Origin of the sequence: Streptomyces sp. NPDC006208, assembly GCF_040613775.1 — a bacterium.
In the GTDB taxonomy this organism is placed as follows: domain Bacteria; phylum Actinomycetota; class Actinomycetes; order Streptomycetales; family Streptomycetaceae; genus Streptomyces.
Map to the genome: position 1 here is coordinate 171417 of NZ_JBEXSW010000009.1, position 43197 is coordinate 214613.

Annotated in this window: 35 protein-coding genes (1 of these 35 cut by a window edge); 19 read left to right on the forward strand and 16 right to left on the reverse strand. The window is 71.7% G+C overall.

All coding sequences use genetic code 11. The features are described from left to right. A protein-coding gene (gene nadA / locus ABZ208_RS09805; RefSeq protein WP_356908979.1) for a quinolinate synthase NadA crosses the window boundary here: on the forward strand, positions 1-966 show its 3' portion. 225 nt of this gene lie to the left of the window's left edge; the window shows 966 of its 1191 coding nt (coding positions 226-1191); its start codon lies off the left edge, out of view; the stop codon is at positions 964-966. A gap of 239 nt (positions 967-1205) precedes the next feature. Here nadA and ABZ208_RS09810 read toward each other — a convergent pair whose 3' ends face one another. The 5 genes from ABZ208_RS09810 to ABZ208_RS09830 all read right to left on the reverse strand — a co-directional run bounded on the left by ABZ208_RS09810 (position 1206) and on the right by ABZ208_RS09830 (position 7633). After that, a complete protein-coding gene (locus tag ABZ208_RS09810) occupies positions 1206-4343 on the reverse strand; it encodes an efflux RND transporter permease subunit (protein ID WP_356908981.1) in 3138 nt (1045 codons plus the stop codon). A gap of 155 nt (positions 4344-4498) precedes the next feature. Beyond that, positions 4499-5185 (reverse strand): response regulator transcription factor, encoded by a 687-nt coding sequence (locus ABZ208_RS09815; protein WP_328401532.1) that lies wholly within the window; start codon positions 5183-5185, stop codon positions 4499-4501. After that, the gene (locus tag ABZ208_RS09820) at positions 5182-6414 is read right to left on the reverse strand and encodes a histidine kinase (RefSeq protein WP_356908982.1); all 1233 of its coding nucleotides are present in this window, start codon (positions 6412-6414) and stop codon (positions 5182-5184) included. Before ABZ208_RS09820 ends, ABZ208_RS09815 begins: the two co-directional genes overlap by 4 nt. A 135-nt stretch (positions 6415-6549) precedes the next feature. Beyond that, on the reverse strand, positions 6550-6828 hold the full coding sequence (locus tag ABZ208_RS09825; RefSeq protein ID WP_356908983.1) for a hypothetical protein: 279 nt from the start codon (positions 6826-6828) through the stop codon (positions 6550-6552). Between the two features lie 19 nt (positions 6829-6847). Then, positions 6848-7633, reverse strand: coding sequence for a PspA/IM30 family protein (locus ABZ208_RS09830; protein ID WP_356908984.1), 786 nt, complete (start codon positions 7631-7633; stop codon positions 6848-6850). Between the two features lie 296 nt (positions 7634-7929). On the opposite strand from ABZ208_RS09830, the gene ABZ208_RS09835 reads away from it, so the two are divergent. Both ABZ208_RS09835 and ABZ208_RS09840 read left to right on the forward strand, forming a co-directional pair. Continuing rightward, positions 7930-8526, forward strand: a complete 597-nt coding sequence (locus ABZ208_RS09835; RefSeq protein ID WP_328401524.1) for a DUF3043 domain-containing protein — start codon at positions 7930-7932, stop codon at positions 8524-8526. Between the two features lie 140 nt (positions 8527-8666). Further along, positions 8667-9377, forward strand: coding sequence for a methyltransferase domain-containing protein (locus tag ABZ208_RS09840; RefSeq protein ID WP_356908985.1), 711 nt, complete (start codon positions 8667-8669; stop codon positions 9375-9377). Positions 9378-9812: 435 nt separating this feature from the next. Here ABZ208_RS09840 and ABZ208_RS09845 read toward each other — a convergent pair whose 3' ends face one another. Together ABZ208_RS09845 and ABZ208_RS09850 are read right to left on the reverse strand one after the other, a co-directional pair. Continuing rightward, a complete protein-coding gene (locus ABZ208_RS09845; protein ID WP_356909021.1) occupies positions 9813-11717 on the reverse strand; it encodes a bifunctional polysaccharide deacetylase/glycosyltransferase family 2 protein in 1905 nt (634 codons plus the stop codon). A 904-nt stretch (positions 11718-12621) separates the two neighbouring features. Further along, positions 12622-12831, reverse strand: a complete 210-nt coding sequence (locus tag ABZ208_RS09850; protein WP_356908986.1) for a hypothetical protein — start codon at positions 12829-12831, stop codon at positions 12622-12624. Between the two features lie 92 nt (positions 12832-12923). On the opposite strand from ABZ208_RS09850, the gene ABZ208_RS09855 reads away from it, so the two are divergent. From ABZ208_RS09855 to ABZ208_RS09865, 3 genes are all read left to right on the forward strand, one after another. Next, a complete protein-coding gene (locus ABZ208_RS09855; RefSeq protein WP_356908987.1) occupies positions 12924-14123 on the forward strand; it encodes a bifunctional adenosylcobinamide kinase/adenosylcobinamide-phosphate guanylyltransferase in 1200 nt (399 codons plus the stop codon). Between the two features lie 30 nt (positions 14124-14153). Further along, on the forward strand, positions 14154-15215 hold the full coding sequence (gene cobT / locus ABZ208_RS09860; RefSeq protein ID WP_356908988.1) for a nicotinate-nucleotide--dimethylbenzimidazole phosphoribosyltransferase: 1062 nt from the start codon (positions 14154-14156) through the stop codon (positions 15213-15215). 311 nt (positions 15216-15526) lie between these two features. Then, positions 15527-16225, forward strand: coding sequence for a hypothetical protein (locus ABZ208_RS09865; RefSeq protein WP_356908989.1), 699 nt, complete (start codon positions 15527-15529; stop codon positions 16223-16225). Here ABZ208_RS09865 and ABZ208_RS09870 read toward each other — a convergent pair. Beyond that, a complete protein-coding gene (locus ABZ208_RS09870) occupies positions 16174-16932 on the reverse strand; it encodes a hypothetical protein (protein WP_356908990.1) in 759 nt (252 codons plus the stop codon). The two genes, ABZ208_RS09865 and ABZ208_RS09870, sit on opposite strands and share 52 nt — an antisense overlap. A gap of 68 nt (positions 16933-17000) precedes the next feature. On the opposite strand from ABZ208_RS09870, the gene cobS reads away from it, so the two are divergent. Both cobS and ABZ208_RS09880 read left to right on the forward strand, forming a co-directional pair. After that, the gene (gene cobS, locus ABZ208_RS09875; RefSeq protein ID WP_356908991.1) at positions 17001-17801 is read left to right on the forward strand and encodes an adenosylcobinamide-GDP ribazoletransferase; all 801 of its coding nucleotides are present in this window, start codon (positions 17001-17003) and stop codon (positions 17799-17801) included. A gap of 56 nt (positions 17802-17857) precedes the next feature. Further along, on the forward strand, positions 17858-19060 hold the full coding sequence (locus tag ABZ208_RS09880) for a hypothetical protein (protein ID WP_356908992.1): 1203 nt from the start codon (positions 17858-17860) through the stop codon (positions 19058-19060). Between the two features lie 7 nt (positions 19061-19067). Here the strand turns inward: ABZ208_RS09880 and ABZ208_RS09885 are convergent, their stop codons facing one another. From ABZ208_RS09885 to ABZ208_RS09900, 4 genes are read right to left on the reverse strand one after another with little or no spacing between them, the layout of a single operon-like run. Beyond that, positions 19068-19694: a spherulation-specific family 4 protein gene (locus ABZ208_RS09885; protein WP_356908993.1), complete on the reverse strand. Its 627-nt coding sequence runs from the start codon at positions 19692-19694 to the stop codon at positions 19068-19070. A gap of 19 nt (positions 19695-19713) precedes the next feature. Beyond that, a complete protein-coding gene (locus tag ABZ208_RS09890; protein ID WP_356908994.1) occupies positions 19714-21576 on the reverse strand; it encodes a hypothetical protein in 1863 nt (620 codons plus the stop codon). Beyond that, positions 21573-23093, reverse strand: coding sequence for a GT4 family glycosyltransferase PelF (pelF, locus tag ABZ208_RS09895; RefSeq protein WP_356908995.1), 1521 nt, complete (start codon positions 23091-23093; stop codon positions 21573-21575). The genes ABZ208_RS09890 and pelF overlap by 4 nt, the downstream gene beginning before the upstream one ends. Before the next feature lie 35 nt (positions 23094-23128). Next, on the reverse strand, positions 23129-25165 hold the full coding sequence (locus ABZ208_RS09900; protein WP_356908996.1) for a hypothetical protein: 2037 nt from the start codon (positions 25163-25165) through the stop codon (positions 23129-23131). 308 nt (positions 25166-25473) lie between these two features. Between ABZ208_RS09900 and ABZ208_RS09905 the strand changes: the two genes are divergently transcribed. From ABZ208_RS09905 to sucB, 3 genes are all read left to right on the forward strand, one after another. Continuing rightward, on the forward strand, positions 25474-26985 hold the full coding sequence (locus ABZ208_RS09905) for a leucyl aminopeptidase (RefSeq protein WP_356908997.1): 1512 nt from the start codon (positions 25474-25476) through the stop codon (positions 26983-26985). Positions 26986-27288: 303 nt separating this feature from the next. Beyond that, positions 27289-28677, forward strand: coding sequence for a dihydrolipoyl dehydrogenase (lpdA, locus tag ABZ208_RS09910; protein WP_356908998.1), 1389 nt, complete (start codon positions 27289-27291; stop codon positions 28675-28677). Between the two features lie 53 nt (positions 28678-28730). Next, positions 28731-30482 (forward strand): 2-oxoglutarate dehydrogenase, E2 component, dihydrolipoamide succinyltransferase, encoded by a 1752-nt coding sequence (gene sucB / locus ABZ208_RS09915; RefSeq protein ID WP_356908999.1) that lies wholly within the window; start codon positions 28731-28733, stop codon positions 30480-30482. Between the two features lie 140 nt (positions 30483-30622). On the opposite strand, the gene ABZ208_RS09920 is transcribed toward sucB, so the two are convergent. After that, the gene (locus tag ABZ208_RS09920) at positions 30623-30829 is read right to left on the reverse strand and encodes a DUF397 domain-containing protein (protein WP_356909000.1); all 207 of its coding nucleotides are present in this window, start codon (positions 30827-30829) and stop codon (positions 30623-30625) included. Continuing rightward, a complete protein-coding gene (locus ABZ208_RS09925; protein WP_356909001.1) occupies positions 30826-31656 on the reverse strand; it encodes a helix-turn-helix transcriptional regulator in 831 nt (276 codons plus the stop codon). The genes ABZ208_RS09920 and ABZ208_RS09925 overlap by 4 nt, the downstream gene beginning before the upstream one ends. Before the next feature lie 166 nt (positions 31657-31822). On the opposite strand from ABZ208_RS09925, the gene ABZ208_RS09930 reads away from it, so the two are divergent. The 5 genes from ABZ208_RS09930 to ABZ208_RS09950 all read left to right on the forward strand — a co-directional run bounded on the left by ABZ208_RS09930 (position 31823) and on the right by ABZ208_RS09950 (position 38294). Then, complete coding sequence (locus ABZ208_RS09930) at positions 31823-32446, forward strand: GntR family transcriptional regulator (RefSeq protein WP_328401486.1); 624 nt, start codon at positions 31823-31825, stop codon at positions 32444-32446. A gap of 690 nt (positions 32447-33136) precedes the next feature. Beyond that, positions 33137-35806: a pyruvate dehydrogenase (acetyl-transferring), homodimeric type gene (gene aceE, locus ABZ208_RS09935; protein ID WP_356909002.1), complete on the forward strand. Its 2670-nt coding sequence runs from the start codon at positions 33137-33139 to the stop codon at positions 35804-35806. Between the two features lie 133 nt (positions 35807-35939). Next, complete coding sequence (locus ABZ208_RS09940; protein ID WP_356909003.1) at positions 35940-36758, forward strand: MerR family transcriptional regulator; 819 nt, start codon at positions 35940-35942, stop codon at positions 36756-36758. A gap of 19 nt (positions 36759-36777) precedes the next feature. After that, positions 36778-37758 (forward strand): YafY family protein, encoded by a 981-nt coding sequence (locus tag ABZ208_RS09945; RefSeq protein ID WP_356909004.1) that lies wholly within the window; start codon positions 36778-36780, stop codon positions 37756-37758. An 11-nt stretch (positions 37759-37769) separates the two neighbouring features. Beyond that, entirely contained in the window at positions 37770-38294 is a 525-nt protein-coding gene (locus tag ABZ208_RS09950; RefSeq protein ID WP_356909005.1) for a hypothetical protein, read from the forward strand. Here the strand turns inward: ABZ208_RS09950 and ABZ208_RS09955 are convergent. After that, a complete protein-coding gene (locus ABZ208_RS09955; protein WP_356909022.1) occupies positions 38285-39220 on the reverse strand; it encodes an SDR family oxidoreductase in 936 nt (311 codons plus the stop codon). The two genes, ABZ208_RS09950 and ABZ208_RS09955, sit on opposite strands and share 10 nt — an antisense overlap. Before the next feature lie 172 nt (positions 39221-39392). Between ABZ208_RS09955 and ABZ208_RS09960 the strand changes: the two genes are divergently transcribed. After that, positions 39393-39914: a DUF4240 domain-containing protein gene (locus ABZ208_RS09960; protein ID WP_356909023.1), complete on the forward strand. Its 522-nt coding sequence runs from the start codon at positions 39393-39395 to the stop codon at positions 39912-39914. Positions 39915-39918: 4 nt separating this feature from the next. Here the strand turns inward: ABZ208_RS09960 and ABZ208_RS09965 are convergent, their stop codons facing one another. Beyond that, positions 39919-40425, reverse strand: coding sequence for a GNAT family N-acetyltransferase (locus tag ABZ208_RS09965; protein WP_356909006.1), 507 nt, complete (start codon positions 40423-40425; stop codon positions 39919-39921). 44 nt (positions 40426-40469) lie between these two features. Here ABZ208_RS09965 and ABZ208_RS09970 point away from each other — a divergent pair, with 44 nt between their 5' ends. Both ABZ208_RS09970 and ABZ208_RS09975 read left to right on the forward strand, forming a co-directional pair. Further along, a complete protein-coding gene (locus ABZ208_RS09970; protein ID WP_356909007.1) occupies positions 40470-41360 on the forward strand; it encodes a TIGR01777 family oxidoreductase in 891 nt (296 codons plus the stop codon). 183 nt (positions 41361-41543) lie between these two features. Further along, positions 41544-42863, forward strand: coding sequence for an NAD(P)/FAD-dependent oxidoreductase (locus ABZ208_RS09975; RefSeq protein ID WP_356909009.1), 1320 nt, complete (start codon positions 41544-41546; stop codon positions 42861-42863). Positions 42864-43197: the final 334 nt, after the last annotated feature.

The following is a 43197-nucleotide window of genomic DNA, read 5'->3' on the forward strand; positions in this document are numbered from 1 at the left end:
GACGAGGTCATCCAGTTCGCGGACGTCACCGGGGACTCCTTCAAGCTGGCGAGGGACGCCGCGGCACGTCCGGAGGCCGAGTACATCGTCTTCTGCGGTGTGCACTTCATGGCGGAGTCGGCGGACATCCTCACCACCGACGACCAGAAGGTCGTCCTGCCCGACCTGGCGGCCGGCTGCTCGATGGCCGACATGGCCACGGCCGAGCAGGTCGCCGAGTGCTGGGACGTGCTGACCGAGGCAGGCGTCGCCGAGCAGGTCGTGCCGGTGTCGTACATGAACTCCTCCGCGGACATCAAGGCCTTCACCGGCAAGCACGGCGGCACCATCTGTACGTCGTCGAACGCCAAGCGCGCGCTGGACTGGGCCTTCGAGCAGGGCGAGAAGGTCCTCTTCCTGCCGGACCAGCACCTGGGGCGCAACACGGCCGTCCGGGACATGGGGATGTCCCTGGACGACTGCGTCCTCTACAACCCGCACAAGCCGAACGGCGGGCTCACGGCCGAGGAGCTGCGCGCGGCGAAGATGATCCTTTGGCGGGGCCACTGCTCGGTGCACGGCCGGTTCTCGCTGGACTCGGTCAACGATGTCCGCGAGCGGATCCCGGGCGTGAACGTCCTGGTGCACCCCGAGTGCAAGCACGAGGTGGTGGCCGCCGCCGATTACGTCGGCTCGACGGAGTACATCATCAAGACGCTCGAGGCGGCGCCGGCGGGCTCCAAGTGGGCCATCGGCACCGAGCTGAACCTGGTCCGCCGCGTGGCGAACGCGCACCCGGACAAGGAGGTCGTCTTCCTCGACAAGACGGTCTGCTTCTGCTCGACGATGAACCGCATCGACCTGCCGCACCTGGTGTGGGCGCTGGAGTCGCTGGCGGACGGCAAGCTGGTGAACCGTATCCAGGTCGACCCGGAGACGGAGAGCTTCGCGAAGCTGGCGCTCGAGCGGATGCTGGCGCTGCCGTAGCCGTAGCCGCACACGTACGCACGGGAACGCACTCCTCCCCCGGCCCGCTCACGGGTCGGGGGAGATGCGTGCGACCACGGCCCTTGAACGCTTCCCCCGCGCCCGCCGGATGAGCGCAAGCTGAGCTGCCCCCCCGTGCAGGTGGGCACCCGCTCTCGGTGCAGGAATGACCGCAATGCGGAAGCCCCCGCAGCCGCAAGTGGCGGCTACGGGGGCTTCGTTCGGGTACGGCCAGGGGCTCAGGCGCCGACCGGCTGGGGGTCCGCTTCGTCCGCAGGCTCGGGGGCCTGCGGGGTGGACTCGCCCGACGTCGCCGCGCTCTTCGCGGCACGCTTGGCACGGCGGCGCTCCTTGCGGAGTTCCACCATCGCGTACAGCGTCGGGACCAGCAGCAGCGTCAGCAGCGTCGACGTGATCAGACCACCGATCACCACCACCGCCAGCGGCTTGGCGATGAAGCCGCCCTCGCCGGTGACGCCCAGCGCCATCGGGAGCAGGGCGAAGATCGTCGCCAGGGCCGTCATCAGGATCGGGCGCAGCCGGTGCCGGCCGCCCTCGATGACCGCCTCCACCACGCCCAGGCCCTGGGCCCGGTACTGGTTGATCAGGTCGATCAGCACGATCGCGTTGGTGACCACGATGCCGATGAGCATCAGCATGCCGATCATCGCCGGGACGCCCATCGGGGTGTCCGTGGCGACCAGCAGACCGATCGCACCGGTCGCCGCGAACGGGATGGAGACCAGCAGGATGAGCGGCTGGATCAGGCTGCGGAACGTGGCGACCAGCAGCATGAAGACGATGGCGATCGCCGCCAGCATCGCGAGGAACAGGTTCAGGAACGCATCCTGCTGGTCCTCGGTCACACCGCCGATGGACGCCGTGGCGCCCTCCGGCAGGTCCAGCGCGTTGATCTTGGACTGGAGCGCGGCGTTGACCGCGCCCTGGTTGTCACCGGTCGGCTTCGCCGTGATCGTCGCGGCCCGCGAGCCGTCGATGCGGGTCATCGAGACCGGTCCCGGGACCAGCTTCACATCGGCGATGTCGCCGAGTTCGACCGGGCCGAGCGGCAGGGCGCGCAGCTCCGCGATCGTCTTCGCCGGCTTGGCCGAGGTGATGACGATGTCCCGCTCGGTGTCGTCCACGAGCGCCTTGCCGGCCGGGGTGCCGCGCACCGCCTGGGCGACGGCCATACCGAGCGTGGCGTCGGTGAAGCCGGCCTCGGCCGCCTTCGGGGTGGCCGTGACCGAGATACGCGGCACGCTCTGCGCCAGGTCGCTCTGCACGTCGGTGACGTCGTCGAGCACCGCCACCTCGTCGCGCACCGCCTCGGACGCCTTCGCCAGGACGTCCGCGTCGGCGGCCTTCACCACGACGCTCAGGTCCTGGTTGCCGAAGCCGTCGCCCGCCGCGATCGTCGTGTCGCCGATCCCGTCGAGCTTGCCGAGCTCCTCGTCGATGCGGTCACGGGTGCGCTCGTAGGACGCCGAGTCGTTCAGCGTCAGCTGGTACGAGGCCTGGTTGGCGCCCGTGCCACCGCCGAAGGCCGCCATGAAGCCGGAGGAGCCGACCGTGACCTGGTAGTCCTTGATCTCGTCGAGTCCGTCGAGCACCTTCTCGATCTTCTTCGCCGAGGCGTCGGCCGCCTCCAGGCTGGTGCCGGGGGCCAGCTCCTGCTTGATGGACATGACCTCCTGCTCGCCCTGGTCGAAGAAGTTGGTCTTGAGCATCCCGGCCATGCCGAAGGTGCCGAACAGCACGGCGAGGGCGAGGACGACACTCGTGAGGCGGCGGCGGGTCGCGAAGCGCAGGACGGGGACGTAGGCCCGCTGCAGCCGGCTCTTCGCCTCCTTCTCCTCCGCCGTGCGCCGGGCCTCGTCCGGGTCCATGCCGCGCACGGCCTTCGGTGCGCGCAGGAACCAGTAGGAGAGGACGGGGACCACGGTCAGCGAGACCAGCAGGGAGGCCAGCAGGGCCGCGGTGACGGTCAGGCTGAACGAGCCGAACAGCTCGCCCACCATGCCGCCGACCAGACCGATCGGCAGAAACACCGCGACCGTGGTCAGGGTGGAGGAGGTGACCGCGCCGGCGACCTCCTTCACGGCGGTGACGATGGCGCTGTGGCGCTCCTCGCCGTAGCCGAGGTGCCGCTTGATGTTCTCCAGGACCACGATCGAGTCGTCGACGACACGGCCGATCGCGATGGTCAGGGCACCGAGCGTCAGCATGTTCAGCGACAGGTCGCGGGTCCACAGCACGATCAGCGCGAGCACCACCGACAGCGGGATGGAGACCGCGGTGACGAGGGTGGAGCGCAGCGAGGCCAGGAAGACCAGGATCACGATGACGGCGAACAGCAGGCCGAGTGCGCCCTCGGTGGTCAGGCCGGAGATCGCCTTGGAGACCGCCGGGCCCTGGTCGGAGACGACCGTGAGCTCCGCGCCGGCGCCGAGGTCCGCCCGCAGCTCGGGCAGCTTGTCCTGGACGGCTTCGGAGATGGCGACGGCGCTGCCGTCGTTGTCCATGGTGGCGAGGACGGCGAGGCTGGGCTTGCCGTTCGTACGGGTCAAGGAGACCCGGGTGGACTCGGTCTGCTCGACCTCCGCGACGGCACCGAGGCGGACCGGCTTGCCCTTGTCGGGCACGATCCGCAGGTCCTCGATCTCCTTCAGCGACGTGAAGGCGCCGCCGACCTGGACGGTACGGCTCTTGCCGTCCTCGGAGAACGAACCGGCCGGGACGGTGGCACCGCCCGTCTGGAGGGCCTCGGCCAGCGAGGCGGTGGTCAGGCCGGCGCGGGCGAGCTTCTTGTTGTCCGGGGTGACGGAGACCTGCAGGTCCTGCACGCCGTCGACGGTCACCTGGCCGACACCCTCGATGTCCTCGAGCGCCGGGACGACGGTCCGCTCCAGCTGGCCGGCCAGCGCCTGCTGGTCCTTGTCGGAGGTGACGGCGAGCACGACGGCCGGAATGTCGTCCGTCGCACCGGCCACGACCTGCGGGTCCACGTCGTCGGGCAGCTGGGCGCGGGCCCGGTTCACGGCCTGCTGGACATCGGCGACGAGCTGCTTGGCGCCGTCCCCGTAGTCGAAGCCGACCGTGATCACGGCGTTGCCCTCGCTCGCCGTGGCCGTGACGCTCTTGATGCCGTCGACGGCCTTGAGCGAGCTCTCGATCGGCTCCACGACCTGCTTCTCGACCACATCGGGGGACGCGCCCTGGTAGGGGGCGAGCACCGACACCATCGGAAACTCGATCGAGGGCAGCAGCTGCTGCTTGAGCTGCGGGATGGCGATCGCCCCGAAGAGGATCGCGACGAGCGACATCAGCCCGACAAGGGCCCGTTGCGACAGGCTGAATCTGGACAGCCAGGACATGGGGTCTCTCTTCTGTGGCGTTCGCGGAAGCGGAAGGGGGCGGGCACAGGCAGGTGCCCGCCTATACCTTCGGGCATCCCGGAAGGCCGATCCGTAGGCCCCAGGTCCCGTTCCTCGTCGCGCGCATACCGCAGCTGGAGTACATCCGGAACAACTCAGTCCACCCTTGGACGTACCAGGCCCGACTCGTACGCCGTCACCACCAGCTGGGCCCGGTCGCGGGCGCCCAGTTTGCCCATGGCCCGGTTCACATGGGTCTTGACGGTGAGCGGGCTGACCTCGAGGCGGTCGGCGATCTCGTCGTTGGAGTGCCCGCCGGCGACCAGTACCAGCACCTCGCGCTCCCGGCCGGTGAGCGCGTCCAGCCGCTCCGCGTACGCTCCCGGCTCCGGGGCGTCGTCCGAACTCCCGCCCTGCGCGAGGAATCTGGCGATCAGGCCCTTGGTCGCCGCCGGGGACAGCAGCGCCTCGCCTGCCGCCGCGATCCGGATGGCGCTCAGGAGCTCCTCGGGCTCCGCGCCCTTGCCGAGGAAACCGGAGGCCCCGGCGCGCAGCGACTGCACGACGTACTCGTCCACCTCGAAGGTGGTGAGCATGACCACGTGCACCCCGGTCAGCTCCGGGTCCGTGCTGATCATCCGGGTGGCGGCAAGGCCGTCCGTACCGGGCATCCGGATGTCCATCAGGACGACATCGGCCCTGGCCGAGCGGGCCAGGGCGACGGCCTCGGCACCGTCGGCGGCCTCGGCGACGACCTCCATGTCGGGCTCGGAGTCCACCAGGATCTTGAACGCGCTGCGCAGCAGTGCCTGGTCGTCGGCGAGCAGCACCCGGATCGTCATGCGTCCTCCCCCGTACGGGTCTTGATCGGCAGTATCGCCTGGACGCGCCAGCCGCCTCCGTACCGGGGCCCGGCGTTCACCCTGCCGCCGAGCGCGGTGACCCGCTCACGCATGCCCAGCAGTCCGTGGCCGCCGCCGGCCGCCTCGGGGCTCCCGGTCCCGGCGCCGTTGTCCAGCACGGTGATCTCCAGGCTCGCCCCCACCCGCACCACGCTCACCTCCGCCTTGGCGTCGGGGCCCGCGTGCTTCTGCACATTGGTCAGCGCCTCCTGGATGATCCGGTACGCGGCGAGGTCCACGGCCGCGGCCGGGGTGACGCCGTCGTCGGCTCGCGCGACCTCGACCGGCAGACCGGCCTGCCGGAAGGTGGTCACCAGCTCGTCGAGGACGGCGAGGCCGGGGGCGGGCTCGGTCGGGGCCTCGGGGTCGCCGGACTGACGCAGCAGACCCACCGTCGCGCGCAGTTCGTTCAACGCCGACCGGCTCGCCTCCCGGACATGCGCCAGAGCCTCCTTGGCCTGGTCGGGCCGCTTGTCCATGACATGGGCGGCGACGCCTGCCTGCACATTGACCAGGGCGATGTGGTGGGCGACCACGTCATGGAGGTCGCGGGCGATCCGCAGCCGCTCCTCGGCGACCCGGCGCCGGGCCTCCTCCTCACGGGTGCGCTCGGCCCGCTCGGCCCGCTCGCGTATGGCGTCGACGAAGGCGCGCCGGCTGCGCACGGCGTCACCGGCGGCGGCCGCCATGCCCGTCCACGCGAAGACTCCCAGGTTCTCCTGGGAGTACCAGGGCGCCGACCCGTAGAACATCGCGGCGCCGGTCAGCCCGCCCATGGTCAGCAGGCCGACCCGCCAGGTGGTGGGCCGGTCGGTGCGGGAGGCGACGGTGTACAGCGCGATCACCGCGCTCATCGCGACAGGTGCCGCGGGATCACCGGCCACCAGCTCGACCACCGAGACCGCGCCGGTGACCATGAGCACGGCCATCGGGTCGCGCCGCCGGAAGACGAGTGCGCCCGCGGCGACCAGCATCAGCAGAGCGCTGCGCACCTCGGGGGTCCGCGTCCCGAAGGTGGGCCCGTGCGGCCCGCCGGGATCGGCGAAGGAGCCGGCGACCATGCAGATCAGTACGGCCACGGCCAGCCCGGCGTCGAACGCGAGCGGGTGCGCGCGGAGCCAGCGCTTGGTGCGGTCGAACCGGTCGGCGAGTGAGGTCACGTCAGGCAACGTTACGGCGTGCCGCTCGCAGGCGGGTACGCCGTGACAGCCGCAGGACTTCGGCCCCGAAGCGCGGCGTGCCCCGCCCCCTCAGTTGCGGGGGCGGGGCACGCGGCGGTGTCGGAGTGGACGGTCGGCCCGGGATCAGCCGGGGATCAGACCGTCGTCGCCGAGGAGTTCGCGGACCTCCTCGAGCGTCGCGTCCGCAGAAGGGAGAATCAGTTCGGACGGTTCCAGGGAATCGTCGGGCAGGGGCTCGCCGAGCTCGCGGACCTTGTCGAGCAGCGACTGCAGCGTCCGGCGGAAGCCGGGACCGTCACCGCTCTCCATCTCCTTGAGCAGTACGTCGTCGAGCTTGTTCAGTTCGGTGAAGTGGCTGTTGTCCAGCTCCACCTGGCCCTCCCCCATGATCCGCACGATCATGACGAGTCCCTACTGTCGGTCACTGCTTGTCGAACTTGGGCGGGCTGCTGGGCTGCTGTGCGGTGTTCTGGCTTCCGCCGCTGCCGCCCTCGATGGCCTGCTGGGAGCTCGAGCCGCCCGCGAGTTCCGCCTTCATCCGCTGGAGCTCCAGCTCGACGTCCGTGCCGCCGGAGATCCGGTCCAGCTCGGCCGCGATGTCGTCCTTCGCCATCCCGGACGGGTCGTCCAGGGCGCCGGAGGCGAGCAGCTCGTCGATGGCACCGGCCCTGGCCTGCAGCTGGGCGGTCTTGTCCTCGGCCCGCTGGATCGCCAGGCCGACGTCGCCCATCTCCTCGGAGATGCCGGAGAACGCCTCGCCGATCCGGGTCTGTGCCTGGGCCGCGGTGTAGGTGGCCTTGATCGTCTCCTTCTTCGTGCGGAAGGCATCGACCTTGGCCTGCAGCCGCTGCGCCGCGAGGGTCAGCTTCTCCTCCTCGCCCTGCAGGGTCTGGTGCTGCGTCTCCAGGTCGGTGACCTGCTGCTGGAGCGCGGCCCGGCGGGAGAGCGCTTCGCGCGCCAGGTCTTCACGGCCGAGCGCCAGCGCCTTACGGCCCTGGTCCTCGAGCTTGGACGACTGTCCCTGCAGCTGGTTCAGCTGCAGCTCGAGCCGCTTGCGGGAGGTCGCCACGTCGGCGACTCCACGGCGCACCTTCTGCAGCAGTTCGAGCTGCTTCTGGTACGAGTAATCGAGGGTCTCGCGCGGGTCCTCGGCCCGGTCAAGGGCTTTGTTCGCCTTCGCGCGGAAGATCATCCCCATACGCTTCATGACACCGCTCATGGGCTTCGCGCGCCCCCTTCTGACTATGCAGCTTCAGCAGCACTCCAACAGAACCCACAGTACGGGCCCTGCATCCATTACCGCACTGTTCGGGTACGGATGCGGTCATCCCCAAGGACGACTGCGTACTGGTTCCGATCCGGCGCAAGGAGTAGGTGGCCGTCAGGGATCCGTCACACAGAGTCCGCTCTGTTCAGCTTCTGTCCCCTACGGACGCACGCCGTTGCGGGATCGTTCCCCACCGGGCTGTGGTCCATGCGCCGCACCCCGTACCCTTGGGCTTTGTGTTCCGTAGCCGTTCCAAGGAAGAGAAGGCCCCCACCGACAAGGTGACGGCGGACCTCTCCAAGCAGCCCCGCGACCCCGAGGCCCCCAAGGGCCGCCCCACGCCCAAGCGTGCCGAGGCGCAGAATCAGCGCCGCCGCGCGTCCAGCGCGCCGGCGGACCGCAAGGAGGCGATGAAGCGACAGCGTGAAGCACGCCGCTCCGACCTGGCCCGTCAGCGCGAGGCCCTCGCGGGTGGCGACGAGCGCTACCTGCCGGCCCGTGACAAGGGCCCGGTGCGTCGCTTCGTGCGCGACTTCGTCGACTCCCGCTTCTGCGTCGCCGAGTTCTTCCTGCCGCTCGCGGTGGTGATCCTGGTCCTGAGCATGGTCCGGGTCGCCCAGCTGCAGAACATCGCGCTGCTGCTCTGGCTGGGTGTCATCGTGCTGATCGTCATCGACTCGATCGGTCTGGTGATCCGGCTCAAGAAGCAGCTCAAGGAGCGCTTCCCGGACGAGCCCAAGCGCGGTGCCGTCGCCTACGGTCTGATGCGTACGCTCCAGATGCGCCGGCTGCGTCTGCCCAAGCCGCAGGTCAAGCGCGGAGAGCGGCCCTGACCGGACACGCCTCGCAGACCGCGCCGGACCCCGGGGGCTCAGCGGGCTCACTGCCCGCACCGCGCTCCCGCTTCAGCGGGGGCTCCGGCGCGTGGCTCGCCGGGGTGGGCGGGCTGCGCAACACGGTCCGTCAGGAGCTCGTGGCCCGTCAGCTCGACGACCAGATCACCTCCCGCTACCCGGTCGGCCGGCGCCTGCGGGTGCTGGACGTGGGCATGGGCCAGGGCACCCAGGCACTGAGGCTGGCACGCGGCGGGCACACCGTGACCGGTCTGGAGTCCGACCCCACGATGCTGGAGGCCGCCCGTGACGCGCTCGCGGGCGAACCGGCCGGGATCCGCGAGCGGGTGCGGCTGGTCGAGGGCGACGGCCTGGAAACCGGTGTGCACTTCCTGCCCGGAAGCTTCGACGTGGTCCTGTGCCACGGCGTGCTGATGTACGTCGAGAAACCGGACGCGATGCTCGCGGGACTGGCCAGGATGCTGGCGCCGGGCGGTCTGCTGTCCCTGCTCGTACGGAACGCGGACGCGCTGGCCATGCGGCCGGGCCTGGCCGGCGACTGGCAGGGGGCGCTGACCGCCTTCGACACGACCGCGTACACCAACCGGCTCGGGCTGACCGTACGCGCGGACCGGCTGGAGGCGCTGACCGCGACGCTGGCGGGGATCGCCGCGCCGCTGCACGCCTGGTACGGGGTCCGGGTCTTCACGGACAACGTGGGCAACGACGTCGAACTGCCCGCCGCCGACGAGCTGGACCGGCTGCTGACGGCGGAGGACCGGGCGGGGCGCACGGACCCGTACCGCGGGGTGGCGGCGCTGCTGCACCTGTGCGGAGTGCGCCGTAGCTGACACGAACACGAAACCCCCGGCACAGGCGGCCGGGGGTTTCGCGTGTCCTCGGTGGCGTGAGCATCGAGAGACAGGTGGGCGGCCGCCGGGGCACAGACGTGTTGCGCCCGTGAGACCTGGCGCGCGAGCCTGTCCGTGCACGTCCGCCCCGCACCGCCAGGTCGTGGCGCCTCGGAGCCGTCCCGGCCCTGATCGGTGCGGCGAGCAATCGGCGGCTGCTGAGGTTGCCAGGGACGTGACGATGCCGGTGGTCGCGCACCGGCTGTCGGCGGTGGCGCCGACCGGATCGTTTCGCGTCAGTTCCCGGCAGCGGCACGGGGGGCGGCCCGGCCGGGCGCAAGAGCTGACCTGCGAGGGTCGGGACCGTGCCCCGACCCGAGTGCGGGAGCGGCGGTTTCGGACCCGCACATCATGTGCCGCACGACTTCCACCGACTCAGGTGCTCATCGCGCGACGGTCTTCCAGGACGTTCGTGGCCGAGCCGGTGCGCTGCATTCGCTGCCACCGCAGGCGGTTGCCCATCAGGGCCGCGACCACGGACTGGACGACGACCAGGTACATCAGCTGCCGATAGACGAAGATCTGGAGCGGCAGGGTCCACAGGGGCTCGAACTTCTCGCGGTCCAGGCGCAGCGCGTACACCGCACTGAAAATCTGGACCGCGGTGAAGGCCAGCCAGACCGCCGCCGCCTGACCCGCGCCCTGGAACAGCAACCCGTACAGGGCGAAGACGTCGACGAGCGGGGCCAACAACGGCAGCACCGTCTGGAACAGCAGCAGATAGGTGAGCCCGCGGCGGCCGAGCTTGCCTCCGGCGCCCCTCTCCACCAGCGCGCCGCGGTGCTTCCACATCGACTGCAGCGTGCCGTAACACCAGCGGTAGCGCTGCCTCCACAGCTGGCGCACGGTCGAAGGGGCCTCGGTCCAGGCGATCGCCGACTCCTGGTAGACCACCCGCCAGCCGGCCCGGCACAGGGCCATGGTGAGGTCGGTGTCCTCGGCGAGGGTGTCCTCGCTGACGCCTCCGACGCCGACCACGGCATCCCGGCGGAACGCTCCGATCGCGCCGGGCACGGTCGGCATGCACTCCATGACGTCGAACATGCGGCGGTCGAGGTTGAAACCGATGACGTATTCGAGGTGCTGCCAGCGGCCGAGGACACCCTGCCGGTTGCCGACCTTGGTGTTTCCGCTGACCGCACCGACACGCGGGTCGGCAAGCGGCTGGATCAGACGGAAGATCGCGTCGGGTTCGAAGACCGTGTCGCCGTCGATCATGACGACAATGTCGAAGTGGGCCCAGGCGAGACCGGTGTTGAGGGCAGCGGCCTTCCCGGAGTTGGGCTGACGCACCACCATGACCCGGCGGTCGCCGATCGCCTCGGCGATCTCGAAGGTCCGGTCGGTGGAGCCGTCGTCGACGACGATGATCTGCACGGCCTCGTGGGTGGAGGCGAGCAGCGACCGCACCGTCGCCTCGATGCCCGCTTCCTCGTTGTACGCGGGGACGATCACCGAAACCGGGTCGGTCAGCGGCGGAGAGCGCGGGGCGCCGCGGCGCCGGGAGCGATTGCCCCGGACCCGCTTCACATGGACACGGGCGACGGTCAGCAGCATCAGCAGCCGCGCCGCGGTGATGGCCCCGGCCGCGAGCAGGAACCAGGTCATTCCGTCGGCGAAGGCGCGGGACGCCTGCTGCGCGCGGACGACCGCGGCGCCCTTCCACTCGGCAGCTGTGCCTACGGCGTACGTCGTGCCCGGGAGACCGAGACCGGCGCCGACGGTCGTGTAGGTGACCTGGTCGCCGCGGTCGGCGGTCAGCAGCCGCCCGGTCTCGGCAACGGCGGCCCCCGAGCCGGTGAACTGGCGCACGGCGCCCTGGTCGGGTGTCCGGGCGGGCTCGTCGGCAACGACGACGACATAGCCGTCGCCGATCGCGCGCCGGGCGGCCTCGCCCATGTCGTCGCAGAGCGAGGCGGCACCCTCGGTATGCGGAAGGCGCAGCAGATGGGTGCCGATGCCCGCGGTACCGGCGAGGACGTTCTGGGTGAGGGCGAGCTCCAGTCGGACGCGGGGCCCGGACAGATCGGCGAGGCTCGCGTCCGTATAGGTGTGCGAACCGATCTCGTGGCCCTCGTCCTTGATCCGGCGTACGAGGTCGGGGTGGGCGGCGGCCCGGGTGCCGGTGAGGAAGAAGGTGGCCTTGGCCCGGTGCTGCTTCAGCACATCGAGCAGACGTGGGGTCCAGGCCGGGTCGGGGCCTCCGTCGTAGGTGAGGGCGATGGTGCTTGCGGGCATCCGGGCTGCGCGGACTCCGCCGGTCTTCGGGTCCTGACGCATGACGGGCCCGTTGGCGAACGGCGCCTCCGGCTCCGCCGGGCACCGGGCGGTCGGCGCGGCGGTCGCGGCTATCTCGTGCCGCCCGTAGCCGCTGAAGAGCAGCGCGGTGGCGACGACGGCCAGGGTGAGACTCAGCAGCACCCAGTGGGCACGGGGATCCCGGCGCAGGGCGTGCCGGGTCACTTCGGCCCCTTGCCGCCTGCGGCAGGACTGCGCCGGGGGGCGTTGCCGGAATTTCCGGGAGGAGCGCTCGATGTCGGGGCGGACTCAGGCGGCGCCTGCGTGGCTCCGGGGCCGGTTGCCTCGGCGCTGGGGCTTTCCGATGCGTCGGCGCTCTCGGTGGCGGAGGCCGAGGAGGAGGCCGCGTCGGAGACCGGTTCCGCACCGGCTTCTTCGTCGGCGGCTTCCCCGGGCTCGGCGGTGGAAGGCGTTGGTTCGGCGGTGGGCGTGGCCGGATCCTGTCGGCTCTGGCTCCACGGCAGCGGCCCGCCGCTCGGCCCGGAACCGAAGAGCCCGGCCAGGACTATGACGACAAAGCAGACGCACGCGGTACCTACGACAATGGACACATACCTCATGAGGCGGCGCCGACGCCCCGAGGCGTCGACGAATACCGCGTTCTTCTGTCGGGTCACAGCCGCGGATTCTAGGGACTGAAGGGCTCCGTTTCGAAGCCGGGTGCGAAATCCGACATTCTTCTGTGCCGTGAAGGACGGGCGGCCGGGGTCTCCGCGTACACTGCGGCGGCCCACGCGCCTGCACACGGTCAGGCACGAGGGGGCGGTCCCCGGCACTTGCCGAAGTCCCGGATCCGGGCGCTCGCCGGCTGCGCCCCAGCCTGCGTGCAGGCACGGCGTCCGAAGGGCCCGGGGGTCGCGTACCCCCGGCGCCCCCGAGGCCCGTCCTACGACTCGCTCGCGTCCAGGCTCATCGGGCCGTAGATCTTCGCGGCGTCCTCCGACAGCACCACCTGGTCCGCGCCGCCCTCGAGAAGTTCCTTCCAGTGCTCACCGATCCAGGACTCGGCGTCGCCCTGGGTCGTGAACTCCTCGGGCTCCACCGCCGGCTGGACCTCCGTGCCGTCGGACTTCTCGAACCGCCACGTCCATGCCATGTGCGCCTCCCACGTCCCGCCAGTTGATCGGTTTGCTGCCCGCAGCGTAGCCGGGCGCGCACGCGCGAGGGGGACGCGGGAGGATCAGAGGCGTGGAACTGACTCTGCTCGGCACCGGCGCGCCAGCCGGACTCCCTCGGCCCGACTGCCCCTGCGCCGTGTGCGCCACCGCACGCGGGTCATCGGCGCGGGCCGCCACCGCGCTGCTCGTGGACAGTGCGCTGCTGCTCGATCTGACCCCGGGGGCCGCTCTGGCCGCCGCGCGGGCCGGGCATTCACTCGTCGGCGTACGGCAGGTGCTGCTGACCCATCCGCACGACGGGCCGGCCGTGGATGTGCCCGCCGGGCTGCCGGCGGCCGGGCGGGTACCGGACGGACGGGAGTTGACGCTGATCAGCGGTCACCGGGTGCGGGCCATGTCGATGGATCACCCGGGCACGGGGTACGAGGTGACGTCGCCCGAAGGCGAGCGGCTCCTCTACATGCCGCCCGGCGCCGCGCCTGCCGGGCTGGCCGAGGGGCTCGCCGCGTACGACATGGTCGTCGGCGATGTGATCGGACGCCCCGATGCCGTCGCCCGCCTGCGCGCCTCGGGCGCGATCGGCGCCACGACCGATGTGATCGCCGTCCACATCGACCACGAGGTGCCCGGCGGCCCCGAGCTGGACCGGCGGCTCGCGGCGGCGGGCGCACGGGCCGTGCCGGACGGGACGACGCTGATCGTGGGCGAGTACGAGGCGGTGCCGGACGTGCCGCGCCGCACGCTGGTGACGGGCGGGGCGCGGTCGGGCAAGTCGCTGGAGGCCGAGCAGCGGCTGCAGACCTTCCCCGACGTCGTGTACGTGGCGACGGGCGGCGGCCGGGACGGCGATGCGGAGTGGGCGGCCCGGGTGTCCGCACATCGCGAACGCCGGCCCGGCTCCTGGCGGACCGTCGAGACCTGCGACCTCCTCCCGCTGCTCACCGCCGACGGGCCGCCGCTGCTGATCGACTGTCTGTCGCTGTGGCTCACCGAGGCGATGGACAAGGCGGGTGCCTGGGACGACGGGCACTGGGCGGCGGGGGGCGAGACGGAGCTGCGCGCCCGGGTGGCAGAGCTGGTGGCGGCGGTCCGGTCGACCTCCCGCACGGTCGTCGCCGTGACGAACGAGGTCGGCTCCGGCGTCGTCCCCGCCACCGCCTCCGGGCGCCGCTTCCGGGACGAACTGGGCCGTCTGAACGCCGCCTTCGCCGACGAGTGCGAGCAGGTGCTGCTGGTGGTGGCGGGCCAGGCACTCGTCCTGCGCGGCTGAGCCGGGACCGGTGCCGGTACTGTTCGGCGAATGAGCAGGCTGAATCTCGACGACTTCTCCGATCTGATCGAGCGCCCCGACAGCGGCACCCGGCGTGACGCCGAAGAACGCCGGGAACGGCTGATCGTTCCGCCCGGTTCGCTCGGCCGTCTCGACGAGCTGGGCGAGTGGCTCGCGGCCGCGCAGGCAGCCGTTCCGGTCCGGCCCGTCGAGCAGCCGCGGGTGGTGCTGTTCGCCGGCGATCACGGGGTCGCCGAACTGGGCGTCTCCGGCCGGGAGTCCGGCACCGCGCACGAGCTGGTACGCGCCGTGCTGGACGGCGCGAGCCCCGTCGCCGTACTGGCCCGCCGATCGGGCGTGCCGATCAGGATCGTGGATGCCGGTGTGGACTGCGCCCCGGAGCTGCTGCCCGAGGACGTCGTACGGCACCGGGTGCGGCGCGGCAGCGGCCGTATCGACATCGAGGACGCGCTGACCCTCGAGGAGGCGGAGGAGGCCGTCCGCCTCGGGATGGCGATCGCCGACGAGGAGGCCGACTCCGGCACCGACCTGGTCGTGCTCGGTGATCTGAGCGTCGGCGGCACCACGCCCGCGTCCACCCTGATCGCCGCGCTGTGCGGTACGGACGCCTCGGTGGTGACCGGTCGCGGAGGGACGGCGATCGACGATCTGGCGTGGATGCGCAAGTGTGCGGCCATTCGCGACGCACTGCGGCGGGCCCGGCCGGTGCTGGGCGACCAGTTGGAGCTGCTGGCTGCGGTCGGCGGCGCGGACATCGCCGCGACGACCGGGTTCCTGCTGCAGGCCTCGGCACGCCGCATGCCGGTGATCCTCGACGGCGTCGTCTCGGCGGCGTGTGCGCTGGTGGCCCAGCGGGCCGCGTTCCGGTCGCCGGACTGGTGGCTCGCCGGCCAGCTGAGCGGTGAGCCGGCGCAGGCGAAGGCACTGGACCGGATGGCGCTCAACCCGCTGCTGGACCATGGCATCACCGTGGGCGAGGGCACCGGGGCACTGCTCGCCCTTCCCCTCGTCCAGGCCGCGGCGGCGTTCGCCGCCGAGCTGCCCGAGCGCGCGGAGAAGACGGGGGGCTGACCCGCGGGTGCGGCCGGGCGGGACCCGGCCGCACCGGTGCGCCCGCCTGCCGCGCGACGCCCCATATGATCGTGTGTCACAGCAAAAGTCCGGTTGTCCGGCGGGAGAAGCGGACGGCGAGATGTGGATCACCCGTGTCCCGCTCAACTTCCCGGCACCCGGACGGGTCTTCGGACGGGAGCTCGACGCTCGGCGCGGGACCGTGCCGGGACCGCGGCGCTCGCCGCTCGGCTTCTCACGCCGGCGGCAGGTCGGGTTCCCGGACCGCGCCGCCTCCACGTACCGAAGTACCGAACGACCCGGAGCGGACGATGAACACTGCCTCCGCCTTCGCGCGCCGCGAGTGGGGACCCCTGTACGACACCGTGCAGCCGGCACTCGTCACCAAGAGGTGGCGGGCGATCCCGCTGACGCTGACCGGCATCGCCCTCACGGCCCTCTTCTATCTCCTGCAGCACCAGTCCTGGGGGCTGCGGCTGGTCCATGACATCGGCTTCGTCCGCGCCGAGGACCCGCTGTGGCTCACGCTGCTGCGTACCCCCCTCTCGCTGTTCGTGCCCGCGCTGGATCTGCCGGTATGGGGCGCGCTGGTGCAGATACTGCTGGTCTTCGGCCTCGCGGAGATCGCGATCGGCCCACGGCGCACGCTCGCGATCGCCTACCTGTCGACCCTGGCCGGCACGACATACGCCCGGATCGGCGTCGCCGTGGGCCCGGGCGGCCCGTTCGGGCTGCCCGCGTCGGACGGCGAGATCGTGGACACCGGCCCGTCGGCGGCGGTCGTCGGACTCGCGGTCTTCGTCTGCTACCGCTATCAGTGCTGGGTCACCGCTGCCCTGGTGATCGTGGCGATGATCGTCGAGGTGATCGTCAAGCCGAACCTGGCGGGCAAGGAGCATCTGGCGGCGATCGCGGCCGTGCTGGTGGTGTGCGCGGTCGACGCGATGCGGAAACGGCGTCAGGGTTTCGGCGCCGACCGCCGGTCGGGCCTGCCGCCGATGAGGTCCTGAAGCTTGCGGCGCGGCCGCTCCCAGCGGCGGTCGTGGCGGTACGAGCGCAGCCTGGATCGTGCGCGGGCCTTGGGTCTGCGCCGGTAGAAGCGGCGTGACCAGGGCGATCCGGGCCGGGCGAGACGGATCGCGCCGAAGAGTGCCACCAAGGGCACCAGGGTGCCGAAGATCGCCATGCGCAGCTTGCCCTTGAACAGCGCGATCAGGACGAAGCAGAAGTTGAGGCCGAGGGTGAGCAGGAAGATCCGGCGGTCCTCGCGCTCGTCGGCCGTCAGATCGTTGACGCCGAGCGGTGCGTACCCGCCGAGCGTGAGCAGCAGCAGGGCCACGGTCAGCACCACGACCTCGACGCTCTTGCGGCCGGCGTCGCTCCAGTACACGTCGTCGAGATGAAGGATCAGCGCGAACTCGTCGAGGAGCAGTCCGGCGCCGATGCCGAAGATCACCGCGCAGACACTGGCGCCGATGCCGCTGTGCCTGCTGGTGGCCACGGCCCCGAAGCCGCCGATCACGGTGAGGATCACGCCCGGCACGACATGGTGGATGTGCACTCCGCCGGAGCTGACGTTCCGGAAAGGGCCCTTCCCGGCTCTGATCATCCGGGTGATCGTCCGGGTGATCAGGAAAGTCAGCACGAACGCGGCCAGCGCGAGCAGCAGAGGGAGCTTTCCCGGCTCCACGATGTTGCGGTAAAACCAGTGACCCATGCCACGCGCTCCCGTTTTGTCCGTTGTGCGCAATCTACCGTCGCGGCGCACCGGCTACCCTGCGCGCGGTGAGCTTCAGGACGACAAACGGCGGCCCGGTGGCCGGCATACGGTTCGCGTTCGGCACCCTGACCGTGCTGCCGGTCCGCGTCACCCACTGGGACCGGGACGCGGCCCGCGCCGGCATGCTGTGTGCGCCGCTCGCCGGCCTGGTGGTGGGCCTGTTCGCGGCGGCGCTCGGAGGGGTGCTCACACTGCTGGGCTCCGGTCCGCTGCTCGCCGCGGTCGCCACCGCCGCGGTGCCCGCCGCACTCACCAGAGGCCTCCATCTCGACGGCCTCGCCGACACGGCGGACGGCCTCGGCAGCGCCCGACCCGCCGAGGACGCGCTGCGGATCATGAAGCAGTCGGACATCGGCCCCTTCGGGGTGATCACGCTGCTGTTCGTGCTGCTCGGTCAGGTCGCGGCGCTGTACGAGCTGTACGCGCAGAGCTGGGCGCTCGGCGCGAGCGGCGCCGCCGTCGGTGCGGTCACCGCACGCCTGGCGCTCACCCTCGCCTCCCGTACGGGCGTCCCGCCGGCGCGCCCCGAGGGCCTGGGCGCGGCGGTCGCCGGCGTCGTGCCCGTACGCATGGCCCTCCTCGCGGCGGTCCTGACCGGGGCTGCCTGCGCGGGCGCGGGAGCGCTGCTTCGGCCGTACGGGGCGCTCCACCACGCGGTGGCGGTGGCTGCCGGGCTGGGGGCGGCACACCTTCTGCTGCGGCACTGCGTGCGGCGCTTCGGCGGGGTGACGGGTGATGTGTTCGGGGCGCTGGCCGAGACGGCGGCGACCGTGACACTGGTGGCGCTGGTGCTGGGACAGGCGTAACGGATCCGTGACCGCCGGGCGGGCAACCGTACCTGGTTCCGGCGGGTCGAACGCTTGTGATCATTCGACACCGTTTTCCGCTCCTCGCCGCCGGGGCGGCACTGGTGCTGACCGCCTGTTCGGGCGGCGGCGCAGCCGCCGAGAAGCCGGCACACCCCGTGTTCGACGCGCCCGTCCAGGGGCAGCCGCGCAAGGCGCTGCTGGCGACGCAGAAGGCGCGCAGTGCGAGCTTCACGCAGACGCTGACCTTCACCTCCCGGCACGGTGGGACCGTGCTGACGTCCAAGGGCCGACTGGACTTCCCCGGCACCCGGGCGTCCGGCTCACTGGCCTGGAAGCTTCCTGCCGGCCTGCCCGGCAGCACCAAGGAGGCGCTGCTCGGCACCGCGCTGGCCGACCGCACCTCTGCGTCCACGCTCCAGGTCGCGATCGATCCGAGCACCGTCCGCATACGCCCCGGCACGGCGGACTACTGGCTCCGCTACGACGACTCGGACCCCTGGGAAACCAGCTCGATCGACGGTCTGCGGGGTTCCGAGGCGGCGTTCGGCGGCACGCTGCTGGAGATCGTGAGCGGCGCCGGGGAGGTGAAGTGGTCGGCGGCCGCCGACGGAGGCCGGCGTTACCGCGCGCAGGTCTCCGCCTTCAACGCGCTGGACATGTTCGCGCAGGACATCAGAGGCGAACTCAACAGCTCGATCTCCCCCAACAGCACGGAGAACCGCGTCGCGCTGGATCTCACGACGGACTCCCGGGGGCGGATCACCCGCGCCGAGGCCGACCTCACACCCTTGCTCCGCGAGGAGGACAGTGCCCTCTACCCGATGAACGAGCTGCGCGCCGTGCTGACGATGAACGGCTACGGGGCTTCCGCAGCGCCCGCACCGGCGCCGTCGGGGCGCACGCTCGCCGCCAAGGAGGCCGTACGCCCGATCGCCGACGTCCCGCGCGGCACGTGCGTCGACGGCAGCACCGGGATACGGAACCCGAAGGGGACCATGGTCGTGCAGGTGAGCTGCCAACAGCCCCACGACGCCCGGGTCTTCGCGCACCCCGGGCTGGGTGGAACGGACCACCCGGGGGAGGAGGCCGCCGAGCGGCAGGCCCATGCCGCCTGTGAGCGTGCCCACGACACGGCGCCCTCCTCCTGGACCCGTGAGTCGGTGGAGTCCGGGGCCTATTGGCTGATCTGGCCGACCAGCAGCGAATGGGGCGTCGGCCAGGCGCCGAAGGCGACCTGCTACGTCATGTCCCGCTGACGGCGCTTCAGTGCCGGAGCCCGTGCGGGAGCGTGCCCCACGGATGCGCCCCCGTCCCGGGAACGACGCAGTGCACCGCCGCACCGGCGCGGGCGTCCGGCGGGGCGGCGTACACCAGATGGCAGAACCGCTCCGGCGGATGTGCGGCGGTCCAGGAGGGCACGCCCGATGTGCGGTACGCGTCCCAGGGACCTTCGAACGTGACCAGCAGGTCGGCGAGTTCCGCGTACGCCGGGTCGGGGTGAACCCCGTGGTTCAGGACGAGTGTGGCCGCGCCGACCGCGCGGACCGCGACCTGAAGACGGCGGTAGTGGTCCAGGGCCTCGGGTCCGGAACTCACCTGGTCGAGGAAGGCCCCGTCGGTGCCGTACCACGTGCGGTGGCGCAGCAGGTCCGCCACGACGGCGGAATGCGGGCGGCGGCCGTAGTCGGTGTCGGCGTAGCCGAGCACCCGGACGCCGGCCGCGCGCAGACGCCCGGCGACGGCGGCGAACGCGGGGTCGGGGGAGGCGCCCGGCCCGCTCGCGGGATTGAGGATCACGCCGTAGAGCCGGGGCGCCGCCGCGACGACGGCGTCCCAGGCGTCGGGGCGGTCGGCGGGATGCTCGTAGTACGGGACCAGCAGACTCTTCACGGGCGTTTCCTGGGTGGTGTCATACGCGGTGGGCGGTGGCCCGGCCCAGCAGTACGCAGACGAGCCCGGCCAGCAGCGCGGCGGCGACGGCCGCGACGCAGAGCCCGACGGTCCGTGGGCCGCCCGTGCCGGTGATCAGGGCGGCGCTCTGGACGAGCGCCGCGCCGCCGCACACCGCGGCGGCGGGCGTGACCGCTCCGAACGACTGGAGCAGCAGCCCGGTCCACAGCACCGTGCCGATGAGCAGCAGCGTGGCAAGGCGTACACCGCCGAGCGCGGGGGCCGCGGGCCACAGCAGGGTCCCCACAAGGGCGAGGGCGAACAGGACGGCGAGATACAGGGCGAGGCACTCGGCGAGCACGGCGACGGCGATGCGCCGGAAGTCGCGCGAGGTGGTGCTGGCCCGCAGCCCGGCCAGGCTCCCGCTCCGGAAACGCAGCAGCAGCCACTCGGCGGGCCCCGTGCTCAAGGTCAGCGCCACGGCGGACGGCGCGGCGACGACAGCACCGTCACGTCCGGCGAGCACGTCCCCGAGGGCGGTGTGGAGCACGATGAGCCCGGCCCCGAGACCGAACACGCCGTAGGGCACGGAAGCTGCGAGGCGGGGCCCGGCGAACGGCCCGCCGCCCCGGCGGTCCCTCGGCCCTTCGCCGAGACTCCGGGCACGAGGCCACCGGACGACCCGACGGACCGCACTCAGCAGCACCCGCGCCGGGCCCCCGTCCCGCATCACGCCGGCGGCCGCACCACCGGAATCCGCAGCTCCGGAAGACATCAGCCCCTTGTCCCCGCGGCGGGACCGCCTCGGCCCCGGCACGGCATGAACCCCGGCAGCACCCGCCGCGTCGACACCGACCGCACGGCGCCACCGGATCACCCGACGGGCGTCACCCGGCCGCGCCCGCCCGGGATCCGGCTCGCCACGGCGCCGGGCGCGCGGCAGCGGACCCACCGCGCCGGTGACGCCGCACAGCCTCGGCCGCCCGCTCCCGGCCGCGCCCGCGCGCGGCGCCGGCTGCGCGCAGCCGGTCCGAGGCGGGCCCGGGAGCCGGCGGGACGGCTGCGACGCGCGCAGCGCCCGCGTGGCCAGTGCCGTTGCCGCCAGCAGCGACACCAGCAGCAGCGATGTACGCACCGCCGTCGGCAGACCGTGCAGCAGGACTGCTGTCGCCCCGGCCGCCATGGGCAGCAGTGCACCCAACAGCGCCCGCTCGCGGTTCAGGACCAACAGTGCCGTCGCCGCCGCCAGGTACAGCGCCTGGGCCGTGGCGAACGCCGCCGCCGGCCAGCGGCCCGGGGCCGTGGAGGCCGCGGCCGCCAGTGCCGCTGCCGCACCGCCGAGGAACGCGCCCGTCGGGGCGCCGCGCAGCAGGCACAGGGCGGCCGCCGGGCGGTCGCCAAGGGCCAGCCAGGAGTAGGCGCGGTGCGACAGCGCCTGGTTCCACACCCAGCCGGTCAACGCCCCCGCGAGCAGCGGGGCCAGAGTGGCGCCCTGCAGCAGCGGAGCGCCCAGCACATAGGCGAGACCCGGCAGTGCGAAGACCAGACCCCGGAGCAGGCAGCCCAGCAACCCTGTCCGCCACGGGTCCGCCGACGGGCCGGGCGGCTCCGGGTGGCGGCGCGGGACTCGCGCGTACAACTCCTCCGCCAGCGTGAAGGAGTCCTGGCGACCGTACGTCGACCTGATGTGATCGTCCGTCATACCGTCCGACTCGAGGATCGCCGCGATCTCGTCCGGGTGAACGGCCTCTGCGATCACGTCCTCCATCCGGCAGGAGAGTTCGGTCATCGGGTCGGCCGCGGCCGACCCGCCGCGCGGCCGGGGCAGTGACGGCAGCGTGTGGCTGTGCTGTCCGGGGCCTTGCCACAGCGGTCCGCTCACCGGCGTGCCCCCGTGACCGCCGCCGGGACCGGGACGAGGTCCGTGCCCCGCGTGTCCGCCAACTCCTCTGTGTCCGTCAACGCCTCCGTGTCCGGCGGGAATCCGGCGAGTTCGAGGTAGATCCGGCGGAACCCGTCCACGGACCGCCGCAGGGTGAACCGGTCGATGACCCGCTGCCGGGCCCGCCTGCCCAGCTCCGCCCGCCTCTCATCGTCCCTCAGGAGCGCGAGCGTGGCCTCGGCCATCAGCGCGGGCTCGCGCGGCGGCACCACCAGGCCGGTGTCGCCGACCGCCTCCCGCACCCCGCCGACGTCGGTCGACACCGTCGCCCGCCCGCACGACATCGCCTCGATCAGCGAGAAGGGGAACCCTTCGCTGATGCTGGAGAGCAGGACCACGCTGCCCGCCGCGTACGCCCGGGCGACATCGCTGACCCGGCCCTCCCAGGCGATGCCGTCCACGACCCCGAGCTCTGCCGCGAGCTTCTCCAGCCGGGTGCGGTACTCCTCACCGCCCGCCGGCACCCCGCCGAACAACCGCAGCCGCACCTCGGGCAGTTCGGCGCGGACCATGGCGTACGCCCGGATCAGCGTCCGAAGGTCCTTGATCGGGTCGATCCGCCCGGCCCAGGCGATGGCCGGTACGTCCGGTTCGGGTCCTGCCTCGGGGAAAGCGTGCGGGTCGACCCCGTTGTAGACGGTGCGGATACGTTCCGCCGGAGCGCCGCCCCGTTCCTCCCACCTCCGGTTGTACCGATTGCACGGCGTGATCAGGTCGGCCTGGCGGTAGCCGAGCGAGTTGAGCTCCCGGTAGAAGCTGAGCATCAGAGTCTTCACGGGAGCGCGCTGCGCCTGGACCCGGTAGCCGAGATAGCGCTCGCGCAGATAGATCCCGTGCTCGGTGAGCAGAAACGGCACCCCCTCGAAGTGCTGCGCGGTCAGCGCGGGCAGGGTGGCGAGCCCGGCGCTGACGGCGTGGGCGACGGCGTCGTCCGGGATGCGTACGGCCAGCGGCCGCAGCGCATGCTCCAGCAGATCGGTGGCCGTCAGCGCGTCGTGCACAGTGGGCCGTGCCGCCGAGATCTCCAGGTGCGGCATGGTCCATATCCACATCAGCAAGCGCACCGCGGACTCCGAGCGCAGAGCGCCGGTCAGCAGCCCCGCCCTTGCGTAGGCGGCGAGTTCGTACAGCTCCTGGCCGAAGTCGCAGTCGGCTGCCGGGTCGAGCATCGAGAGCAGCCATCGCTCGTACACGTCGAGGAAGCGGCGGTGCTCCCGGCGCGGGAGCCGCCGCCGGCCCGGCTCGGGCCCCCACAGCGGGACTGCCCGGTGCCGGTACACGTTCGGCGGCAGCTCCCAGGTGACCGGCTCGCGGCCGCTGCCTGTGAGGGCGACGACCTGGAAGTCGACCTCCGGCATGCCCCGTACGAGCTGGTCGCACCAGGTGGACACGCCCCCGTGGACGTGCGGATAGGTTCCTTCGGTGAGCATGGTCACATGGCGGCCAAGGCTCAGCATGGTCGTCGTCCCCCCAGGACAGCGGTCGGTGGCACTCAGGCCGGGAGCTTGAGCGTGATCGCCGACTGGAGCAGTTCGGGCGTCGTCCAGGCGGACCTCGCCCCGGCGTAGGCGGATCCGAAGACCGCCGTGCTCAGGAGCAGTTGCTTCCGGGTGCCCTCGGGGGCGGTGACGGGGGCGCTGACGCCCGACGGCGCCTTGACGGTGACGGTGTCGCCGATGCGGTATGCCGTGACCTTGCCGTCGGCGAGCGCCTTGTTCCAGGCTGCGCGCTGCTGGAGTTCCGTACCGATGTCCCGCTGACGGGGGTTGACCAGCGGGGCGCTGTCGGCGAACAGGGCACGGTAGTCGGCGAGCACGTTGTCGAGCACCGGGTAGAGGATGCGCTCCTCGGCCAGGTTGGACTGGTGGACGTAGTGCGGGCGCGGGTCGCCTGCCACGACGTGGCCCAGCGCGATACGCGTCTCCTGCGGGACGATGTGGTCCGCGTAGCCGGTGGCGGTGTCGAGAGGTCCGGGCAGGCAGGTGGAGGCGGGGTTGGTCTCGCAGATCCCGCTGCCGCCGTCGGCCGCCGAGGTGTAGATCCAGTTGTACTCGTCGGCCATCTCCGCGGCCGTGCCGGTGTTGTAGTACACGTTCATGGGGTGACGCGGCACGGTCAGCGCCGAGCCGACGGAACGCTGCTGCGGCTCCCGGGAGTTGTCGCTCGCGATCCACTTCACGCCGTTGTCGGCGAGGGCGCCCGCGAGGTTCGGGTTGTCCTGGGGCTGCTGCGGCAGGGTCTTCAGACCGGAGTGCTCACCCGTGACCAGCTCGCTGCGGTCGACCGGAAGTCCCTTGCGCACGGCCCAGTCGTGGTTGTCGCGGATCTGCGAGGAGATTTCGGAGCGGCTCGTCCAGCGGGTGTTGCCGGCCCCGTCCTCGGCGCACTTCCAGGGCACGACCGACACGTCCTGGACACAGCCGAGGAAGGGGTGCGTGTACGTGTGGTTGATCCACCGGTACTGCGCCCGGTCCGCCAGCAGGCGGTCGGTGAGCGGGTCGCTGCCGCCGTGCTCAGCTTTCCACTCCTCGCCCGCGCCCGCGTTGTGCACCATGTCGAGGGTGAGTCCCGACGAGCGCTGCCAGGCCGCCGCGTACTCGGCGTCCGCGGCGGTCATCCGGATCGGGTCGCTCTCCTCGCCGCCGCCGACGCAGTCGATGTCGCCGGGGGTGCAGTTGCGCTCGGTGTCCCAGCGCGCGTCCGGCGCGAAGACGTCGTCGACGTGCACGGAGAAGTAGTGGCGGCTCTGGCCGAGGTGGATGCCCTGGGTGAGCCATTCGACGATTCCGCGGGCCAGCACCCGGAACTGCCGCTGATGACGGTTGTACGCGAAGGTCACCACCAGCTCGCGGCGGCCGTCGTGCGCGTACTCGCCGATCAGGCTGGCGCGCCCCCCGCCGTCGCCGACGGGGGTGTCCAGATAGCTGGTGAAACCTTCCCTCGGCCTGCCCGCATAGCCATAGCTCTCGGTGATCAGCGGCGAGTTGTCCTCGAAGGTGACAGGGCCGTCGAGGTAGCCGAAGGGGCCGCCGCGCCCGGCGGCGGTCACCGCGCTCCCGGCACCGTCCAGTACGCCCGCATAGCCGCCGTTGTCCGTGTACTCCAGGCCGACGCCGGGGTGGGACCACGTGTACGCGTCCACCTGCCGGATGGCGAAGGTCCGCTCGTACGCGAAGAGCGCGGCGTTCTCCGCGGCCCCGGCGGCCGTGTCCGCGCCGAACGGGTCCTCGTCGGGGACGACCACCCCCTGGTACTTGGCACGTGGGCGGCCGCTCACGGTGTCGCTGAGGAACGCGGCGTTCACGACCGGGCGGTCCGGGTCGGTCAGATCCACGGTCCGGTACGGCACGCCGGTGTTCTGAAGTTCGGAAACGATCGCGTCGACCGCGCCGCCGCCGTCGTCGACGACCAGCACCGTCAGATCGACACGTGGCGCCGGGGCGGCCGCCGCCGACGCCGGGACGGCGGCCGCCAGCGTGGCGGCCGCGAGCGCTGTCGCGGTGGCTCTCGCCACGGTGATCGCGGGCATGCGTCGTCCGTACTGCTCCATCGATGTCCCCCCTCGGACTCCTCCTCGATGCGGTACGCGAACGAGGAGGAACTGTGCAGATGATGCAAAAGGGCGCGCCGCCCCTTGCCGGAATGAAGCGAGTGTGGCCGAGGTCTCACCATCTGCGGGGCAAACACGAAAGAGACGCCACGGACGAGTGAACCGCCGCCGCCGTGAGCGACACATAGGGCCACGCGTAGGCTCTTGTCCGGCAAGGGGTTGCCGATCCACCCCCTTCGACGCCCCTCTACGGCACCCGAACTCAACGGAAGCGAGATTTCACCACCGTGACTGCTCTCACTCTCAGCACTGCCGGCGCGGCAACGCTGCGCGCCGACGCCCTCGTCGTGGGCGTTGCCAAGGGCGCCAAGGGTCCGGTCGTCGCGCCGGGCGCCGAGGCAGTGGACAAGGCGTTCGACGGAAAGCTCGCCTCCGTCCTCGAGACCCTCGGCGCCGGCGGTGGCGAGGGCGAGATCACCAAGCTGCCCGCTCCCTCCGGCCTCAAGGTGCCGGTCGTCGTCGCGGTCGGGCTCGGCAAGGCACCGGAGGCGGACGAGGCCTACGACAGCGAGGCGCTGCGCCGCGCCGCGGGCGTCGCCGCCCGCGCGCTGACCGGTGCGAAGAAGGCCGCGTTCGCGCTGCCGATCGAGGCCGTCGAGGACGCCGAGGCGATCGCTGAGGGCGCGCTGCTGGGCGCCTACGCCTTCACCGCCTACCAGGAGAACGGCAAGAACGGGAAGAAGCCGCTGGCCGAGGTGGCGCTGCTGGGTGCGAAGCCGCGCGACAAGGCGTTCAAGGCCGCGGCCGAGCGTGCCCTCGCGCTGACCGAGGAGATCAACCGCGCCCGCGACCTGATCAACACCCCGCCGAACGACCTCACCCCCGAGGCCTTCGCAGCCGTGGCCAGCGCCGCCGGCAAGGAGCACGGCATCAAGGTGCAGGTGCTGGACGAGAAGGCGCTCGCCAAGGGCGGCTACGGCGGCATCCTCGGCGTCGGCCAGGGCTCGCAGAACCCGCCGCGCCTGGTGAAGCTGACGTACACGCACTCCAAGGACGCCAAGCACCTGGCGCTGGTCGGCAAGGGCATCACGTACGACTCGGGCGGCATCTCGCTCAAGCCGGCCGGTCACAACGAGACGATGAAGTGCGACATGAGCGGTGCCGCCTCGGTGTTCGCCGCGGTCGTGGCCGCCGCCCGGCTCCGTCTCGCGGTCAATGTCACCGGCTGGCTGGCGCTCGCCGAGAACATGCCGTCCGGCAACGCCACCCGCCCGGGTGATGTGCTGCGCATGTACAGCGGCAAGACCGTCGAGGTGCTCAACACCGACGCCGAGGGCCGGCTCGTGCTGGCCGACGCGCTGACGAGGGCCTCGGAGGAGAACCCGGACGCGATCGTCGACGTGGCGACCCTGACCGGCGCGATGGTGATGGCGCTGGGCAGCCGCACCTTCGCGATCATGTCCAACGACGACGCCTTCCGCACCGAGATCCACGAGATCGCGGAGGAGGTCGGCGAGGCGTCCTGGCCGATGCCGCTCCCGGCGGACCTGCGCAAGGGCATGGACTCGCCGACCGCCGACATCGCCAACATGGGCGAGCGGATGGGCGGCGGCCTGGTCGCCGGTCTGTTCCTGAAGGAGTTCGTGGGCGAGGGCATCACCTGGGCCCACCTGGACATCGCGGGCCCGGCCTTCCACGAGGGCGCGCCGTACGGCTACACCCCCAAGGGCGGCACCGGCACCGCGATCCGCACCCTGGTCAAGCTCGCCGAGCGCACCGCCGACGGCGACCTCGGCTGAGCCCTGCGTCACATCGGCCGGCCCCGGGCATACGTCCGGGGCCGTTCGTGTTCGCTTGCTACGTTCACTTTCGACGTAACGAGCACACCACCCGTACGTTCGTACGGGTCAGTAACCGTCCGGGACGGCCCACCGGCCGTCTCAGACCCCGGCCCCGCGTCCCGCCTTCCGTCAACAAGTGCGAAGATGGGTTCTCGGCAGGACAGGGCCCCCACCACAGGGCCGAAGATTAAGCGGCCGAACACCAGCCGCCGCGCGGTCAGTGAGGACCGGCGAACGGCGCACATGCATGGAGGACGTGACGTGGCGAACGACGCCAGCACCGTTTTCGACCTAGTGATCCTCGGCGGTGGTAGCGGCGGTTACGCTGCGGCGCTGCGTGGGGCTCAGCTGGGCCTGGACGTCGCCCTGATCGAGAAGGACAAGGTCGGCGGCACCTGCCTGCACCGGGGGTGCATCCCCACCAAGGCCCTGCTGCACGCGGGCGAGATCGCCGACCAGGCCCGCGAGAGCGACCAGTTCGGTGTCAAGGCCACCTTCGAGGGCATCGATGTCCCGGCCGTGCACAAGTACAAGGACGAGGTGATCTCGGGCCTGTACAAGGGTCTGCAGGGGCTGATCGCCTCCCGCAAGGTCACCTACATCGAGGGTGAGGGCCGACTGTCCTCCCCCACTTCCGTCGACGTCAACGGCCGCCGTGTCCAGGGCCGCCACGTCCTCCTCGCGACCGGCTCCGTGCCGAAGTCGCTGCCGGGCCTGGAGATCGACGGCAACCGCATCATCTCCTCCGACCACGCGCTGGTCCTGGACCGCGTCCCGCAGTCCGCGATCGTGCTGGGCGGCGGCGTGATCGGCGTCGAGTTCGCCTCGGCGTGGAAGTCCTTCGGTTCCGACGTCACGGTGATCGAGGGCCTCAAGCACCTCGTCCCGGTCGAGGACGAGAACAGCTCCAAGCTTCTTGAGCGCGCGTTCCGCAAGCGCGGCATCAAGTTCAACCTGGGCACCTTCTTCGAGAAGGCCGAGTACACCCAGGACGGCGTCCGCGTCACCCTCGCCGACGGCAAGACCTTCGAGGCCGAGGTGCTGCTGGTCGCGGTCGGCCGCGGCCCGGTCTCGCAGGGCCTGGGCTACGAGGAGCAGGGCGTCGCGATGGACCGCGGCTATGTCCTGGTCAACGAGTACATGCAGACCAATGTGCCCACCATCTCCGCGGTCGGCGACCTGGTCCCCACGCTCCAGCTCGCGCACGTGGGCTTCGCCGAGGGCATCCTGGTGGCGGAGCGGCTGGCCGGGCTCAAGAGCGTGCCGATCGACTACGACGGCGTGCCGCGGGTGACGTACTGCCACCCCGAGGTCGCCTCCGTCGGCATCACCGAGGCCAAGGCCAAGGAGATCTACGGTGCGGACAAGGTCGTCGCCCTCAAGTACAACCTCGCGGGCAACGGCAAGAGCAAGATCCTGAAGACCGCGGGCGAGATCAAGCTCGTCCAGGTCAAGGACGGCGCCGTGGTCGGCGTCCACATGGTCGGTGACCGTATGGGCGAGCAGGTCGGCGAAGCTCAGCTGATCTACAACTGGGAGGCACTGCCGGCCGAGGTCGCGCAGCTCATCCACGCGCACCCGACGCAGAGCGAGGCGCTCGGCGAGGCCCACCTGGCCCTGGCCGGCAAGCCCCTGCACTCCCACGACTAGCAGTCCCGGGCGCGACGACCACTTCCGCACATTGTTAAGGAGCAACTGAAACCATGGCGGTTTCTGTAACCCTTCCGGCGCTCGGCGAGAGCGTCACCGAGGGCACTGTCACCCGCTGGCTGAAGGCCGAGGGAGAGCGCGTCGAGGCCGACGAGCCGCTGCTCGAGGTGTCGACCGACAAGGTCGACACCGAGATCCCCGCCCCGGCCGCCGGCATCCTCGCCTCCATCAAGGTCGCCGAGGACGAGACCGTTGAGGTCGGTGCCGAGCTGGCCGTCATCGACGACGGCACCGGTGCGCAGGCTGCCGCGCCTGCTCCGGCCGAGGCCGAGACGGTCGTGGCCGAGGTCCCTGCCGCCGAGGCCCCCGCCCCTGCCGCCGAGGCCCCGGCCGCCGCGCCGGCAGCGCCTGCCGGTGGCGCTTCGGGCACCGACGTCGTCCTCCCCGCGCTCGGCGAGAGCGTCACCGAGGGCACCGTGACCCGCTGGCTCAAGGAGGTCGGCGAGGAGGTCACGGAGGACGAGCCGCTGCTCGAGGTCTCCACCGACAAGGTCGACACCGAGATCCCGGCCCCGGCTTCCGGTGTGCTGCTGGAGATCGTGGTCGCCGAGGACGAGACCGCCGAGGTCGGCGCCAAGCTGGCCGTCATCGGCGCCCCGGGCGCGGCTCCGGCCGCAGCTCCCGCCCCGGCCGCCCCGGCCCCTGCCGCTCCGGCGCCCGCCCCGGCCGCCCCCGCGGCTCCGGCTCCGGCTCCGGCTCCGGCTCCGGCACCGGCTCCGGTCCAGGCAACCGCGCCTGCCGCTCCGGCGCCCGCTCCGGCTGCCCCCGCTCCGGCTCCGGTCGCCCCCGCGGCTCCGGCTCCGGCCGCAGTTGACGCCGGCGACGCGTACGTCACCCCGCTGGTGCGCAAGCTCGCTGCGGAGAACGGCGTGGACCTCCGTTCCGTCAAGGGCACCGGCGTCGGTGGCCGTATCCGCAAGCAGGACGTCATCGCCGCCGCCGAGGCTGCGAAGGCTGCCGCCGCGGCTCCGGCTGCTGCCGCGGCCGCTGCGCCGAAGGCTCCGGCAGCCCTCCAGGCGTCCCCGCTGCGTGGCCAGACGGTCAAGATGACCCGCATGCGCAAGGTCATCGGCGACAACATGATGAAGGCTCTGCACTCGCAGGCCCAGCTGACCTCGGTCGTCGAGGTCGACATCACGAAGCTGATGCGGCTGCGCAACCAGGCCAAGGACGGGTTCGCGGCCCGCGAGGGCGTCAAGCTGTCCCCGATGCCGTTCTTCGTGAAGGCGGCGGCCCAGGCGCTGAAGGCCCACCCGGTCATCAACGCCCGGATCAACGACGACGAGGGCACCATCACGTACTTCGACTCGGAGAACATCGGCATCGCCGTCGACTCCGAGAAGGGTCTGATGACGCCGGTCATCAAGGGTGCGGGCGACCTGAACATCGCCGGCATCGCCAAGAAGACCGCCGAGCTGGCCGGCGCCGTGCGCGCCAACAAGATCACGCCGGACGACCTCGCCGGCGCGACCTTCACCGTCAGCAACACCGGTTCGCGCGGTGCGCTGTTCGACACGGTCATCGTGCCGCCGAACCAGGCCGCGATCCTGGGCATCGGCGCCACGGTGAAGCGCCCGGCGGTCATCGAGACCGCCGAGGGCACCGTGATCGGCGTCCGCGACATGACGTACCTGTCGCTCTCCTACGACCACCGCCTGGTGGACGGCGCCGACGCGGCCCGTTACCTGACGGCGGTCAAGGCGATCCTGGAGGCGGGCGAGTTCGAGGTCGAGCTCGGCCTGTAACGCCCAGGGCCGGTCGGCGACGACCGGTGGTCAGCAGCGCAAGTGCCTCCGCACCGGAGCGATCCGGTGCGGAGGCACTTTGCTGTCCGCCCGGGCGGCGCAGTGTGGCAGCGTCCGCGGAAGAGGACGTCCGACCGTCGTCAGAGCGTCCCGGCCTTGACGGCGGCCACGAACGGCGCCCAGCCGTCGGCACCGAAGACGAGGGCCGGGCCCTCGGGTCGCTTGCTGTCCCGGACCGGCAGGACGCGGGGGAACCCGTCGGCGACCTCGACGCAGCTGCCGCCCTGTCCGTCGCTGTACGAGGACTTGCGCCACTGGGCCATGCTCAGATCCGGTGCAGTGCTCATGGTGTCGGGTACTCCTCGGCCGCCGAGTCCAGCAGGGGCAGGCTCGCCGCCGGCGACAGTGCAGCAGCCCTGACGAGATCGTATGACCTCTGACTTTGCTCTACCAGGGCCCGTTCTTCGACGAGTTGACCGCCTCCGGCGCCCTCCGTGTAGACCACTGGCGCCTCGTCCCTGAAAGTCATGACCGATGCCATGCCGTTGATGAACACGTCCGCCGCCGCGGCGAACGGCAGCACCTGCACGAGGATCCGGCGCTCGCGCGCCATCTCGGCCACGTGGCGCAGTTGCTCCCCCATCACGGCGGGCCCGCCCATGGGGACGCGGAGGACGGTCTCGTGCAGCACCGCCCACAGAAGGGGCCGTGTCGGGCCGTCCAGGATGCGCTGCCGGTCCAGCCTCGCCCGCACATAACCCTCGACCTCCTCGGCGTCGGCCAGCGCCAGCGTCGACCGCGTGATGGCCCGCGCATACGCCTCCGTCTGAAGCAGGCCCGGCACCAGCATCGGCGCGTACTCGCTGATCGTTCTGGCACGCTGCTCCAGCTCCACGGCGTCCGCGAAGTACGCGGCGTGCTTGGACCCCTGCGCCAGCCTGCACAGCCGCTGGAAGTGCTCGCCCGACCCCAGGACCCCGTCCAGCAGCTTCGACATCTCCGCCTGCGGCCGTCTCGTCGCCGCCTCGAAGAGCCCGATGTACGCCCCGGAGCAGAACACCCGCTCCCCCAACTGCTCCTGCGACAGCCCCGCCGCCTCCCGCAGGCGGCGCAGCTCCGCTCCGTAGAACGACCTCGGTGAGGTGTAAGGGTCCAGTTCCTTGGCGCCGGGCATGGCCGACTCCCCTCCGGTGCGCGGCAGTTGCCGACTCGGTCCGCCCGACGATCCTAGCTGCGCAGCATCACCCCATGCGTACGGTCCGTAACATTCGGTCCACCGGGGGATCAGCGAGTTCCTCTCCGGTAACCTCGGCCTCGGCCGTCCTGTGAGGAGCTCACCCATGACCGTCCCCGTCGTCCACTCGCTGCGCGATCAGATCCGCGAGCACATTGTGGAGGGGATCGTGAGCGGGCGCTGGAAGCCGGGTGAGCGGATCGTCGAGCGGCGTATCGCCACCGAGCTGGAGGTCTCCCAGACCCCGGTCCGTGAGGCGCTGCGTGAGCTGGAATCGCTGCGGCTGATCGAGTCGGCCCCCAACAAGGGTGTACGGGTACGGAATCTGACCGCGGCCGACCTCGAGGAGAGCTACCCGGTCCGGGCCGGGCTGGAGCAGATCGCCGCGGAGCTGGCGGCGGGGCGGCTGGCCGAGGACTGTTCGGCGCTGGAGCCGCATGTGGCGGCGCTGCACGAGGCGGACCGGGCAGGTGACTCGGCGGCCCAGGTGCGGCACACCGTGGCATTCCACCGTGAGCTGGTGAAGGCGGCCGGCAACGGCGTCCTGCTGCACACCTGGGAGGGCCTCGGCATCGAGGTGTTCACGGCCCTGTCCATCCGCTGGCTCGGCACGGTCCAGAAGTCGTACGCGGAGGAGCACGAGGACCTGGTGGCGGCGTTCCGCCGCCGCGACCCGGAGATCGGCGCCCTGGTGAAGGCCCACGTCCTGGGCTGCGCACCTCGCGCCTAGCGCGTCCGGCCGGTCAGCGCCGCTCCCGGCCCGGCCCGGTCCGGGAGCGTTGCCCCTTCGGGGCTCCTGGCTGTCCCCCGGGCGCGGCCGGGTCCATGTCCTGCGCACTCGGGGCGGGCCCGGCCTCTCGGGCGGCGGGGCCCGGCCGTGACCGTGGCGTGTGCCGCTCCGGGGCAGCGCCCTCGGGCAGGCAGCGGGACCGGGCTGCCGTCTCCCGGAGCACGGTCGGTCCGTATCCGTGCGTCACACGTGCGTCGGGCCGCTCCCGGAGGCACGGCGGGGTCCGTCGCTGTGGCGTGGGCCGCTCCGGGACTCGTGTCCGGGACTGCTTTCCCGGGACTTGCCCCACTCTTACGACGCCTTACGTCCCGGACACGACCCCTGCGCGTCCTTGGCCGGGCCCTACGCCCCGGGCCCGGCACTCCCCGAGGCAGGGACCCGAGCCGCACGCGGGGCTTCGGCGGACGTCCGAAAAACCCCATTCGCCGCGGCACCCGGTGCCCGCTTCGGCGGCACGGGATGCCAATTTCTTGGGAATAGCAGCTTTTCCCCCTGAGACTTTGATCGATCATCGATCAGAGACTTACAGTCGACGACGGGTTCACCAACCCTTCGCCCTGTCCTGCCAGACAAGGCACCCCCTTGGCACCCCCCTGTCTCCACCCCCCTCCTGTCCGGAAGGCGGCGATCATGACCGACCCCGTAGGCAAGCTTCCGAGCGAGCTCGACCAGCTCCCGGACCGTGATGCCGAGGAAACCGCCGAGTGGGCGGCGTCCCTCGACGCCGTCACGGAGCACGCAGGCCCGCACCGCGCCGCGTACCTGATGCGCCGCACGCTCCAGCACGCCGAGAAGGCAGGCATCGCCCTGCCCCGGCTGCTGGAGACGGACTACGTCAACACCATCCCGACCTCCGCCGAGCCCGCCCTCGACGGCGACGAGGCGATGGAAGCCCGGATCACGGCCTGGAACCGCTGGAACGCGGCAGCGATGGTCACCCGCGGCTCCCGGTTCGGCGTCGGCGGCCACATCGCCACCTTCGCCTCCGCAGCCTGGCTCTACGAGACCGGCTTCAACCACTTCTTCCGCGGCAAGGAGGGCGACGGGAGCGGCGACCAGCTCTACATCCAGGGCCACGCCTCGCCCGGCATCTACGCCCGCGCCTTCCTCGACGGCCGGATCAGCGAGCAGCAGCTCGACAACTTCCGGCAGGAGGCGGGCGGAGCCGGCCTCCCGTCGTACCCGCACCCGCGCCGGCTGCCCTGGCTGTGGGAGTTCCCCACGGTCTCCATGGGCCTCGGCCCGCTCTCCGCGATCTACCAGGCGCGCTTCAACCGCTATCTGCTGGGCCGCGGGATCAAGGACACGTCGCAGTCCCACGTCTGGGCCTTCCTCGGCGACGGCGAGATGGACGAGCCCGAGTCGACCGCCGCTCTCGCCCTCGCCTCCCGTGAGCGGCTCGACAACCTGACGTTCGTCATCAACTGCAATCTGCAGCGCCTCGACGGACCGGTCCGCGCCAACTTCAAGATCGTGCAGGAGCTGGAGGCCCAGTTCCGTGGCGCCGGCTGGAACGTCGTCAAGTCCCTGTGGGGCTCGGCCTGGGACGAGCTGTTCCAGCTCGACACCACGGGTGCGCTGGTGCGCCGCCTGCGTGAGGTCCCGGACGCGCAGTTCCAGACGTACGCGACCCGCGACGTGACGTACATCCGCGAGCACTTCTTCGGCGCGGAGCCCGCGCTCGTGGAGCTCGCGAGGCTGCTGACCGACGCCAAGATCGCCGAGTGCTTCCACACCTCCCGCGGCGGCCACGAGGCCCGCAAGGTGTACGCGGCGTACAAGGCGGCCGTCGAGCACAAGGGCGCGCCGACGGTGATCCTCGCGCAGACGGTGAAGGGCTACACGCTCGGCAAGGGCTTCGAGTCCAAGAACGCCAACCACCAGATGAAGAAGCTGACGACCGACGAGTTCAAGGGCATGCGCGACCTGCTCGGGCTCCCGATCGCCGACAGCGCCTTCGCCGACGGTCTGGTTCCCTACGGCCACCCCGGAGCCGACTCCCCCGAGGTCCGCTACCTCCAGGAGCGCCGCGCGGCGCTCGGCGGTCCGGCCCCGGCCCGCCGGGTGCACGCCGTTGCCCTGCCCGAGCCGCAGGAGCGCGCCTTCCAGGCCCTCCACAAGGGCTCGGGCAAGCAGGAGATGGCCACCACCATGGCGTTCGTGCGTCTGGTCAAGGACCTGATGCGGGACAAGGAGACGGGCAGGCGCTGGGTGCCGATCGTCCCGGACGAGGCCCGCACCTTCGGTATGGAGTCGCTGTTCCCGTCGGCCGGCATCTACTCGCCGCTGGGCCAGACGTACGAGCCGGTCGACCGCGACCAGCTGATGTACTACAAGGAGGCCACCGACGGCCAGATCCTCAACGAGGGGATCACCGAGGCCGGTGCCATGGCCGACTTCATCGCCGCCGCCACGTCGTACGCGACGCACGGCGAGCCGATGATCCCCTTCTACATCTTCTACTCGATGTTCGGCTGGCAGCGCACGGCCGACCAGATGTGGCAGCTCGCCGACCAGCTCGGCAAGGGTTTCATCGTGGGCGCGACCGCCGGCCGTACGACCCTGACCGGTGAGGGTCTGCAGCACGCGGACGGCCACTCGCACCTGATCGCGTCCACGAACCCGGCGTCGCTCAACTACGACCCGGCGTTCGCGTACGAGATCGCGGTGATCGTCAAGGACGGTCTGCGCCGGATGTACGGGGAGAACCCCGAGGACGTCTTCTACTACCTGACGGTCTACAACGAGCCCAAGCCGCAGCCCGCCATGCCGGAGGGTGTCGAGGACGGCATCGTCCGCGGCCTGTACCGCTTCAAGGAGGGCGTGGCCGCTTCCGCCGACTCCCCGCGCCTCCAGCTGCTCGCCTCGGGTACGGCGATCCACTGGGCGCTGGAGGCGCAGGAGCTGCTGGCCGCGGACTGGGGCGTGACCGCCGACGTGTGGTCCGCGACCTCGTGGGGCGAGCTGCGCCGCGACGCCCTGGAGGCCGACGAGGCGCTGCTGCGCGGCGAGCAGCGCATCCCGTACGTCGCCCAGGCGCTGGAAGGCGCGCCCGGTCCGGTGCTCGCGGTCAGCGACTGGATGCGCCAGGTCCCGGACCAGATCAGCCAGTGGGTCGAGCAGGACTGGTCGTCGCTCGGTACGGACGGTTTCGGTCTGTCCGACACGCGTGACGCGGCCCGCCGCCACTTCGGCGTCGACGCGCAGTCGATCACCGTCGCCGCGCTGGCGCAGCTGGCGAAGCGCGGCGAGGTCCCGGCCTCGGCGGTGAAGGAGGCGCGCGAGCGCTACGGCCTGTAAGGGCCGCTCCCTCGGAATCCCCGGTGGCGCCCCGCCGCCGGGGATTCGGCCGTTCCCGCTCGCTGAAGCCTGTCGTCCCTGATCGGTGATGCTTGACCCTGACACCGTGTGAACCCGTGCACTGGGAGACGTCATGTTCAGCATCGGAGACTTCGCCAGGCACGGCCGTGTGTCGGCCCGCATGCTGCGTCACTACGACGCGATCGGGCTGCTGCGTCCCGCCCACACCGACCCGTTCAGCGGGTACCGCTACTACACCGCGGCCCAGCTCGCCCAGCTCAACCGTGTGGTCGCCCTCAAGGATCTCGGTTTCACGCTCCAGCAGGTGCAGGAGATCCTCGAGGAGCGCGTCACCACGGACGAACTGCGCGGGATGCTCAGGCTGCGGCAGGCGGAACTGGAATCGGCGATGGCCGCGGCGGCCGCACGGCTGGCCCAGGTCGAGGCGAGGCTCCGTTCGATCGAGAGCGAGGGTCACATGCCCACTCAGGACGTCGTGATCAAGAGCACCCCGGCGGTACGGGTGGCGGAGCTCACCGCCGTCGCCGCCGGCTACGGGCCCGAACACATCGGCCCGGTGATCAGCCCCCTGTACGACGAGCTGTTCCGGCGGCTGAAGGCGGCCGGCGTCACGCCGACGGGCCCCGGGATCGCGTACTACGAGGACGCGCCGGAGGGCGACGGCTCGATCCTGGTGCACGCGGGGTGCACGGTGGCCGCGGACCAGCTGCCCGGCCAGGACTTCGAGATCGTCGATCTGCCCGCGGTGGAGCGTGCCGCGACGATCGTGCACCGTGGGCCGATGGACGCGATCATGCCCACGGCGCAGAATCTGGCCCACTGGATCGACGCGGGCGGTCACAGCTCGGCGGGCTACGCCCGTGAGGTCTACCTGGAGTGCCCGCCGGACAAGGAGAAGTGGGTGACGGAGCTTCAGGAGCCGCTCGCCTGAGCTGCGCGATGATGGGGCCATGCGTGCTGCCCGGCTGATCAAGATGGTCCTGCTCCTGCAGGCCAGGCCCGCCATGACCGCGGCGGAGCTGGCGCGGGAGCTGGAGGTGTCGGAGCGGACGGTCAACCGGGACGCCCTGGCCCTGTCGGAAGCCGGGGTCCCGGTCTATGCCGACCGGGGCCGGGGCGGCGGCTACCGGCTGATCGGCGGCTACCGCACCCGGCTGACGGGCCTCGGCCGCGACGAGGCCGAGGCCCTGTTCCTGTCCGGGCTGCCGGGTGCGCTGCGGGACATGGGCCTCGACGACGCGGCGTCCGCGGCACGCCTGAAGGTGTCCGCGGCGCTGCTCCCCTCGCTGAGCGGTGCCTCCGACTCGGCGGCCCAGCGCTTCCATCTCGACGCACCCGGCTGGTACCAGGAGCCCGAGACACCCGCTCTGCTGCCTCAGATCGCCGAGGCGGTGTGGGGCGACCGCCGGATCCGGGCGACGTATGTCCGCCAGGAGCGGGAGGTGGAGCGGGAGTTGGAACCGTACGGTCTGGTTCTCAAGGCGGGCGTCTGGTACTTGTGCGCCCGCGTCGACGGAACCTTCAGGGTGTACCGGATCGACCGTTTCTCGGCAGTCGAATGCGAGGGGGACGGCTTCGCACGCGACAAGGGCTTCGATCTCCCGGCGTTCTGGTCGGACCGGGCGCGGCAGTTCGCGCGTTCCATCCTCCGCACGGAGGTGGTCGTCCGCCTCACCGGGCCCGGCGCGGGCCGGCTGCCGCACGTCACGGACCGCGCCGCGGCCGAGGAGTCCCTGACCACGGCCGGCCCACCGGAAGCCGACGGCCGGGTGACGCTCACCCTGCCCGTGGAGTCCCTGGACGTGGCGTTCACCCAACTCCTGTCGCTGGGCCCGGAGGTGGAGGTCCTTCAGCCGCCGCAGCTGCGCGAACGCTTCGCGCGGACGGCGGCACTGATGGGTGAACTGTATGCGGCGCCACCTGGCCGCTAGGGTTGTCGATCATGCGTTCCAGAACCGGGCTGCCGGCCCTCGCAGTGGCCATGGGTGTCTGTCTGACGGCGTGTTCGGCGGGCGCCGCGGAGTACCAGGACGACTACGCCCGTCACGAGCCCCTGCACGTCGTCGGCTACCCCTCCACCGGGAGCCTCGATGTGGTGCAGAGCGTTGTCTGGCGGCTCGCGGACGGTGACGCCGAGGCGCTGGCCGCCCTGGCCGTCGAGGACGGCTCGCCCGACGCGACGGCGCGCAACTGGGTCAGGGCCTTCGGTGCGGCAGCCCAGGGCGAGGTGACAGCCGACTTCTACGACGAGGGCTCCCTACGGCAGGTCGTGGTCCTGTACTTCGCGAAGAACGGCCGTTCCAAGGAGATCGAGGCACGCATCGGCGCCGATGGCTCCTGGGGCATCACCATGGACGAGCCCGATCCCGACGAGGCCGCGGCCACGCCCGGCTGGGCACCCGACGAGCCCGGCGGATCCGGCTCGCGTTCGGGGGCGTCGCACTCCCCCGCGGCCCCTCAGCGATAGTCCTGGACCGAGGGCTTCTCCCCGGCCTGCTCGGCGAGCATGTACCCCCAGACGTCCGGTCGGCTGCCGTCCGCGTCCGTGATGCCGTACTCCTTCGCCAGACGGCCGCTGTCCAGCGACTGTCCGTTCCAGCGCGCCCGTTCCGGGTCAGCGACAAGGGCGGCGACTCCCCGGCCGATGTAGAGGGGGGACTCCGACAGCGCCCAGTGCCGCTGCTTGTCGATGCCGTCGCGCCAGTTCTCCTCGGTGAGGCCGAAGATGTCGAGCATCTCCTCGGAGCGGATGAAGCCCGGGGTGACCGCGACGGCCGTGCCGCCGACACTCCTCAGCTCCTCGCCGAGGATGAAGGCCATCCGGATCGGGGCGTTCTTGGCCAGGTCGTAGTAGAAGTTCTCGCGGAACCCCTTGTTGGACTCCGCCGTGCCGTCGGTGACCTCGACGACCAGGCCACCGGGCCGGCGCACCAGCAGCGGCAGCGCGATGCTGCTGGTGATGATGTGGCTCTTGGCGCCCAGATCCAGCATCCGCAGCCCGCGGTCCAGGTCGACGTCCCACATCTTGGTGTCGAAATCGAGCAGGAAGTTCCCGCCCCAGATGTCGTTGACGAGGATGTCCAGGCGTCCGTGGTCGCGGTCGACGCGCTCGATCAGCGCCCGTACCTGATCCGCCTGGAGATGGTCCGTCGGCACGGCGATGCCCTCGCCGCCGGCGGCGTCCACCAGTTCCGCGGTCTCCTCGATGGTCTCGCCGGCCCGGCCCATCTCGCTCACCTGCTCGCGAGTGGTCCTGCCGGTGACGTACACGGTCGCGCCCGCGGCGCCCAGCTGGACCGCGATGGCGCGGCCCGCGCCCCGGGTCGCGCCCGCGACCAGGGCGATCTTTCCGGCCAGTGGCTCGGCCCTCGTCGTCCGAGTCGTCGTCTCCATCGTGTTCTCCGTGGTGCTCTCCGTCGTCATACGAAGACCGTCGCACGCATACCCGACATCCTCTGTCGCCATTCCTGCGGGCTACGGCGAATGAAGCAGAACGGCGGCAGAAGGGGTCAAAAACGTGGCTCCGCGTGCGCCGTCTGTCCTCAACCACGATGCTTGTCCCGTGATGGACGAGACGGAGTTCTGGGAGATCATCGACAGCACCCGCGAGGCCGCCGAGGGCGACCCCGAGGATCACGCGGATCTGCTGGTCGAGCGCCTGTTGCAACTCGACCCCGACGCCGTGCTGGACTTCGCCCGCCATTTCGAGGCCCGTTACAACCGCGCGTACACCTGGGACCTGTGGGGCGCGGCCGCCGTGCTGCTCGGCGGCGCCAGCGACGACGCCTTCGACTACTTCCGCTGCTGGCTCATCGGCCAGGGCCGGGACATCTTCGAGGGCGCGGTGCACGACCCCGACGCGCTGGCCGAGTTGCTGGACGAGTTCGACGAGGACATCGACGGGGACGGTGAGGAGCTGGGGTACGCGGCGGACGAGGCGTACGAGCAGCTGACCGGCGTCGTCGCCCCGGACCTCGGCATCACGCCGCAGCCCGCCGAACCTGTCGGCACGCCGTTCGACTTCGACGACGACGCGGCGCTGGCGGCACGCTTCCCGAGGCTGTGGGAGCGCTTCGGGGCCGTGTAGCGGTCTATTCGGCCAGGCTACGGCCCATCAGCACATCGTCCACGTACCGCCCGTCGAGGTGGAACTCGCCCGGCAGCACGCCCTCCACCACGAAGCCCTCCGACTCGTACAGCGCCCGTGCGGGCTTGTTGTGGCCCAGCACGCGCAGCGTGATGCGGACCGCGCCCTGACGTCGCGCCTCGGCGCAGGCCGCGCGCACCAGGGCACGGCCGATACCGCGCCCGCGCGCCCGGCCGGCCACCGCGAGCCCCTGGATCTGGCGGACATGGCGATTGCAGGCGAGCGGTGTCGGCGGCACCAGCCGGATGTAGCCGAGGAGCGAGCCGTCCGGGTCCTCCGCCACCAGGTGGTGCTCGGGCGGGTCGGCCTCGCCGAAGAAGGGGTCATGGGGCGGCTGCGGCCTCGACTGCACGGAGTGCAGCGTCGACCACACGTCGACGTCCAGTTCGCGCAGCGCCGCGTCGTCGGCATGTCGTGCGGTACGTATGTGTGACTCGGCTGACTCGGCCATGGGAGCAACTGTGTCATGCGGCAGGGGAGGGGCAGGATGGGCCCATGCGGATCGCAGTCACCGGTTCGACCGGGCTCATCGGTACGGCACTTGTCCACTCGCTCCGCGCGGACGGGCACGAGGTGGTGCGTCTGGTGCGGCGCCCGGCGCGGGCCGGGGACGAGGTGGAGTGGGACCCGGACCGGCAGTACGTCGATGTGGCCGGCCTGGTCGGCTGTGACGGCGTGGTGCATCTGGCCGGCGCCGGGATCGCCGGCCGCCGCTGGACGGATGCGTACAAGCGGCAGATCCGGGACAGCCGGGTGCTCGGCACCGCGGCGATCGCGGAGGCCGTCGCCTCCCTGGCCGAGCCGCCGCGGGTGCTGGTCTGCGGGAGCGCCGTCGGCTTCTACGGCGACTGCGGTGACCGGGTGCTGGACGAGAACTCTCCGCCCGGGGACGGGTTCCTGCCGAAGGTGTGCGTGGAGTGGGAGGAGGCGGCGGCCGCGGCCGAGGAGGCGGGCGTACGGACGGCCTTCGCGCGCACGGGGCTGGTGGTGTCCCGGCGCGGCGGCGCATGGGGACGGATGTTCCCGCTTTTCAAGGCGGGGCTCGGGGGGCGGCTGGGACACGGCCGGCAGTACTGGAGCTTCATCGCCCTGCACGACGAGATCGCCGCGCTACGACACATTCTGGACACGGAGTCCCTGTCGGGTCCGGTCAATCTGACCGCGCCGAACCCGGTGACCAATGCCGAGGTGACGGCCGCGATGGGCCGTGTGCTGCACCGGCCGACGCTGTTCACGGCGCCGCCGCCCGCGCTGCGCGTGGTGATGGGCGAGCTGGCGGCGGAAGTGCTCGGCAGCCAACGGGTGCTGCCGAAGCGGCTGCTGGCGTCGGGGTTCACGTTCGCCTTCCCGACCGTCGACGAGGCGATCCGGGCGGCGCTGCGGTAAGGCCGGAGCCGCCGGCCGGGGCCGGGGCGCGCAGCGCGTGCGCCCCCGCGCTCCGGTGCACCGCGCTGTGCGCGATCTCCCGCGGACCCACGGCTGCCTACTCTCGCATCGAACTCGGGTATTCCCGGAGCATGTTGGGGGCATGAGCCTCCCACCAGCCGCGCCGACCTCGGGGAGGGGCACGTGCTCAGCACCGCTCATCATGCGGACGTCGTCATCGTCGGGGCCGGGATCGCCGGCCTCTCGGCGGCTCATCAACTGACCAGCGCAGGCGTCACGGTCAGCGTCCTGGAGACCGCTCCTGATGTGGGCGGCAGGATGGCCACCGAGCAGATCGACGGCTTCCGGCTCGACCGCACAGGCCAGTTGCTCACCACCGCGTATCCGGAGCTGCGCCGTACGACGGGGCTCGCGGATGCCGTCCTGCGGACCTTCTCGCCCGGTGTGCTCGTGCACAGCGCCGGGCGACTGCAACGAACCGGGGAAGTCGGGAGCTCCCCGTTCGCCCTCCGGGGCGTAGGGGGCGCATTCACGGTTGCGCGCGCCCTCGCAAGCGCCCCTCGGCCTCGTCAACTCGACCAGGCCAGGCTCGGGGCGTCGTTGGCGCGCCTCGGCGCCGCGCCCGTGCCGAGGGTGCTCGCGCGCCCCGAGCAGCCGGCGGCGGAGGCGCTGCACACGCGCGGGCTCCCGGCGCGTACGGTGCACGGCTTCCTGCGGCCGCTGCTCTCCGCGCTGCTGGGCGACCCGGAGCTGACGGCGACCTCCAGCCGCTGCGCGGACCTCGCCCTGCGCGGCTACGCCCTCGGGCGCCTGTGCGTGCCCGCCGGCGGGGCCTCGGCCCTGCCACAGCTGCTGGCGGCCGGGCTGCCGGAGGGGACGGTACGGACGGAGACACGCGTCACGGACATCTCGACGACACGCGTCACGACCGAGCAGCACGGCGAGATCCGCTGCCGTTCGGTCCTGGTGGCCACGGACGCGCGCGCGGCGGCCGAACTGCTGCCCGGCCTGCGGGTGCCGTCCTTCCACCCGGTGACCGTGCTGCACCACACGGCACCGGCACCGCCGCTCGCGGACCCGTCGCTGGTCCTGGACGCGGACCGGTCCGGGCCGGTCGCGTACACGGCGGTGATGAGCGAGGTCGATCCGTCGCGGGCGCCGGAGGGCCGGGTGCTGATCACCTCGACGGTGCTCGGCACGCCGCCTCCTGATCTGGACCGGCGGGTGCGGCAACAGCTCGCCGGGGTCTACGGCACGCCGACCGACGAGTGGGAGCTGCTGACGGTCCACCACACCCGCGACGCGGTCCCGGCGATGCCCGCACCGCACGATCTGCGGCGCCCGGTCCGTGTGCTGTCGGGCCTGTACGTCTGCGGCGACCACCGGTCCACGTCGACGGTCCAGGGCGCGCTGTACTCGGCCCGCCGGGCGACGCGGGCGATCCTGTCGGACTTCGGCATCCAGCCGGGGTACGAGCCGGCGCAGCTGTCGGCTGCCGCGTAAGCCTGGGGGCGGGCCGCGCGCACACCGGGCGGCCCGCCCGTGGGTGTTGCTCCTGGGGCGGGCCGCCTGTGCATCGGGCGGGTCCGTCCGTGGGTGTTGCCCGCAGGGCGCCTGTCCGGTGGGTGGTGCGGGGGCCGGGGCCGCCGGTCGTTCCCGGGCAGGGCGTCTTTCCTCTGCGGCCGGTGCGGCTTTGGGCCGCCGGGCAGCGCCGGGCCCGGTTCGTAGCGCCCGGCCGGGGACGCGCAGGGGTCGTGTCCGGGACGTAAGGCGTCGTAAGTCTTGAGCGGGGCAAGTCCCGGGAAAGCAGTCCCGGACACGAGCCCCGGAGCGGCCC

Bases quoted from the DNA above. Each gene is read 5' to 3' on its own strand.
- ABZ208_RS09810 (WP_356908981.1), bottom strand. From the start codon at position 4,343: ATGTCCTGGCTGTCCAGATTCAGCCTGTCGCAACGGGCCCTTGTCGGG.
- ABZ208_RS09815 (WP_328401532.1), bottom strand. From the start codon at position 5,185: ATGACGATCCGGGTGCTGCTCGCCGACGACCAGGCACTGCTGCGCAGC.
- ABZ208_RS09825 (WP_356908983.1), bottom strand. From the start codon at position 6,828: ATGATCGTGCGGATCATGGGGGAGGGCCAGGTGGAGCTGGACAACAGC.
- ABZ208_RS09830 (WP_356908984.1), bottom strand. From the start codon at position 7,633: ATGAAGCGTATGGGGATGATCTTCCGCGCGAAGGCGAACAAAGCCCTT.
- ABZ208_RS09845 (WP_356909021.1), bottom strand. From the start codon at position 11,717: ATGCGTCAGGACCCGAAGACCGGCGGAGTCCGCGCAGCCCGGATGCCC.
- ABZ208_RS09850 (WP_356908986.1), bottom strand. From the start codon at position 12,831: ATGGCATGGACGTGGCGGTTCGAGAAGTCCGACGGCACGGAGGTCCAG.
- cobT (WP_356908988.1), top strand. From the start codon at position 14,154: ATGAGCAGGCTGAATCTCGACGACTTCTCCGATCTGATCGAGCGCCCC.
- ABZ208_RS09865 (WP_356908989.1), top strand. From the start codon at position 15,527: ATGAACACTGCCTCCGCCTTCGCGCGCCGCGAGTGGGGACCCCTGTAC.
- ABZ208_RS09870 (WP_356908990.1), bottom strand. From the start codon at position 16,932: ATGGGTCACTGGTTTTACCGCAACATCGTGGAGCCGGGAAAGCTCCCT.
- pelF (WP_356908995.1), bottom strand. From the start codon at position 23,093: ATGCTGAGCCTTGGCCGCCATGTGACCATGCTCACCGAAGGAACCTAT.
- ABZ208_RS09900 (WP_356908996.1), bottom strand. From the start codon at position 25,165: ATGCCCGCGATCACCGTGGCGAGAGCCACCGCGACAGCGCTCGCGGCC.
- sucB (WP_356908999.1), top strand. From the start codon at position 28,731: ATGGCGGTTTCTGTAACCCTTCCGGCGCTCGGCGAGAGCGTCACCGAG.
- ABZ208_RS09920 (WP_356909000.1), bottom strand. From the start codon at position 30,829: ATGAGCACTGCACCGGATCTGAGCATGGCCCAGTGGCGCAAGTCCTCG.
- ABZ208_RS09925 (WP_356909001.1), bottom strand. From the start codon at position 31,656: ATGCCCGGCGCCAAGGAACTGGACCCTTACACCTCACCGAGGTCGTTC.
- ABZ208_RS09930 (WP_328401486.1), top strand. From the start codon at position 31,823: ATGACCGTCCCCGTCGTCCACTCGCTGCGCGATCAGATCCGCGAGCAC.
- aceE (WP_356909002.1), top strand. From the start codon at position 33,137: ATGACCGACCCCGTAGGCAAGCTTCCGAGCGAGCTCGACCAGCTCCCG.
- ABZ208_RS09940 (WP_356909003.1), top strand. From the start codon at position 35,940: ATGTTCAGCATCGGAGACTTCGCCAGGCACGGCCGTGTGTCGGCCCGC.
- ABZ208_RS09945 (WP_356909004.1), top strand. From the start codon at position 36,778: ATGCGTGCTGCCCGGCTGATCAAGATGGTCCTGCTCCTGCAGGCCAGG.
- ABZ208_RS09950 (WP_356909005.1), top strand. From the start codon at position 37,770: ATGCGTTCCAGAACCGGGCTGCCGGCCCTCGCAGTGGCCATGGGTGTC.
- ABZ208_RS09955 (WP_356909022.1), bottom strand. From the start codon at position 39,220: ATGGAGACGACGACTCGGACGACGAGGGCCGAGCCACTGGCCGGAAAG.
- ABZ208_RS09960 (WP_356909023.1), top strand. From the start codon at position 39,393: ATGGACGAGACGGAGTTCTGGGAGATCATCGACAGCACCCGCGAGGCC.
- ABZ208_RS09965 (WP_356909006.1), bottom strand. From the start codon at position 40,425: ATGGCCGAGTCAGCCGAGTCACACATACGTACCGCACGACATGCCGAC.
- ABZ208_RS09970 (WP_356909007.1), top strand. From the start codon at position 40,470: ATGCGGATCGCAGTCACCGGTTCGACCGGGCTCATCGGTACGGCACTT.